The organism is Nonomuraea sp. NPDC050536 (assembly GCF_044457685.1).
GTDB lineage: Bacteria > Actinomycetota > Actinomycetes > Streptosporangiales > Streptosporangiaceae > Nonomuraea.
This window is the reverse complement of record NZ_JBITHD010000015.1, coordinates 54608-111755: the sequence shown is the minus strand read 5'-3', so window position 1 is coordinate 111755 and position 57148 is coordinate 54608. Positions and strand designations below refer to the sequence as shown.

51 protein-coding genes and 1 pseudogene (2 of these 52 cut by a window edge) are annotated in these 57148 nt (G+C 71.1%); 32 read left to right on the top strand and 20 right to left on the bottom strand.

Annotation, left to right across the window (positions count from 1 at the left end; translation table 11 throughout):
- The 4 genes from ACIBHX_RS35055 to ACIBHX_RS35040 all read left to right on the top strand — a co-directional run.
- Nucleotides 1-1472: the 3' portion of a cobyric acid synthase gene (locus ACIBHX_RS35055; RefSeq protein WP_397071714.1), read on the top strand. 1 nt of this gene lie to the left of the window's left edge; the window shows 1472 of its 1473 coding nt (coding positions 2-1473); the start codon is cut by the window's left edge — 2 of its three bases fall inside, at nt 1-2; the stop codon is at nt 1470-1472.
- A 78-nt stretch (nt 1473-1550) separates the two neighbouring features.
- Complete coding sequence (locus tag ACIBHX_RS35050; RefSeq protein WP_397071713.1) at nt 1551-2462, top strand: ABC transporter ATP-binding protein; 912 nt, start codon at nt 1551-1553, stop codon at nt 2460-2462.
- On the top strand, nt 2440-3231 hold the full coding sequence (locus ACIBHX_RS35045; protein ID WP_397071712.1) for an ABC transporter permease subunit: 792 nt from the start codon (nt 2440-2442) through the stop codon (nt 3229-3231). Before ACIBHX_RS35050 ends, ACIBHX_RS35045 begins: the two co-directional genes overlap by 23 nt.
- Complete coding sequence (locus ACIBHX_RS35040) at nt 3231-4199, top strand: PucR family transcriptional regulator (RefSeq protein ID WP_397071711.1); 969 nt, start codon at nt 3231-3233, stop codon at nt 4197-4199. The genes ACIBHX_RS35045 and ACIBHX_RS35040 overlap by 1 nt, the downstream gene beginning before the upstream one ends.
- A 32-nt stretch (nt 4200-4231) precedes the next feature.
- On the opposite strand, the gene ACIBHX_RS35035 is transcribed toward ACIBHX_RS35040, so the two are convergent.
- Together ACIBHX_RS35035 and ACIBHX_RS35030 are read right to left on the bottom strand one after the other, a co-directional pair.
- A complete protein-coding gene (locus tag ACIBHX_RS35035; protein WP_397071710.1) occupies nt 4232-5452 on the bottom strand; it encodes an ATP-binding protein in 1221 nt (406 codons plus the stop codon).
- 187 nt (nt 5453-5639) lie between these two features.
- Nucleotides 5640-8810 carry a glycosyl hydrolase family 95 catalytic domain-containing protein gene (locus ACIBHX_RS35030; RefSeq protein WP_397071709.1) on the bottom strand — a complete coding sequence of 1057 codons (3171 nt, stop codon included), beginning with the start codon at nt 8808-8810 and terminating at the stop codon, nt 5640-5642.
- Between the two features lie 290 nt (nt 8811-9100).
- Between ACIBHX_RS35030 and ACIBHX_RS35025 the strand changes: the two genes are divergently transcribed.
- From ACIBHX_RS35025 to ACIBHX_RS34990, 8 genes are all read left to right on the top strand, one after another.
- Entirely contained in the window at nt 9101-9844 is a 744-nt protein-coding gene (locus ACIBHX_RS35025; RefSeq protein WP_397071708.1) for a dienelactone hydrolase family protein, read from the top strand.
- A 435-nt stretch (nt 9845-10279) separates the two neighbouring features.
- A complete protein-coding gene (locus ACIBHX_RS35020; protein ID WP_397071707.1) occupies nt 10280-11386 on the top strand; it encodes an NAD(P)/FAD-dependent oxidoreductase in 1107 nt (368 codons plus the stop codon).
- Between the two features lie 140 nt (nt 11387-11526).
- Nucleotides 11527-14511 carry an amino acid adenylation domain-containing protein gene (locus ACIBHX_RS35015; RefSeq protein ID WP_397071706.1) on the top strand — a complete coding sequence of 995 codons (2985 nt, stop codon included), beginning with the start codon at nt 11527-11529 and terminating at the stop codon, nt 14509-14511.
- A gap of 2 nt (nt 14512-14513) precedes the next feature.
- A complete protein-coding gene (locus ACIBHX_RS35010; RefSeq protein ID WP_397071705.1) occupies nt 14514-15497 on the top strand; it encodes an aldo/keto reductase in 984 nt (327 codons plus the stop codon).
- Complete coding sequence (locus tag ACIBHX_RS35005) at nt 15494-16198, top strand: sulfotransferase family protein (protein ID WP_397071704.1); 705 nt, start codon at nt 15494-15496, stop codon at nt 16196-16198. The genes ACIBHX_RS35010 and ACIBHX_RS35005 overlap by 4 nt, the downstream gene beginning before the upstream one ends.
- Nucleotides 16195-17037 carry a family 3 encapsulin nanocompartment shell protein gene (locus ACIBHX_RS35000; RefSeq protein ID WP_397071703.1) on the top strand — a complete coding sequence of 281 codons (843 nt, stop codon included), beginning with the start codon at nt 16195-16197 and terminating at the stop codon, nt 17035-17037. The genes ACIBHX_RS35005 and ACIBHX_RS35000 overlap by 4 nt, the downstream gene beginning before the upstream one ends.
- 37 nt (nt 17038-17074) lie before the next feature.
- A complete protein-coding gene (locus tag ACIBHX_RS34995; protein WP_397071702.1) occupies nt 17075-18700 on the top strand; it encodes an AMP-binding protein in 1626 nt (541 codons plus the stop codon).
- A gap of 1 nt (nt 18701) precedes the next feature.
- Complete coding sequence (locus ACIBHX_RS34990) at nt 18702-20087, top strand: DHA2 family efflux MFS transporter permease subunit (RefSeq protein WP_397071701.1); 1386 nt, start codon at nt 18702-18704, stop codon at nt 20085-20087.
- Between the two features lie 150 nt (nt 20088-20237).
- Here the strand turns inward: ACIBHX_RS34990 and ACIBHX_RS34985 are convergent, their stop codons facing one another.
- Together ACIBHX_RS34985 and ACIBHX_RS34980 are read right to left on the bottom strand one after the other, a co-directional pair.
- Complete coding sequence (locus ACIBHX_RS34985) at nt 20238-21449, bottom strand: alpha/beta hydrolase family protein (protein WP_397071699.1); 1212 nt, start codon at nt 21447-21449, stop codon at nt 20238-20240.
- A 76-nt stretch (nt 21450-21525) separates the two neighbouring features.
- Nucleotides 21526-21759: a DUF6011 domain-containing protein gene (locus tag ACIBHX_RS34980; RefSeq protein WP_397071698.1), complete on the bottom strand. Its 234-nt coding sequence runs from the start codon at nt 21757-21759 to the stop codon at nt 21526-21528.
- 134 nt (nt 21760-21893) lie between these two features.
- Here ACIBHX_RS34980 and ACIBHX_RS34975 point away from each other — a divergent pair.
- Nucleotides 21894-22244: pseudogene (locus tag ACIBHX_RS34975) on the top strand (hypothetical protein); the annotation flags it as partial.
- On the opposite strand, the gene ACIBHX_RS34970 reads toward ACIBHX_RS34975, so the two are convergent.
- The 3 genes from ACIBHX_RS34970 to ACIBHX_RS34960 form a co-directional block, all read right to left on the bottom strand.
- Entirely contained in the window at nt 22219-23472 is a 1254-nt protein-coding gene (locus tag ACIBHX_RS34970) for a serine/threonine-protein kinase (RefSeq protein WP_397071697.1), read from the bottom strand. The pseudogene ACIBHX_RS34975 and the gene ACIBHX_RS34970 overlap by 26 nt on opposite strands.
- A gap of 64 nt (nt 23473-23536) precedes the next feature.
- Nucleotides 23537-23827: a hypothetical protein gene (locus tag ACIBHX_RS34965; RefSeq protein ID WP_397071696.1), complete on the bottom strand. Its 291-nt coding sequence runs from the start codon at nt 23825-23827 to the stop codon at nt 23537-23539.
- Between the two features lie 61 nt (nt 23828-23888).
- Nucleotides 23889-24725: a MerR family transcriptional regulator gene (locus ACIBHX_RS34960; RefSeq protein WP_397071695.1), complete on the bottom strand. Its 837-nt coding sequence runs from the start codon at nt 24723-24725 to the stop codon at nt 23889-23891.
- A 104-nt stretch (nt 24726-24829) separates the two neighbouring features.
- Here ACIBHX_RS34960 and ACIBHX_RS34955 point away from each other — a divergent pair, with 104 nt between their 5' ends.
- From ACIBHX_RS34955 to ACIBHX_RS34930, 6 genes are all read left to right on the top strand, one after another.
- Entirely contained in the window at nt 24830-27064 is a 2235-nt protein-coding gene (locus tag ACIBHX_RS34955; protein ID WP_397071694.1) for an alpha/beta fold hydrolase, read from the top strand.
- On the top strand, nt 27061-28296 hold the full coding sequence (locus ACIBHX_RS34950) for an amidohydrolase family protein (protein ID WP_397071693.1): 1236 nt from the start codon (nt 27061-27063) through the stop codon (nt 28294-28296). Before ACIBHX_RS34955 ends, ACIBHX_RS34950 begins: the two co-directional genes overlap by 4 nt.
- Entirely contained in the window at nt 28284-28826 is a 543-nt protein-coding gene (locus ACIBHX_RS34945) for a YybH family protein (RefSeq protein ID WP_397071692.1), read from the top strand. Before ACIBHX_RS34950 ends, ACIBHX_RS34945 begins: the two co-directional genes overlap by 13 nt.
- Nucleotides 28826-29815, top strand: coding sequence for an LLM class flavin-dependent oxidoreductase (locus ACIBHX_RS34940; RefSeq protein ID WP_397071691.1), 990 nt, complete (start codon nt 28826-28828; stop codon nt 29813-29815). Before ACIBHX_RS34945 ends, ACIBHX_RS34940 begins: the two co-directional genes overlap by 1 nt.
- A complete protein-coding gene (locus ACIBHX_RS34935; protein ID WP_397071690.1) occupies nt 29812-30702 on the top strand; it encodes a DUF1028 domain-containing protein in 891 nt (296 codons plus the stop codon). Before ACIBHX_RS34940 ends, ACIBHX_RS34935 begins: the two co-directional genes overlap by 4 nt.
- Nucleotides 30703-30773: 71 nt before the next feature.
- The gene (locus ACIBHX_RS34930) at nt 30774-31067 is read left to right on the top strand and encodes a hypothetical protein (protein WP_397071689.1); all 294 of its coding nucleotides are present in this window, start codon (nt 30774-30776) and stop codon (nt 31065-31067) included.
- 388 nt (nt 31068-31455) lie between these two features.
- On the opposite strand, the gene ACIBHX_RS34925 is transcribed toward ACIBHX_RS34930, so the two are convergent.
- The 3 genes from ACIBHX_RS34925 to ACIBHX_RS34915 are packed head-to-tail and all read right to left on the bottom strand — an operon-like array spanning nt 31456 to nt 34423.
- Complete coding sequence (locus ACIBHX_RS34925; RefSeq protein ID WP_397071688.1) at nt 31456-31653, bottom strand: hypothetical protein; 198 nt, start codon at nt 31651-31653, stop codon at nt 31456-31458.
- Nucleotides 31654-31673: 20 nt separating this feature from the next.
- The gene (locus ACIBHX_RS34920) at nt 31674-33305 is read right to left on the bottom strand and encodes a beta-N-acetylhexosaminidase (protein WP_397071687.1); all 1632 of its coding nucleotides are present in this window, start codon (nt 33303-33305) and stop codon (nt 31674-31676) included.
- On the bottom strand, nt 33302-34423 hold the full coding sequence (locus ACIBHX_RS34915; RefSeq protein WP_397071869.1) for an MFS transporter: 1122 nt from the start codon (nt 34421-34423) through the stop codon (nt 33302-33304). The genes ACIBHX_RS34920 and ACIBHX_RS34915 overlap by 4 nt, the downstream gene beginning before the upstream one ends.
- A gap of 57 nt (nt 34424-34480) precedes the next feature.
- On the opposite strand from ACIBHX_RS34915, the gene ACIBHX_RS34910 reads away from it, so the two are divergent.
- A complete protein-coding gene (locus tag ACIBHX_RS34910) occupies nt 34481-35602 on the top strand; it encodes an ROK family transcriptional regulator (protein ID WP_397071686.1) in 1122 nt (373 codons plus the stop codon).
- 19 nt (nt 35603-35621) lie between these two features.
- Here the strand turns inward: ACIBHX_RS34910 and ACIBHX_RS34905 are convergent, their stop codons facing one another.
- Nucleotides 35622-35807 (bottom strand): hypothetical protein, encoded by a 186-nt coding sequence (locus tag ACIBHX_RS34905; RefSeq protein ID WP_397071685.1) that lies wholly within the window; start codon nt 35805-35807, stop codon nt 35622-35624.
- 75 nt (nt 35808-35882) lie between these two features.
- A complete protein-coding gene (locus ACIBHX_RS34900) occupies nt 35883-36578 on the bottom strand; it encodes a DUF4386 domain-containing protein (RefSeq protein ID WP_397071684.1) in 696 nt (231 codons plus the stop codon).
- 143 nt (nt 36579-36721) lie between these two features.
- Here ACIBHX_RS34900 and ACIBHX_RS34895 point away from each other — a divergent pair, with 143 nt between their 5' ends.
- Nucleotides 36722-39973: an AfsR/SARP family transcriptional regulator gene (locus ACIBHX_RS34895; RefSeq protein WP_397071683.1), complete on the top strand. Its 3252-nt coding sequence runs from the start codon at nt 36722-36724 to the stop codon at nt 39971-39973.
- Here ACIBHX_RS34895 and ACIBHX_RS34890 read toward each other — a convergent pair.
- Nucleotides 39970-40161: a nuclear transport factor 2 family protein gene (locus ACIBHX_RS34890; protein WP_397071682.1), complete on the bottom strand. Its 192-nt coding sequence runs from the start codon at nt 40159-40161 to the stop codon at nt 39970-39972. The genes ACIBHX_RS34895 and ACIBHX_RS34890 overlap by 4 nt on opposite strands.
- Before the next feature lie 37 nt (nt 40162-40198).
- Between ACIBHX_RS34890 and ACIBHX_RS34885 the strand changes: the two genes are divergently transcribed.
- Both ACIBHX_RS34885 and ACIBHX_RS34880 read left to right on the top strand, forming a co-directional pair.
- Nucleotides 40199-40729 carry a TetR family transcriptional regulator gene (locus ACIBHX_RS34885; RefSeq protein WP_397071681.1) on the top strand — a complete coding sequence of 177 codons (531 nt, stop codon included), beginning with the start codon at nt 40199-40201 and terminating at the stop codon, nt 40727-40729.
- Between the two features lie 184 nt (nt 40730-40913).
- On the top strand, nt 40914-41747 hold the full coding sequence (locus ACIBHX_RS34880) for an endo alpha-1,4 polygalactosaminidase (protein ID WP_397071680.1): 834 nt from the start codon (nt 40914-40916) through the stop codon (nt 41745-41747).
- A gap of 67 nt (nt 41748-41814) precedes the next feature.
- Here the strand turns inward: ACIBHX_RS34880 and ACIBHX_RS34875 are convergent, their stop codons facing one another.
- Nucleotides 41815-42789 (bottom strand): helix-turn-helix domain-containing protein, encoded by a 975-nt coding sequence (locus tag ACIBHX_RS34875; protein WP_397071679.1) that lies wholly within the window; start codon nt 42787-42789, stop codon nt 41815-41817.
- Between the two features lie 87 nt (nt 42790-42876).
- Between ACIBHX_RS34875 and ACIBHX_RS34870 the strand changes: the two genes are divergently transcribed.
- Nucleotides 42877-43911: a saccharopine dehydrogenase family protein gene (locus ACIBHX_RS34870; RefSeq protein WP_397071678.1), complete on the top strand. Its 1035-nt coding sequence runs from the start codon at nt 42877-42879 to the stop codon at nt 43909-43911.
- A gap of 126 nt (nt 43912-44037) precedes the next feature.
- Nucleotides 44038-44448 (top strand): zinc-binding dehydrogenase, encoded by a 411-nt coding sequence (locus ACIBHX_RS34865; RefSeq protein ID WP_397071868.1) that lies wholly within the window; start codon nt 44038-44040, stop codon nt 44446-44448.
- Between the two features lie 6 nt (nt 44449-44454).
- Here ACIBHX_RS34865 and ACIBHX_RS34860 read toward each other — a convergent pair whose 3' ends face one another.
- Nucleotides 44455-45468: an NAD(P)-dependent alcohol dehydrogenase gene (locus ACIBHX_RS34860; RefSeq protein WP_397071677.1), complete on the bottom strand. Its 1014-nt coding sequence runs from the start codon at nt 45466-45468 to the stop codon at nt 44455-44457.
- A 132-nt stretch (nt 45469-45600) separates the two neighbouring features.
- On the opposite strand from ACIBHX_RS34860, the gene ACIBHX_RS34855 reads away from it, so the two are divergent.
- Entirely contained in the window at nt 45601-46248 is a 648-nt protein-coding gene (locus tag ACIBHX_RS34855; protein ID WP_397071676.1) for a DUF2306 domain-containing protein, read from the top strand.
- Here the strand turns inward: ACIBHX_RS34855 and ACIBHX_RS34850 are convergent.
- The 3 genes from ACIBHX_RS34850 to ACIBHX_RS34840 are packed head-to-tail and all read right to left on the bottom strand — an operon-like array spanning nt 46245 to nt 48346.
- Nucleotides 46245-46895: a response regulator gene (locus ACIBHX_RS34850; RefSeq protein ID WP_397071675.1), complete on the bottom strand. Its 651-nt coding sequence runs from the start codon at nt 46893-46895 to the stop codon at nt 46245-46247. The genes ACIBHX_RS34855 and ACIBHX_RS34850 overlap by 4 nt on opposite strands.
- Nucleotides 46892-48031: a sensor histidine kinase gene (locus ACIBHX_RS34845; RefSeq protein WP_397071674.1), complete on the bottom strand. Its 1140-nt coding sequence runs from the start codon at nt 48029-48031 to the stop codon at nt 46892-46894. The genes ACIBHX_RS34850 and ACIBHX_RS34845 overlap by 4 nt, the downstream gene beginning before the upstream one ends.
- 39 nt (nt 48032-48070) lie before the next feature.
- Entirely contained in the window at nt 48071-48346 is a 276-nt protein-coding gene (locus ACIBHX_RS34840; RefSeq protein ID WP_397071673.1) for an amidohydrolase family protein, read from the bottom strand.
- On the opposite strand from ACIBHX_RS34840, the gene ACIBHX_RS34835 reads away from it, so the two are divergent.
- Nucleotides 48345-48473, top strand: coding sequence for a hypothetical protein (locus tag ACIBHX_RS34835; RefSeq protein WP_397071672.1), 129 nt, complete (start codon nt 48345-48347; stop codon nt 48471-48473). The genes ACIBHX_RS34840 and ACIBHX_RS34835 overlap by 2 nt on opposite strands.
- On the opposite strand, the gene ACIBHX_RS34830 is transcribed toward ACIBHX_RS34835, so the two are convergent.
- On the bottom strand, nt 48456-49628 hold the full coding sequence (locus tag ACIBHX_RS34830) for a M20 family metallopeptidase (protein ID WP_397071671.1): 1173 nt from the start codon (nt 49626-49628) through the stop codon (nt 48456-48458). The genes ACIBHX_RS34835 and ACIBHX_RS34830 overlap by 18 nt on opposite strands.
- A gap of 144 nt (nt 49629-49772) precedes the next feature.
- On the opposite strand from ACIBHX_RS34830, the gene ACIBHX_RS34825 reads away from it, so the two are divergent.
- The 3 genes from ACIBHX_RS34825 to ACIBHX_RS34815 all read left to right on the top strand — a co-directional run bounded on the left by ACIBHX_RS34825 (nt 49773) and on the right by ACIBHX_RS34815 (nt 53187).
- Nucleotides 49773-50783 (top strand): Lrp/AsnC family transcriptional regulator, encoded by a 1011-nt coding sequence (locus ACIBHX_RS34825; protein ID WP_397071670.1) that lies wholly within the window; start codon nt 49773-49775, stop codon nt 50781-50783.
- A gap of 72 nt (nt 50784-50855) precedes the next feature.
- Entirely contained in the window at nt 50856-52067 is a 1212-nt protein-coding gene (locus ACIBHX_RS34820) for an alpha/beta hydrolase (RefSeq protein WP_397071669.1), read from the top strand.
- A complete protein-coding gene (locus tag ACIBHX_RS34815) occupies nt 52060-53187 on the top strand; it encodes a hypothetical protein (RefSeq protein ID WP_397071668.1) in 1128 nt (375 codons plus the stop codon). The genes ACIBHX_RS34820 and ACIBHX_RS34815 overlap by 8 nt, the downstream gene beginning before the upstream one ends.
- Here the strand turns inward: ACIBHX_RS34815 and ACIBHX_RS34810 are convergent.
- Nucleotides 53162-53638, bottom strand: coding sequence for a hypothetical protein (locus ACIBHX_RS34810; protein WP_397071667.1), 477 nt, complete (start codon nt 53636-53638; stop codon nt 53162-53164). The two genes, ACIBHX_RS34815 and ACIBHX_RS34810, sit on opposite strands and share 26 nt — an antisense overlap.
- 132 nt (nt 53639-53770) lie before the next feature.
- On the opposite strand from ACIBHX_RS34810, the gene ACIBHX_RS34805 reads away from it, so the two are divergent.
- A complete protein-coding gene (locus ACIBHX_RS34805; RefSeq protein WP_397071666.1) occupies nt 53771-56869 on the top strand; it encodes an ATP-binding protein in 3099 nt (1032 codons plus the stop codon).
- A gap of 235 nt (nt 56870-57104) precedes the next feature.
- Nucleotides 57105-57148, top strand: the beginning of a protein-coding gene (locus tag ACIBHX_RS34800) for a helix-turn-helix transcriptional regulator (RefSeq protein WP_397071665.1). Its footprint extends 976 nt past the window's final position; only the first 44 of its 1020 coding nucleotides appear in the window; its start codon is at nt 57105-57107; the stop codon falls past the right edge of the window.

The window sequence follows — 57148 nt, the reverse complement described above, 5'->3', positions numbered from 1 at the left end:
TGGGGTCGCTGTTGGTGGCGGGGACGACTTCTGATGCGGGGAAAAGCGTCGTGGCGGCCGGGTTGTGCCGGTGGCTGGCGCGCACGGGCGTGCGGGTGGCGCCGTTCAAGGCGCAGAACATGTCGTTGAACTCCTACGTCACCGCCGACGGCGCCGAGATCGGGCGGGCGCAGGCCATGCAGGCGCAGGCCGCGGGCATCGAGCCGACCGCAGACATGAACCCGATCCTGCTCAAGCCGGGCAGCGACCGCCGCAGCCAGGTCGTGCTGATGGGACGCCCGGTGGCCGACGTGGACGCGATGGAGTACGGCGGGCTCAAGGACATGCTGCGCGCCAAGGCGCTGGAGTCCCTGGACAGGCTGCGCGGCGCGTACGACGTGGTGATCTGCGAGGGCGCCGGCAGCCCGGCGGAGATCAACCTGCGCCCGGGCGACATCGCCAACATGGGCCTGGCCAGGGCCGCGAACCTGCCCGTCGTGGTGGTGGGCGACATCGACAGGGGCGGGGTGTTCGCCGCGTTCTACGGCACGGTCGGCCTCCTCGACGCCGCAGATCAAGCCCATATTTCCGGGTTCATCGTGAACAAGTTCCGCGGAGCCCGAGAACTTCTCGAACCCGGGCTGGACATGCTGAAAACGATCACCGGCAGGCAGGTGTACGGCGTCCTCCCCTGGCTCGACGGGCTCTGGCTGGACGTCGAGGACTCCCTGGCCCTCGATACCCGCAGGATCGAGACCCGCCGGCCGTACGGCAGGAAGACCCTGCGCGTGGCGGTGATCCGTCTGCCGCGCATCTCGAACTTCACCGACCTGGACGCGCTGGCGACCGAACCCGGGGTGAGGGTCGCGTTCGTGACGGACCCCGGCGAGCTGGACGACGCCGACCTCGTGGTGGTCCCAGGCTCGCGCGCCACCGTGAACGACCTGGCCTGGCTGCGCGAGCGCGGCATCGCCGAGGCACTGACCGAGCGGAAGGGACCGATCCTGGGCATCTGCGGCGGCTTCCAGATGCTCGGCCGCGAGATCCACGACGACGTGGAGTCGCGGACCGGGGTCACCAAGGCGCTCGGGCTGCTCCCCGTCACCACCGCCTTCGCCACCGAGAAGACGCTCGCCAGACCAACAGGCCAGGCGTACGGTCACCAGGTGCGGGCCTACGAGATCCACCACGGCAGGGTCACGGTGGAGGGCGGCGAGCCGTTCCTCGACGGCTGCCGCGCGGGCGCCGTGTGGGGCACGACGTGGCACGGCGCCCTGGAGAACGACGCGTTCCGCCGGGCGTTCCTCGCGGACGTGGCACGCCTGGCGGAACGGGATTTCACCCCACACCCGGACACCAGCTTCGCCGCGGCCCGCGAGCACCGCCTGGACGCCCTCGGCGACCTGGTGGAGCAGCACCTGAACACGGAGGCCCTGCTCGACCTGATCGCCAACGGCCCGGCACTGGTGCCGAACCTGCCGCCCGGCGCCTGATCCCGGAAAGGAAGCGGCCGCCGGACTGCCGGGTTCGGACGGTGACCGCGGGCACGGCCCGGGCGCACCATGGCGGGCATGACACCAGTGGTACGGGCCGAGAGCCTGACCAAGTACTACGGCAGCCGCCTGGGGCTGGAGGACCTGACGCTCGACATCAGGCCGGGCGAGATCTTCGGATACCTGGGCCCCAACGGCGCGGGCAAGACCACCACGATCCGGCTGGTGCTCGACGTGATCAGGCCCACCAGTGGCCGGGTCACCGTGCTCGGCACGGACTCGCGCGACGCCCGGGTCAGGGCCAGGATCGGCTATCTGCCGGGCGAGCTGGCGCTGGAGAGCCGTGACCGGGCCAGGGACTACCTGGGGTTCCTGGCCAGGGCGCGCGGCGGCGTGTCTGCGGGCAGGATCGCCGAGCTGGCCGACCGGCTGGACGCCGATCTGTCCCTGCCGATGCGCCGGCTGTCCAAGGGCAACAAGCAGAAGATCGGCCTGATCCAGGCGTTCATGCACGAGCCGGATTTCGTCATCCTGGACGAACCGACCACCGGCCTGGATCCGCTGGTCCAGCAGGAGGTCATGGCCATGCTGCGGGAGGTGCGTACCTCGGGCAGGACCGTGCTGATGTCCTCGCACGTGCTGGCCGAGGTCCAGGAGGTGTCCGACCGGGTCGGCATCGTGCGCGCCGGGCGGTTGGTGGCCGTGGAGAACGTGGCGGCGCTGCGCGAGCGGGCCGTGCGCCACATCGAGCTGCACTTCGACGCGCCGGTGCCGCGGGAGGCGTTCGAGAACCTGCCGGGCGTGCGCGACCTGCGGGTGGAGGGCGCGAGCGTGCGGTGCACGATCGACGGCAGGCCGGACGCGCTGATCAAGGCGGCCGCCCGCTTCACCGTCGTGCACCTCGTCAGCGCGGAACCGGATCTGGAGGAGATCTTCCTCACCTACTACAGCGAGGAGGAGCGGCGTCATGCTGTCCAGGAGCCTGCGTGACTTCCGGCGGCCGCTGATCGGCTGGACCATCGGCATCGCGGCCTTCGTCAGCATGTATCTGGCGATCTACGCCAACATCAAGCTGGCGCCGGACGTCTACAGCAAGGCGGCGATGGCCAAGTTCCCTGGCCCGCTCAAGGACCTGATGGGCGGGCTGCAGGACCTCACGTCCGGCGTCGGCTACCTGCAGACGGTCGTCTACCAGCTGTTCGTCCCCGCGTTCAGTACGGCGTGCGCCACGATCATGGCCAACCGGGCCATCGCCCAGCCGGAGGAGGCGGGCACGCTGGAGCTGGTCGTCACGCTGCCCGTCGACAGGAAGCGGCTGGTTCTGGACCGCTTCGCCGCGCTGGTGATCGCGCTGGCCGGACTGAACGCGGTCACGTTCCTGGTCGCCTTCGGCGTGGAGCAGGCGGCCGGGGCGGACGTGCCGTTCGACCGGATGCTCGCCGGCCAGACCGGGGTGTTCCTGCTGGCCCTGTTCTTCGGATCAGTGGCGCTCACCGTGGGCGCGACCACCGGCAGGAAGAACGTGGCCAGCTCGATCGTGGGCGCCTGGGCCGTGCTCGGCTACATGATCGTGACCATCGGCAAGAGCGTCCCGGCGATCTCGTGGCTCAAGTGGGTCTCGCCGTTCCACTACTACTCCACGGGCAGGCCCCTCTATCAGGGCTTCCCCGTCGGGGACTACCTTGTGCTGGCTGGGGCGACGGCCGTGCTCGTGCTCACCGCGGTCCTCGCTTTCGACAGGCGTGACGTAGGAGTCTGATGGAGGACCCGGTCTCGCGGGTGCTGGCCGAGTGCGCACGGACCGGTCGGCTGCCCGGCCGCGAGGAGCTTGATGAGCTGCGTACGGCCGGCGCGCGAGCCGCCGAGCTGGGCATCTCGCCCAGGTCGCTGGTCGAGGGCGCGCTGCGCGACCAGGCGGGATCCGCGCTGCGCAGGGCGGTCGACGCCTTACTCGAAGGCCACGAGCAGGCGCAGCTGCTGGCGATCAGGACCGAGGAGGCCGCCCGCAGGGAGTTCGTCGACGACCTGCTGCAGGGCAGGGCGGAGCGGCTGGCCGAGCGGGCCGAGCACTTCGGGTTGCGCCTGGCCGAGTCGTACGTGGTGGCCGTGGCGCGCGGGCTGCGCGAGGGCGACGAGGACCGCATCGAACGCGACCTGATCGCCAGGTTCGGCTCGCACAACGTGCTCGTGGCCGTGCGCGACGGGCTGCTGGTCTGCGTGGCGCCCGCGGTGCTGCCCGCCGCGGTGGGCGAGTTCACCCACCACGTGCGGGCCAGGTTCGCCGAGGGGTGGCGGGTGGGGGTCGGGCGGCCGCAGCGCGGCCCCGCCGGAGTGGTCTCCTCGTTCAGGGAGGCGGCCAACGCCCTGGAGCTGGCCGACAAGCTGGGCCTGGGCATCGACGTGGTCAAGGCCGCCGACCTGCTCGTCTTCCCCGTGCTGCTGCGCGACAGGGAGGCGATGGAGGACCTGGTGACCAGCGTGCTGAGCCCGCTGCTGCGGGCGCGCGGCGGGGCGGAGCCGCTGCTGGAGACGCTGGAGGCGGTGTTCGCCGCGCAGGGCAACCAGACCGCGGCGGCGCGCAGGCTGGGGATCAGCGCCAGGGCGGTCACCTACCGGCTGGAGCGGATCCGCCGCACGACCGGCTTCTCCCCCGACGACCCCACGCAGCGCTTCACGCTCGAGACGGCCGTGCTGGGTGCCCGGCTGCTCGGCTGGCCATGGGAGTGAGTTCGGTACGTGGGCGCGCGCGACATCGCGCGTTATCGCCGGTGAAGCGGCAGCCGCAGGACCATGCGCGTGCCGTCGGGGTGATCGCCGATGTGCAGCGTCCCGCCGTGCGCGTGCGCGATCTGGCGGGCGATGGGCAGCCCCAGCCCGGTCCCATCCGGATCGGTACGGCGGGCGTCGGTGCGACGGTAGAAGCGCTTGAAGACGTTCTCCCGCTCGGCGACGGGTATGCCGGGGCCGTCGTCGATCACCTCGAGCACCGCCCGGTCGTGCTCGGTCTTGACCGACACCGTGATGCGGCTGCGCGCGTGCCGTTCGGCGTTGGCCAGGAGGTTGTTCAGCAGGCGGGCCAGCTCGATCCTGGCACAGTCCACCACGACGTCGGGCTCCAACAGGGTGTCGATGGTCAGCGAGCAGTCCAGCCTGGCGAGTTCGCTCTCCACCAACCGGCTCAGATCGACAGGTTCCGGGGCGGGCAGCGTGCCGGCCTCCAGGTTGGCGAGCTCCAGCAGGCCGGCGACGATGTCACCGAGCCGGTCGGCGTCGCGCAGCGCGGCCAGCAGGATCCGGCGCACGTCGGCATCCGGGTCGCTGAGGGCGTCCTGCAGGCGGATCTGCAGGCCGGTGATGGGGTTGCGCAGGTCGTGCGAGGTGTCGGCGACCAGGTCGCGCTGCTGCTCCATCGCCTGCCGCATCGCCTCGGTGGTCTGCCGCTCCTTGGTCTGCGCGCGCCGTAGCCGCTGGTTGACCTCCTGCAGGTCGCGGGCTCGCGCGAAGATCTCCGCCTCGATCTCGTTGAGCTGCGCCGCGGCCGAGTCCGGCGCCTGAAACTCCGGCGCGGAGCGCGTCTTGCGCAGCTGCTGGATGAACGCGGTGGCCTCCTCCGCGCGATGGATGATCAGCCGCACCTCGCCGTCCGGACCCACCAGCGGCGCGTTGATCACGCTCCAGTACCGCTCCTCGAAGACCCCCGGGGATCCCGGCACCTCGACGTCGTAGCGCTGCAACGCCATGACGTCGGCCTCCTGCTCGAGCAGCACCCGCTCGAGCGAGGCCAGCAACTCGCCCGCTCCACGCCCGGACGGCCCGGCGGGGAACATCTCGAACATGTTCTTGCCGACCAGCTCGTCCCGGCTACGACCGGAGACCTTCTCGTAGGCCCGGTTCACCGCCGCGAACGTCAGATCCGGCAGCACCACCGCGCAGGCCACCGGCGAAGCGTAGAACACGGCCTCAAAATCCACGTCAACCATGCAGAATCCCCTCCTCCATGATGCACTGCCCTCCAGCTACAGGGCGCTCCGGCCTCTCCCGTTCCGCTGCTGAAGGTCTTCACCGCGACCCGCGTGACAAGGCGAGGAGGCAGGTTCTGGCGGGCCCGGCGGGTTCTGGCGGGCCCGGCAGCCAGGGGCCGTGGGGCCGGCCCCTGGCTGGGCGGGGTCAGAAGGCCAGGTGTTGCCAGTCCCCGGCCTCGTCGGCGGTCAGGGCGCGGGGGAAGACGGCCATCCGGCCGACCGCACCGGTGAGGCGCTGGCCGCCGTTCTGGTCGGCGGCGAAGCGGAGCGGGCGGGACGTGCAGCCGGTGATGCCGTCCGTGGGGACGCGGGCTCCGCCCGCCCGTGCGCCGTCCACGTAGACGGTGACGGCGCCGTCGCGGGCCATGGTGACCACGAGGTCGACTAGGCGGCCGGCGGGTACCTTGGCGTCGGTGGTGACGTTCTGGCCGGAGCCGATGAAGCGGACCCGGTTGTCGGGCGTCAGGTCCAGCAGCACCCCGTCGTTGCCCGGGTCGCCGGAGGGCTGGGAGTCGAACAGCCTCCGGTACCCGGTCCCGGCCACCTTGACCTTCGCCGCGAAGGACGCCTCCCGGAGGAAGCCCAGCGTGGTCGGCGCCGTGCTCAGGTAGGTGGAACCGTCCAGGACCAGCGCCCCGTCCGCGTAGGCGGCGTTGCCGACCACGGTCGCATCCCTGCCATTACCCGAAATATCCGGAATGGTGGGGCCGCCTGAAGGATCCCATGCCACCAACGGCCTGCCGGCCGACGGTACGGCGCAGGGCGCGACGGCGAGCGAGGCGGAGGCCGTTCCCGACCACGAATCACCGGTGACCGTGGCCACGATCCGCTCCAGGCGGGACCCGGCGCCGGCCGTGACCGTGAACGTCGCCGTGCGCGGGCTGCCCGGATGGGTGGCGGGCAGCCGCACCGAGGCGGGCGAGAGGCTCCACCCGGCAGGCACCCGCACCGACACCTCGCCCGCGGGCACCACCCGCGTCCCGCTCACCGTCACCGTGACGGGGAACGACTGCCCCGGCCCCGTCTCACCCGGTGCGCGCAGGACGACGGAGACCTCGCCCACGACCCGGTACACCTGCCCGGCCGCCGCCGTGAAGGTGACCGTGTCGCCGTCCCGCGTGTGCGGGACCTGCTTCCCCGAGGCGTCCACCAGGCGGTAGAGCCCGGCGAAGATCTTGTTCCGTACCCGGAGCGGACCGGCGGACCCGGCGTGGAGCACGATCTGGCTCGCCGTACCGTCCTTCCACGAGGCGTCGACCGTCACGTCGCCGCGCGCCCGCAACCCGGATACCGAGCCCGACGGCCAGGCCGACGGCAGCGCGGGCAGCACGTCGACCACGCCGCTCTGCGACTGCAGCAGCATCTCCGCGATGCCGGAGGTGGCGCCGAAGTTGCCGTCGATCTGGAAGGGCGGGTGGGTGTCCCAGAGGTTGTCCAGCGTGGAGGTCCGCAGCTGCTCGCGCAGCATCTTGTGGGCGTGGTCGCCGTCGAGCAGCCGCGCCCAGAAGTTGATCTTCCAGGCCTTGGACCAGCCGGTGCCGCCGTCTCCGCGCGCGGTCAGCGACACCTTGGCGGCCTCGGCCTCCTTCGAGCCCGGCGCGATCTGGTGGCCGGGGTGCAGCGCGAACAGGTGCGAGACGTGCCGGTGGTCGTCGGTCCTGGAGTCCCAGTCGGTCTTCCATTCCTGCAGCTGGCCCCACGAGCCGATGCGCAGGCCGGGATCCAGCTTGGCCAGGGCCTGCCGTACCTCTGGCTCGTCGGTGCCGAGAGCCTTGGCGGCGGCCAGCACGTTGGTGAACAGGTCGAAGACGATCTGCTGCGACATCGAGGCGCCGGCCGAGAAGTCGCCGTGCTCGGGCGAGTAGCTGGGCGAGACGACGAGCCTGCCGTCGCGCGGGTCGGTGTGCAGGTTGTCCACCCAGAACAGCGCCGCCTCGCGCATCGCCGGATAGACCGAGCGCAGGTAGCCCAGGTCGCGGCCGTACAGGTAGTGGTCGTAGAGCTGCTGCGTGGTCCAGGCGGCCGCCTCGGGGAACCAGAACGCGGTCGACCAGTCGTGCACTCCGGTGAAGCCGAACGGGTTGGTCTCGTTGTGCACCACCCAGCCGCGCGAGCCGAACATCTCCTTCGCGGTCCTGGTCCCGGGCGCGACCATGGCCTTGACGTAGTCGTCGTAGGGCGCGGTGGTCTCGGCCAGGTTGGTCTGCTCGGCGAGCCAGTAGTTCATCTGCAGGTTGATGTTGGTGTGGTAGTCGGCCGACCAGGGCGGGCTGGTCGAGTTGTTCCACACGCCCTGCAGGTTGGCAGGCAGCGAGCCCGCTCGGGAGGAGGCGATGAGCAGGTAGCGCCCGTAGGCGAAGAACAGCGCCTCCAGCGCCCTGTCGTCGGTGGCGGGGCCGCCGGTGTAGTTCCTGAGCAGCTGGTCGGTGGGGACCTTCGGCGCCTGCTGCCCGAGGTCCAGCTTGACCCGGTCGAACAGGCCACTGTAGTCGGCCTCGTGCGCGGCGAGCAGCGCGTCCCAGCCCTGGGCGGCGGCCTTGTCCACGGCCTCGGTCACGCGCGCGTGCGGGTCCTGGCCGCGGTAGCTCGGGTAGCTGTCGGCGTAGTCCGTCCCCGCAGAAAGCACGAACAGCGCGCTGTCCGCGCCGCTGACCGTGACCCTGTCGGTGGAGTCGGTACGGCTGCCGCCGGCGGCGATGACCTGGATCTGCGACTCGTAGCGGAGCCCGTTGTCGGCCAGCGCGCCGGTGATCGTGAGGCGGCCGTCCTTGACGGTGACCTGCCCGCCCTGGTGCGGTGAGGTGGTCCTGAGCGTGAAGGAGACCTTGCCCGCCTGCGATGCGGTCAGGCGGCCGACGATCACGTTGCCGGGGTGGCTGGCGAAGTACTCGCGGGCATAGGTGACGCCGTCGGCGGTGTACCCGACCCGCGCCACGGCCTCGCGCAGCGAGAGCTCCCTGCGGTAGCCGGTGGCATTCTGGTGGCCGGTGTCGAGCCACACGTCGCCGAACGTCTGGTAGGCGCCGTAGCCCACCCTGGGCTGGCCCAGCTTGGCCGCCACCGCGTCGGGCGACATCTTGCCGTCGCGGTCGATCTGCGCCTGAACCTCCGCGATCGCGCCGGGGCGCGGGCTGCGCCAGTTGCCGAAGTCGTAGCCGCCCTTGGAGCCGGGTCCGCCGGTCCACAGGCTCTTCTCGTTGAACTGGAGCTGCTCGCTGCCGACGCCGCCGAAGACCTTGGCGCCCAGCGCGCCGTTGCCGATCGGCAGGGCCTGCGTCTCCCAGTTGGTGGCGGGCTTGTCGTACCAGAGCGTCATGTCATCGGGTGTCTTTTGGGCGGTGGAGAGCACGGGAACCGTTGCGATCAGGGATAAGGCGACTGCCACGCGGGCGAGGACCACAGTAGACCTCCGATGGGTCGATCGGTGCCCTCGACTAGGTAACACGGCAACCGCTTGCCGAACAAGGATTTCCCTCCGATGTTTGCTGGCATGTGATCTCTTCCGTCAGCATTTTGACCGGTCGTACCGATCAAGACATCCGATGTATGCGCCATCAGGGCTTTTCCTGTTACGTTGCGTTTCGCGCTATCGGGAGAGGACTGCTGGTGAGACGACAGGTGCGTATCCCGCTGCCGGACGGCAGTTCGCTGGCCGCGACCGTGGCACTGCCCGAGGGGGACGCGCCCGCTGGCGGATGGCCGGGCGCGGTGGTCGTGCACGAGATCTACGGCGTCGAACCGGACATGCTGGAGGTGCTGGACCTGTTCGCCGAGCACGGCTACGCGGCGGTCCTGCCCGACCTGTACAGCCACGGCACCAGGATCGGATGCCTGGCCAGGGCCATGCACCAGTTCACCACCGGCAAGCCCGGCCAGATGGCCGCCGACATCGACACGACCCGGCGATGGCTGGCCGACCGGGACGACGTCGACGGTGACCGGCTCGGCGTGATCGGGTTCTGCATGGGCGGCGGTTTCGCCCTCGCCTACGCGGCGAGCGCACCGCCCGGCGTGCGAGCCGCGTCGGTGAACTACGGCACGGTTCCCCGCGACCAGGAGGAGCTGCGGTCCGCGTGCCCGGTCGTGGGCTCCTACGGCGGCCGCGACGCGGGCTTCCGGTCGCACGGCAGGCGCCTGCGCGAGCACATGCGGGCACTCGGCATCGAGCACGACGTCGAGCTCTATCCGTCCGCCGGACACTCCTTCATGACCGACGGCCACCACCCCGTCGCCAAACTCGTCGGATTCCCGCTGCACCACGGCCTCGTCCGCGACGCCGCGAACGACGCGTGGCAGCGCACGTTCGCCTTCTTCGACAAGCACGTCGCCGGGGACGGCCGGCCGTCCTGACAGGGGTGCTTTCCCCCGCGGCGGGGGGCGGTTGGCAGCACATTGATGGGGCGGGACGGCCGTTCGCCGGGCCCGTGGGAGGCGTGCCTGGTAATCGGCGGGATGAATCCGCTGACCATCGGTAGAACCACGATCGCGCCACGTAACAATCCCAGGCGAGCGAATGGCGTCGCGCTCTGACACATTGTCGGCGCCGATGCTCTTGGACGTGATGAAGAGTGCGACGGGATCACTCTCCGCCATCCTGCTGAGAGCCGCGCACCACGGCCTCTGTACTGCGGAAAGACGTCAGAACCAGAACCATGTCTACGTTCGTCCGGCGACGGGCTGTAGTCACTTTACGCCTTGACTGACTGTCAGTTTCGGTCTGGGAATATCTGTCATGCTTTGTAATACAATTGCGGGATCGTGGCGCAATGTGGTCACTTTGCGGACGTGAGAGATTTTCTCATCATCGGGGGCGGCGTCGCAGGCGCCGCAGCCGGATACTTCCTAGCCGAGTCCGGAACTATGACCCTGCTCGAAATGGAGCAGGCCACCGGCTACCACTCGACCGGACGGTCGGCCGCACTCTTCTCGGAGTATTTCGGCAACCGTGCCGTACGAGCTCTCACCGCGGCGAGCAGATCGTTCCTCGCCGCACCACCGGATGACTTCGCCCACGCCCCGCTGCTGACGCCGCGGGGCGTGCTCGCGTTGTGCCCGGCAGGCGGGGAGAAGCTGTTCGACGAGGTGCTGGCCGAGGGGCAGGAGGCCCCGGCGCCGGCCGTGGAGATCGACCCCGGCGAGGTCGGGCGGTACTGCCCGATCGTGCGGCCGGGCTGGACCAGCCGCGCGATGCTGAAGCCCGCGGCGATGGACATCGACGTGGACGCGCTGCACCAGGGGTTCCTGCGCGGCATCCGAGCCCGGGGCGGCCAGGTGATCACATCGGCCCGGGTGCGGGCGCTGTCGAGGAGCGCAGGGATCTGGCGGGCGGTCACCGGCGCGGGCGAGCACGCCGCGCCGGTCGTGGTCAACGCGGCCGGGGCGTGGGCCGACGAGGTGGCCGGGCTCGCGGGAGTGCGGCCCATCGGGCTGCGGCCGCTGCGCCGTACCGCGTTCCTGGCGGACCTTCCCGACGTGTTGGACGCCGCGGCCTGGCCGATGGTCACCGACGTGGCGGACACGTTCTACTTCAAGCCCGAGTCGGGCCGGCTGCTCGTCTCGCCCGCCGACGCGGCGCCCGTTCAGCCGTGCGACGCCCGCCCCGACGACGTGGACGTCGCGATCGGCGTGGAGCGGGTCCAGCAGGCCACGACGCTGAAGATCCGCAGCGTCAGGCACGCGTGGGCGGGGCTGCGCAGCGTGGTCGCGGACGACACCCCGGTGGTCGGCGAGGCGGCGGACGCGCCGGGCTTCGTCTGGCTGGCCGCGCTCGGCGGCTACGGGGTTCAGACCTCACCCGCGGTCGGCAGGATCGCCGCCGCCGCGGCGAAGGGCACGCCGCCGCAAGCGGCGTATGCGCCACAACGCATGTGGAACGACATGGAACGCCTATGAGAAAGGCGCCGGCGGCGCGTGGGGCAAGGTACCGGTCGCCATTCGGACATTCCTAACACAGAGAGGTGGAGATGACCGGCAACCCCACTGGCTTCGCCGGCCGCGCGGTCGACTTCGGTCCATTCCGTCCGGTCTCAGCGATGATCGAGGAACAGACGGATCGATGTCCCGAGCGCCCCGCGGTCACCTACGACGGCAGGACACTCACCTACCGGCAACTGGACGACCTGGTGAACGGCCTGGCCACCACACTGGCCGGGCACGGCGTCGGCAGGGGCGACGTGGTCGCCGTCCTGCTGGTCAACTCCCTGGAACTGCCGGTCACCTACCTGGCACTGATGAAGCTGGGCGCGGCGTTCGTCCCGCTCGACCCGTCGTGGCCGCGCGAGCGGATCCGCGACACGCTGGACGTGCTGCCGGACGGACCGATCCTCTGCGCCACCGGCGAGGCCCTGCCGCCGGAGTCACGCCATCGGGCGGTCGCCGTCGAGATCGACGGGATCGTCCCGACCGGCCGCCGGCCCGCGGTCGGCCTCGGCCCCGGCGACCCGGTGTACGGCTACTTCACCTCCGGCACCACGGGCACGCCGAAGTGCGCGATGAACCTGCACGGCGGGCTGACCAACCGCTTCCGCTTCATGACCCGCTACTTCGCCGCGACCGGGGACGACGTGGTGCTGCAGAACAGCAGGCACACCTCCGATTCCGCGATCTGGCAGCTGTTCTGGCCGCTGACCACGGGCGGGCGCACCGTGCTGCCCGTGCAGGGCGAGTTCCTCAACCTGCGGCAGACCATCGATCTGATCGCCCAGTACGGCATCACCACCGCCGACTTCGTCTCGAGCGTCTTCAACGCGCTGGTGGCCATCGTGGACGGTGACGAGAGCGCGCTGGGCGGGCTGTCGACCCTGCGCCGGCTGATCGTCGGCAGCGAGGCGGTCAACCCGCCGGCCGTGCACCGGCTGATGACGCTGCTGCCCGGGCTCAGCGTCACCAACGGCTACGGACCGACGGAGGCCTCCATCGGGATGGTGTTCCACCGCGTGTCCGCGGCCGACGGCGACACGATCCCGCTGGGCCGCCCGATCGACAACTGCTACGCCGTGGTGGTCGACGACGACCTGCGCCCGCTGCCGCCCGGCGCGACCGGTGAGATCGCCATCGGCGGCGCCTGCCTCGGCGCGGGCTACCTGGGCGACCCCGCGGCCACGGCCAGGGCGTTCGTCGGCAACCCGTTCCCGCGGGAGATCCCGGGAGACCGGCTCTACCTCACGGGCGATCTCGGGCACCTGGACGGCGCGGGCCGGCTGTTCTTCTCCGGCCGCAAGGACTTCCAGGTCAAGATCCATGGCGTGCGGATCGAGCTGGGCGAGATCGCGGCGGCCGCGCAGCGGTGCCCCGGCGTACGGCAGGCCGAGGTCCTGGTGGGCGAGCAGGCGGGCACCAAGGCGCTGGCGCTGTTCGCCTCGGGAAGCGGGCTGACCGAGGCCACACTGGGCGAGGAGCTGCGCCGTACCCTGCCCAGGACCAGCGTGCCCCGCTACTTCTTCCTGCTGCCCGAGATGCCGCTGCACGACAACGGAAAGGTCGACCGCGGGCGGCTGCAGGAGATCCTCGACGGCAGGCTCGCCGAGGACACCGCGCTGCTGGCCGAGAGCGTGCCGACCACGAGCCTGGCCGACCAGGTGCTGCGGGCGATGCGCTCGGCGCTCGGCTGGCCGGGTCTCACGGCGAGCACGCACTTCGCGGAGTCGGGCGGCGACTCCATCCAGGCGCTGTCCGTGGTGCACATGATCACCGCGGAGTCCGGGGTGCGGGTCGACGTCAAGGACCTGTACGACCATCCGACCGCCGAGCAGCTGACCCGCCTGATCGAGCGCCGCCGCCGCGACGGCGCGGCCATCGAGGAGGAGTCCGTGCTCATGGCACGCGACTCCGCGCTGCCTGAGGGCGAACCCATCCGGCCCGCCCCCAGGTCGGAGAGGCTGCGAACCGTGCTGGTCACGGGCGCGACCGGGTTCGTCGGCAGCCGCCTGGTGCACGAGCTGCTCGACCGCACCGACCTGCGGGTGGTGTGCCTGGCCCGGTCGGCTGACGACGAGGCCGCGACCGAGCGGGTCGTGACCGCGCTGACCGAGCGGGGGCTGTGGGAGCCGCGATTCGCCGACCGGCTGGAGGGATACGCCGGCGACCTGGGCTTACCCGGCCTCGGGCTGGACACCGAGACCTGGGAACACCTGGCCCGCACCTGCGACCTGGTGCTGCACAACGGCGCGATGGTCAACTTCCTGTTCGACTACCGCGCCCACCGCCAGGTCAACGTCCGCGGCACCATCGAGCTGGTACGGCTGGCGATGGCCTACCGGCCGGTCCCCGTGCACTACGTCTCGACGCTCGCCGCCATCCAGGAGGAGGCGCTCCACCGCGGCGAACGCGTCGCCGAGGACTGCGACCCCTCCCTGGCCAGGACGCCCGCCGGCGGGTACAGCCGGTCCAAATGGGTCGCCGAACGCTACCTGGCCGAGGCCCGGCGCAGGGGCGCGCTGGTCACCGTGCTGAGGCTCGGCGAGATCATGCCGAGCGCCGACAACGGCTACCCGAACCCGGTGGCCTTCACCCATCTGCTGCTGTCGGCGTTCCTGCGGCTGGGCGTGCGGCCCGACGTCGCCACGCGCTCCGACTACACCCCGGTCGACTACGTGGCCTCGCGGGTCGCCGCCGCGGTGTCCGACACCGGCGTCTGGGGCCGTACCCTGCACGTCTTCCGCGCGGAGAGCGTCTGCCTGGACGACGTCCTGGTGCGCGCGGGCGTGCCCATCGCGCCCATCCCGTGCGGGGACTTCGTGTCGCTCGTCCGCGAGACCGGGCGGGTCAGCGGCGATCGCGCGCTGACCACGCTGGCCTCGCTGCTGCCCGCCGTACAGGACGAGGGTGAGTTACGGCGGGCTTTCGGCAGCCTGCTGACCGACAACCCCGCGCTGTTCCGCAAGGACGAGTGCCACCGGCTCGAACAGCGGTGGCGGCTCGACGACGGCACCCTGGACGGCCCGATCGCCGCCTATCACGCCCGGCTGGCGAGCAGGGACGGCAACGGCCTCGCATTGAGCACAGGACAGAGAGGCTAAGGATGCGCTACCGCAAGATGGGGAACCTCGGCTGGGAAGTCAGCGAGGTCGGATACGGCATGTGGGGTATCGGCGGCGGCCCCGGCGGCTTCACCGGCTGGGACTACGACGTCGCACCGCGATGCCTCGACGAGGCCGTCGAGCTGGGTTGCACCTTCTTCGACACGGCCTGGGTGTACGGGCGGGGGGTCAGCGAGCAGCTGCTGGGCGCGCTGCTGCGCCGCCACCCCGGCAGGCAGCTGTACGTCGCCACGAAGATCCCCCCGAAGAACCGCGAATGGCCTCCCAAACCGGACGACACCCTCGACGACGCCTACCCGGCGGACCACATCCGCGAGTTCACCTACAAGAGCCTGGACAACCTGGGGGTCTCGCGCATCGACCTGATGCAGTTCCACACCTGGGAGGACCGGTGGGCCGGCGACGAGCGGTGGAAGGAGGCCATCGCGGGGCTCAAGAGCGAGGGCGTGATCGACGCGGTCGGCATCAGCGTCAACCGGTGGGAGCCCGCCAACTGCCTCGCCGCGCTCGACACCGGCCTCATCGACGTCATCCAGGTGATCTACAACATCTTCGACCAGGCGCCCGAGGACGAGCTGTTCGACCGGGCGCTGCGTGACGGCGTCGGGATCATCGCCCGCGTCCCGTTCGACGAGGGCACGCTCACCGGCACCCTCACCGCCGACAGCACCTGGCCGGAGGAGGACTGGCGCAGCACCTACTTCGGCCCGGAGAACTTCCTGCCGAGCGTCGAACGGGCCGACCGGCTCAAGGCGGCCCTCCCCGAGGGCGTCTCGCTCCCCGAGCTGGCCCTGCGGTTCGTGCTCCACCACCCGGCGGTAAGCACGGTGATCCCGGGTATGCGCAAGCCCGCCCATGTCCGGGCGAACCTCGCCGTCGGCGACGGGACGCCGCTCGACGACGCCCTGCTGCGGGAGCTGCGGCGGCACCGCTGGGACCGGGTACCCGCGTGGTGGTCCGGATGAGCGCACCGCTGATCGTCATGTGGGCGCACTCGCGCTCGGCCTCCACGGCGTTCCTGCGCATGATGATCGAGCGGGGCGACGTGGCCGTCCTGCACGAGCCGTTCCTGGCCCTGACCGAGGAGGGCTCGCTGGAGCTTCCTGGCGGGGTGACGGCCCGCTCGGAGAAGGAACTGCTCGACCGCCTCAAGGAGCGGCAGGAGCCGGTGTTCGTCAAGGAGGTCCTCGACTACGAGTACCCGCACCTGTTCGGGCACCCCGAGGACCTCGCCGGGATCGTGCACACGTTCATCGTCCGCGACCCGAAGCCGACCATCTCCTCGCACTACGCGCTCAAACCGGCGGTGACCTGCGAGGAGATCGGCTACGAGCGCCTGTACCGGCTGTTCGAGCTGGCCTGGAAGGCCACCGGGCGCAGGCCCCTGGTCATCCGCACGGAGCACCTCGTGCGCGAGCCCGCGAAGGTCGTCGAGACCTTCTGCGCCTACGCCGGGCTGGCCTTCCTCTCTGAATCGCTCACCTGGCAAGCCGAGGACCGGCCGGAGTGGCAGCGGACCCGCCGCTGGCACCTGGACGCCAGCGGCAGCGCCGGGTTCCAGGACCGCCGCAACACCTATCGGGACACCGTCGACAACCACCCCGTCCTGAAGGCCTTCTACGACCACCATCTGCCCTTCTACCAGCGACTTGTGGAGCAGGCATGACGCAGTCACCGGGCCAGTTGTTCGCGCAGGCGTACGCCGACGACCCCGCACACGCGGAAGTGACCTTCGACTACACCATCACCGAGGCGCACGAACCGACCAAGGACAGGCCGCGCCTGACCGTGCGCAACCTGCTCAAGGTCGTCCCCGTCGAGGGCGACGGCCACAGGTTCTGGACGGAGTCCCCGCCGAGCGACGAGGAGCGGCAGACGGTGCGCGACTCCGGCGTCCGCCGCGAGGCGGCCTTCAGGTTCGGCATGGCCGAGGCCAAGGTCCAGCCGATCCAGGCCTGGGTGCAGATCCCCGACGGGCTGGCCGCCGACCCGGACGCGCTGGCCACCTTCCTCGACTACCGGCTCCTGGTACGGCTGGCCACCGCGGAGAACCTCGCCCTCACGACCGCGCTGCTCGGCCACCCGGAGATCGCCCGCCTGCCGTACGACACCGACTACGTCGAGGGCGTCCTGACGGCCTGCGACGAGGTCGAACAGTCGGGCGCGACCCCGCACGCGATGGTCGTCAACCCGAACGACTACTACCACCGGCTGGTGGGCCGCGGCGGGCTGCTGGCGGAGCTGGCCGAGGGCAACGGGATGAAGGTCAGCCGCAACCGGTGGGTCGACCCGGGAGACGCCCTGGTCGGCGACATCTCCGTGGCGGCCAGGCTGCTCGACGCGCGGCGGTCCGTGATCCGCGTGGCCGAGCCGCCGCCCGGCACGTTCGCCCGTCCTGGCGTGGCCGTCTGCGCGGAGGTGTACGAGGGGGTCGCGGTCCATCTGCCTGGCCTGTTCTACCTGGTCACCCCTGCCGAGAAAAACCGCATATTTCCATCCTCATAGCAATCAAATACAACGAAAACGACGAAGGGCGGTGACCGTGTCAGACACACGCGAGGAATATCGGCGCAACGGTTGGTGGCGGAGCGAGACCTTCCTGGACGACCTCCAACGCCACGTCGCAACATCTCCCGACAAATCCGTACTTGTCAGTCGCCGAGTGGCCGACGGTGTCACCGATGACATCACCTATGCCGAGCTGGACCGGCTGACCGACCAGATCGCCCACGGCCTGATCAGGCTGGGCGTGCGGCCGGGCGACTTCGTGGCCGCCCAGTTGCCCAACCGCAAGGAGACGCTCCCCCTGACCCTGGCCTGCATCAGGATCGGGGCGCGCTTCGCGCCGCAGATGCAGCTCTACCGGCACCGCGAGCTGGACTTCATGATGCGGCTGACCGAGGCGCGGGTGTTCATCACCTTGAACAGGATCGGCGACCTGGCCACGGCCGAGATGGCGATGACGCTCTCGCAGGAGATCCCGTCGCTGGAGCACGTGGTCGTCATCGGCGGCGACGGCCCGCCCGGGTCGCTCGACTTCGACGAGCACCTCCTCGGCCCCGAGCCCGGCGATCCCCATGAGCTCGAGGGCAGGGCGCTGGACCCGGACGACCCGTTCCTCATCCTGTTCACCTCGGGCACGACGGGCGAGCCCAAGGGCGCGCTGCACAGCCAGAACACCCTCTACGCCGCCATCAAGGGCTACGCCGAGGCGTACGGCCTGGACGACAGCCTGGTCATCATGACCTCCCAGACCTCGATGCACTACGTGGGCCTGGTGATGACGTACCTGACGGCGCTGACGCTGGGCGGCACCGCGGTCACCGCCGACGTCTGGAACCCCGGCCTCTACCTCGACCTGGCCGCCGAGCACGGCGTCACGTTGTTCTACGGCTCGCCCCCGTTCGCCAGGGACATCACCGAGGCGCAGGCGGCCGACCCGCGCGCGCTGCCGAGCCTGCGCAGCTTCGTGTCGGGCTCGGCGCCCGTCCCGCCGGTCCTCGTGGAACGGCTGAGCGACACCCTCGGCGTACGGGTGTACGCGCTGTGGGGCATGACCGAGAACGGCGGCGTCACCATGACCAGGCCGGAGGACCCGCCGGCGCGGGCCGGAGAGAGCGACGGCATCGTCGTGTCCGGCATGGATGTCCGCGTGGTCGACGAGGAGAACCAGCCGGTCCCCACGGGCGAGATCGGCGCGTTGCAGGTGCGCGGCGCGGCGCAGTGCCTCGGCTACTACCTGCGCGACGACATCTACGCCAGGTCGATCACGCCGGACGGCTGGTTCGACACCGGAGACCTGGCCCGTGACGACGGGTACGGCGGCATCCGCATCTCCGGCAGGACCAAGGACGTCATCGTCGCGAAGGGCTGCTTCAAGATCCCGGTGAGCGACATGGAGGGACTGGTCGGCAGGCATCCCGCCATCCGCGACATCGCGCTCATCGGCATCCCGGATCCGACGCTGATCGAGCTGGTGTGCGCCGTGGTGACGCCGTCGGGCGAGCCGCCCACGCTCGAGGACCTGCGGACCTACATGAAGGAGGCCGGGGTGAACGAGACGTTCTGGCCCGAACGGCTCGAGGTGATCGACACGATGCCGCGGACCGCCACCGGCAAGATCCGCAAGGTCGAGCTGCGGGAGCGGTTCGGCGCGGCGTCCGGCTGAGGTGGCCGGCTCACGGGCGCTCCCGCTCGCCGTCCTGTGCGGGAGCGCCTTCCTCGGCGCGATCGACGTGCAGCTGGCCAACATCGCCTTCCCCGACATCCTGCACAGCTTCCCCGGCAGCAGCCTGCCCGAGCTGTCGTGGGTGTTCAACGGCTACGCGATCGTGTTCACGGCGGCGCTGCTGCCGGCGGGCGGGCTGGCCGACCGGTTCGGCTACCGCCGGGTCTTCCTCACCGGGCTGGCGGTCTTCGTGGTCGGCGCCGCCCTGTGCGCGATCGCCCCGTCGGCGGGCATGCTGATCGCGGCCAGGGTCGTGCAGGGCGTGGGCGGCGGGGTGATCACCCCGCTGACGCTCGCCCTGATCCTGCCGTACTACCCGCCCGAGCGCCGCGGCACGGCGATCGCCGTGTGGAGCGCGGCGCAGTCGGTGGCGACGGCGTCAGGGCCGTCGCTCGGCGGCATGCTCGTCGGCGTCTGGGACTGGCGGACGGTGTTCTTCCTGCACCTGCCGGTCGGGCTGGTCATCCTGGCGGGCGCGTGGCGGATCGTGAAACCCGGCGTGACCGAGGCCGCCACGTCCATGTTGCCGGACATCACCGGCCTGCTCCTGCTGGTGGGGGCCATCGGCCTGCCCTCGCTGGCCATCGTGCAGAGCGACGCGTGGGGCCTGGGCAGCCCGGGCACGATCGGCGCGCTCGTCGCGGGCGTCGTGGTGGGCGTGCTGTTCGTCCGGCGCGCCCGCAGCCACCCCGCCCCCATCGTGGACCTGAACGCGTTACGGGCGCGCGGCACCCAGCGGGCCAACCTCGCGATGTTCCTGCTCGGTCTGGTGATGTTCGCGCTGCCGCTGGCCAACATCCTTTTCCTGACCAGGATCTGGGGATACTCCGAGGCCGCGGCGGGGCTGGCCATCACCCCGGGAGCGCTCGCCCAGGTGCTGACCGCGCCGCTCGCCGGGCGGCTGGTGGCCAGGACCGGCCATCGGAGGCTGGCGCTGTGCGGGGTCGTACTGCTGGCGCTGTCCACGTCGTACCTGGCGTTCGCGGCGGGCGGCGGCCACGCGTATCTCACGGTGGTCTTCCCCGCGGTCGTCCTGTCAGGGACCGGGATCGCCGTGCTGGTCAACTCGCTGAGCGGGGCGGCTGTGGCCGAGATCCCGCCCTCGCGGCTGGCCACCGGCACCGCCCTGTCGGTCACCTCGCGGGCCGTCGGCGCGGTCATCGGCGTGTCGGCGCTGGTGCTGGTGCTGTCGGGCGACCGGCTCGGGTCGATCGGCGCCTACAAGGGGGTCTGGACGACCATGATGGGCCTCTGCGCCCTCGTCGCCGTCGCCGCCGCGGGCCTGCGCACCCCGGACCCCCAGCCCAGCCCGTCCACTTCCCCGTGAGGAGCGTCCGGCACCAGTTCAAGCTGGCCATGTACCCCGGCATCTCTCTTCCTGAACACCTGGCCATCATCGACGCCGTCTGCGCTCACGACCCCGAGGCCGCCGAACAGGCCGCCCGCGCGCATCTGCGCAGTGTCATCAAGACGCTGCTCACCTTTCCGGGCGCAGGAGATCGTCCAGCCAGTCGAAGACCACCTGGTCGAACCGCGACCGGTTGAGCGCCTCGGTGTGCCCGCCCGCCCCCTCGTCCGCGGTGAACCGGACGAAGGTCTTCGGGCACACCAGGGCGTTGTGCAGGCGCTCCGCATATGACGCGATGGGGTCGTCCTCCACCCACACCACCAGCGTGGGACAGGAGATGCCGCCGACCACGTCGGAGATGCGGTACCGCGCCATCTCGACGACGTACTCCCCCAGCGTTTTCAGGCCGTGGACCCAGAGGCCGCGCTGGATCAGCCGCCACCGCGCCATCGGATCCGCGGACACACCCGCCAGGTACGGGTCCAGCTCCGCCGGGTCCACGTCGGGCAGCCGGTTCCTGATCTCCTCGGGGAGCGGCAGGCTCGCGCGAACGGCGTCCAGCAGGTCGTACTGCCCCGGGTCGGCGATCAGCGCGGCGACCCGATGCTCGCCGCCGCCGACGGCGCGCGGCGCCAGGAACCCGCCGAGGCTCCACCCCATGACCGCGATCCGGTCGGGGTCGATCTCGTGCCGGGTCAGCGCGAAGTCGATGATCGGCCGGAGCACGTTCTCCCAGTCGGGCCGCATGCGCAGCCCCTGCTTGATCAGCACCCGTCCCTGTCCAGGCCCGTCCACCAGCAGGCAGTTGTACCCGCGGCGGATCGCGGGCACCGCGTGCGACCAGTACATCTCGTGCACGTTGGAGTCGTAGCCGTTCACCCCGACGAGCGTGGCCCGCCGCCGCCGCCGCGCGTCATCGGCCAGGCAGAGGTATCCGGGCAGCACGGTCCCCTCGAAGGGCACCTCGACCGGCACCACCGGCGGCGTCATCAGCTCGGCGAAGCGCGTGAAACACGACGCCTCCCGGTCGGAGGCGATGACGAGCCGGCCGTCGACCGGCTCCCCGAACAGCGGAAGACACGCGACGCGATAGTAGGTCGAGGCCCGCAGGAACGCCTCACGGGCACTCACGGCGTGCCCCGCCGAGTCACTCTCGGATCCCCGCGCCTCGACCCGCCCCGCGGTCGACACCCAGGCGTTGTACCAGCTACGGGTGTCGCCGGAAACGATGTTCGCGGCGGTCGCGGCACACTCCCCGTACTCGGCCCCGCCCCGCGTCATGGTGCACAGCGCCCGCCGGGCGAACATGTCGAACAGCGGATCGTCGAAGAGCAACTTCACGCCCACACCCCCGCAGCAGCACGTCGGGGGGAACGACACCAAGGACCATATGCCGTCCCCTACCCCGGTGGTGGGATCACGATTCCTCGAGGAGGTCGACCTGGCCGGCGATGGTCCAGCCTCGCGGGACGCCGGTGATCCGGACGGGGCGTCTCGGGGCGATGCCGAGTCGCGCTGCGCACTCCGGTCCGATTCCGCGGGCTTGGGAGGCCGGTGCGCGCAGGCGGTGGCGGCAGGCTCGGCATCGGACCAGATGGGAGCGGATCTTGAACTCGTCCAGGTCGAGGACGAGCAACTGCGGCTGGCTCATGCCCCTCTCCTCCCGGTCCGTGTCATGAACACTGCATCAGCTTCTCGCGGCCGGCCCGCGGATTCGAGCATCGTGTCGGTCAATGAAGGAGGAAAGGATGCGATTGCCCTTGATCCGGTCGCGGCGGCGGCGTCGGCGGACTGGCGCTCGCGCAGGCGCTGCGCCGCGGCGGCCTGGACGTCACCGTGTACGAGGCCGACCCCACCCCGGAGATCCGCAACCAGGGTTACCGCATCCACATCGACGCCAACGGCAACGCCGCGCTGCGGACCTGCCTGCCGCTGGAGGCGCTCGACCTGGTACGCCGCACCAGCGGGGTCAACGACGACGTGATGACCGGATACACGCGGTCGCCGCGTACGAGCGCGTCATGCTCCCCCGCGGCTTCGAAACCGTCGACGCCTCCCTCCGCCTGGCCGGCCAGATGTTCGCCCACGCCGGCTGACACGGAAGGTCCGGTCAGCACACCTGCGGGACGCAGGTGAACGGGTTGTCCGGTGGAGGCTGGGGCGTCCACCACGGCTGGGTGGACTGCGTGGTGGGTTCGACGGTGGGTTTCGGCGTGGGTTGCCTGGTCGGCTCGGGCACCGAGCTGTGCGTGGTGGGCCCGGTGGTGTTCACCGTGAGCTGGTGGCTCCTGGTCCTGGTCGGTTTGGGGGTCGCGGTGGTCGTGGTGCGGCGGCGGGACGTTCCGCTGGGGGTGGCGGCGGCCGTCCGGTCCGTCACCTTGCCCACGGTCGACGGGGTCGACGGGGTCGTAGGAGGCGGCGAGAGTGCGGGTTGCCGGAGAGCCGGGGTGGATTCGACCGGGTGACCGTACAAGGTGAAGGCCACCGCGACAGCGGCCGCGGCGAGCAGCGCGCTGCTGAGCGCCAGGAGTGCCTTACGGCTGCGCCGTCGCGGCGCGGAAGGTGGCGAGGTCAGTCCGCGGACCAAGTCGTCGGCGCTCGGGCGCTTGGCCGGGTCCTTGGCCAGGCTGGCGGCGACGAGGTCGCGCAGCGTGCCGTCGAGCCCGGAGATCTCCGGCTCAGTGTTGAGAATCCGGCTGATCACCGCCGGGGTCGAGTCCGCGCCGAAGGCCGGCCGGCCGCACGCGGCGAACACCATGGTCACGCCCCAGGCGAAGACGTCCGCCGCGGGCGTCAGTTCCACTCCGCCTAGCTGCTCGGGCGCGAGGTAGGACGGTGTCCCCATGGGCGTGCTGGCCGAGGTGACGCTTGGCGAGTCGAGCGCTCGCGCGATGCCGAAATCGATCACGACGGGACCTTCCGGGCCCATCAGGATGTTGCCCGGCTTGAAGTCGCGGTGCAGGATCCCGGCGCGGTGGATGGCCGCCAGCGCGGTGGCGGTGCTGACGGCCAGCCGTTCGAGTGCGGCCCCGCGCCGCGGCCCCTCGGCCATGACGAGCGCGCGCAGCGACGGCCCCGGCACGTATTCACTGACGATGTACGGCCGGCGCCCCGCCATATCGGCGTGGAGCACCGGCGCGGTGGAGAACCTGGCCACCCGCTGCGCGATCGCCACCTCGCGCAGGAACCTGCCGCGGGCATCGGGATCCGTCAGTAAGCCGTGATGGAGGAGCTTGACGGCGGCCTGTTCGCCTTCCGCCGTACGCCCCAGATAGACGACTCCCTGCCCGCCCTCGCCGAGCCGGCCCACGATGTCGTAGGCCCCTAGCCGTCGCGGGTCGTCCTCCTCCAACGGCTCGCTCACGCAGACCCCCGGCGCTTATTGACACTTTGTTCAGAAAGCTACCAGCTGATCCACATCAGCATGGCTACTTGCGCAGCACCAGCCACACCCAGAGGACGGCGACCGCGAGTAGCGCCAGGCCGAACACGATGGTGGCGCCGCGCCGCCTGGACAACAGGGCGAGCAGAAGCCCCAGCATGGGCGCGCCGAACCCGACGATCAGCACGGCGTCCCCGCAGATCTGCGCGAACTGCTTGTCTCTCGCCTCCCCTCCCATCACGGTGAAGCCGTAGCCCAGCAGGGGTGTGCCCACGATCCATAACACGAACAGCAGCCACGGCCAAGCGGCCTCCTTGCGCGGCCGGTCCGATCTCATGATCCGCATTGTGCCCATGAAGCTTCGGACTGCCCAGCAGCCGTCGGTACCAACCACAAGGTCAAGGAGGCGCGTCATCCGGCTGTGCTGAGCGGACGATTTTCGTGGCCCTGGCGTGCTCCCACGCGCCGGCCTCCAGCTGTTCGACCCACAGCACGCGCGCCGGCTCCTGTCCCGGGTTGTCCCAGGCGAACGAGGTGTGTGACGTGAGGATGATCGAATCGCCCTCCGCCAGGACGATCTCCTCGTCGGGCAGGGTGAACCGCAGCCGACCGGCCAGGACGAAGGCGAACGACTCCCCGGGACGGGCGTAGGCGCCGTCGCTGGCCTCACCTGGCGGCACGGTGAGCAGCGATGACTCCAGCCGGTATCCGGGCAGCGTGAGCTCCTCCCAGACCACGCCGCCGGCGAACAGCCCACAAGCCCGCTCGTCCTGACGTACGACCATCGTGCCCCGGGCGCGGAACGTGGCCAGCGCGCTCGGCGGCACCAGCAGGGCGTCCGCGATACGCATGATGAGCTGGGTGGACACACCGGTGTCCCCGCGCTCCACCGCACCGAGATGGGCGGGCGATACGCCGACCATTTCCGCGAGCTCTTTCATCGAGAGCCCGCTGGCCCGTCTGGCGTTGCGGATGGAGTGGTTGTCCCAGTGGCGCCTGCCGCTCTCCGCGCCGGATTCCTGGGCCAGGGACGTGCGGATCGCCGCGGGATTCCAGCCACGCCTACGGCGCAGATCGGCGATCTGCAGCGCCCGCGCCAGGTGCTCGTCGGTGTAGCGCCGCTGCCCCCCGTCGCTGCGATCGGGAACCAGCAGCCCCTGGGATTCCCAGACCCGCAACGTCTGCGGGCTAACGCCGACCGCCGCGGCGACCTCGCCGATCGTGCGGTACGTCATGGCTGGTGAGTTTAGCGGGATGCCGGGGGCCGACTATCGACAAACTTGCAATTCTTTTGTAGCTTTCCCCTCACTTGTTCCTACGCTCTTCGGTGGAGATCCCCTTGAGCAGCGACGTTGTCTCCCCCCGTGCCCACTCCGCCTCCAAACCCGCGCGACTCCTCGACAAGATCGAGGTCCGCTCCATCGACTACATCCCGTCCTCTGAACGCCGGGGCAAGGCCTGGCACCAGGCGCCGTTCTGGTTCACCGGCCAGCTCGTGGTCTCCACGGTCATCGTCGGATTCGTCGGCCCGGCCCAGGGTCTTTCGGTGGGCTGGTCCATCGCGGCCGGCGCGCTGGGAGCGCTGGCGGGTGCCTTCCTCATGGCCTTCCACGCCAACCAGGGCCCGACCATGGGCCTGCCGCAGATGATCCAGTCCAGGGCGCAGTTCGGCGTCAAGGGCGCGGCCCTGCCGATGCTCGCCGCGATCTTCCTCTACATCGGCCTCAGCGTGTTCGGCGTCGTGCTCGGCGGCCAGGCGATCTCGATGGTGCTGCCGGGGCCCCCGCTGATGTGGGGAGCGCTCGTCGTCGTGCTCGCCACGTTGCTGGCCGTCGTCGGCCACGACCTGCTGCACGGTGTGCTGCGGTGGCTGTCGTACCTGGTGGGCCCGGTCTTCGTGGTGCTGACCGTGCTCGCGCTCGTCCACCTCCACCCGCAGCCGGCCGCGCACACGAACACGGTGGCCGCGATGCTGGTCCAGTTCGTCGCCGCCGCGGGATACCAGCTGGGATACGCGGTCTTCGTCTCCGACTACTCGCGTTACCTGCCGGCCTCCACCTCCACCAGGGCGGTCATCGGCTGGACCTATCTGGGCGCCGCGGCATCCGCGATCTGGCTGATGGCGCTCGGCTCGTTCATCGCCTCCGCCGTGCCGGTCGCCGACGCTCTGCCGAACCTGCAGGACATCGGCGACCGGCTGTTTCCCGGCTTCGGAACGTTCGCGGTGGTGGTCACCCTGGTGCCGAGCGCCGTCGCGCTGATGGGCGTCAACCTCTACGGCTCGATGCTGTCGGGGGTGAGCATCGCGGCGGGTTTCCGGCCCATCGCTCTCTCGCTGCGGGCCCGGGTGATCGGGATCGTGGCGGGCGGGGTCTGCGCCTACTTGATCGCGCTGGCGATGCCGGCGGCCTATCTCGGCACCTTCAATGACTTCGTCACGATCGTGCTGTACCTGCTGGTCCCCTGGTCCGCGGTGAACCTCGTCGACTACTACTGGGTACGGCGCGGCCGCTACGCGATCGCGGCGCTGTTCGACCAGGACGGCGTCTACCGCCGGTGGGGCGTCGCCGGGCTGGTCGCCTACGGGCTCGGCTTCGCGGCGATGATCCCCTTCATGTCCACCGGCTTCTACACCGGCGCGGTGGTGTCCGCGCTCGGTGGGGCGGACATCGCCTTCGCCGTGGGACTGCTCGTGGCGGGCGGCGCTTATCTGGTGGCCAACCGGGGCTTCGACCTGTCGAGCGAGGAGCCCGCCATCCTGGCCAGCCTGCGGCTGCTCGGCGAAGGCACAGCCGACGACATCGAGCGGCGAACCGTCGACACCGCCTCGGGACGCCTGTCCGTCCTGCTGCGCCACGGCCAGGAAGGGACGACGCCGGTCCTGTTCCTGCACCCGGCCAACCTGTCCGCCCGCTGCTGGCGCATGGTGACCGGACGGCTGCCGGCGGACCAGGGATGGATCGCGCTCGACCTGCGTGGTCACGGGGAGTCGACCCGATCAGGCACGTACGGCGTCGCGAACTGGACCGAGGACTGCGCGCACGTCCTGTCCTCGCTCGGCGTCGCGCGGGCACACCTGGTCGGCGCGTCGGCGGGCGCGGCCGTCGCGGTCGAACTGGCCGCGCGACACCCGGAACTGGCCGTCTCGCTCGTGACGATCGGCGGCGCCTTCCTCCCCGCCGACCCCGAGGAGGGCACCCTGATCGAGGACATCGTCGCGGTCGGCCCCGAACGGGCGCTCAGCCGCCACGCCGCCGCCGAGGCGGTAGCCGTACCCGAGGCCGCGGAGGAGGCGATCGCCGACCTCAGCCGCAACGACGCGGCAACGACGATCGCCATCTGGCGAGCGGCGGCCGCCACCGATACGGGTCGGGCCGCGGCGGCGCTGCGCTGCCCGGCGCTGGTCATCGTCGGCGAACTCGACCGCACGTGCCCGCCTGAGGAGTCCGCCGGGTTCGCCGAGGCCACCGGGGCGCGCCTGGAGATCCTGCCCGGCATCGGCCACCTGCCGATGTACGAGGCGCCCCAGGACCTGGCGTCGCTGCTGACCGAGCACCTGCGGAGGCATCCATGACCACGGTCTACCGTGGCGCGGCCGTTCACGACGGCACCGGAGCACCGCCCGTGACGGGCGACCTCGTGGTCACCGGCGGGCGTATCGGGCCCGCCGGGCACGTCGATCCCGCCGCGTCCGTCGTGGACGTGTCGGGGCGCAGCATCATCCCCGGCCTTATCGACTGCCACACCCACGTCACGCTGCCGACCCTCGACCCGCTGCGGCTCATGAACACCCCGCTCTCCCACCGGTTCCTGGAGACGGGACGTACGCTCGCCACGACGCTGGACCTCGGCATCACCACCGTGCGCGACGCCGGCGGAGCGGATGCGGGGATCGCCCAGGCGGTCGCCGAGGGCGTCGTCCGCGGCCCGAGAGTGCGCACGGCCATCGCCATGATCTCGCCGACCGGCGGTCACGCCGACCCCTGGCGGCTGTCGGGAACCAACGCGCGCTGGCAGTTCCCGCTCTACCCGGGCATGCCCGACGCCGTGGCGGACGGTCCGGTCGGGCTGCGACGGGTGGTCCGCGAGATCGTCAGGGCGGGCGCCGACGTGGTCAAGGTCGCGGTCTCCGGCGGGATCAGCTCACCCCGTGACGACCCCAGGCACTGCCAGCTCCGCCAGGACGAGCTCAGCGCCCTGGTGGAGGAGGCGGGCGCGGCGGGCCTGCGGGTGATGGCGCACGCGCACGGACCGGCGGCGATCATCGCCGCGGTACGGGCCGGGGTCGCCTCGATCGAGCACGGCGTGTTCATCGACGAGGAGAGCATCGCCCTGATGGTCGAGCACGGCACCTTCCTGGTGCCCACGCTCACGGCGGCTCGCTCGTTCCTCGACGTCGCCTCGGCCGACCCGGACAGCCTGGCCCAGGCCAGGGAGGCCGTCGCCGTACACGAGAGCAATCTTCGCCGCGCGCTGGCGGCGGGGGTGCGGATCGCGATGGGCTCGGACTCCGGCTTCTCCCCGCACGGCCGCAACCTCGACGAGCTCGAGGCCCTGGCATCGGCCGGTCTCGATCGGGCCCAGGTGCTGCGCAGCGCGACGTCGGCCGCGGCCGAGCTGCTCGGCGCCGACGACGAGATCGGCACGCTGCGGCCCGGCATGCGGGCCGACTTCACCGTCGTGAACGGTGACCCGCTCGACTTCGCCGGCCTCGCCGACCGCATCGAGGCGGTCTACCAGGACGGCGTCCTCGTCGGCGGAACGATCTTCAACAACAGCGACAAGGAGCACAGATGCAGTACATGACGCGCACCGCCCCGGCCGAGGACATCGAGGAGATCCTGCGGCTGAACCGGGAATGGTGGGAATCCAACATCGGCTACGACATCCCCCGCATGGCGGCGGTGTTCCCCTCGCCCGGCGAGGAGTACCTGATGTTCAACTTCAACGGCCACCCCTACTTCAACATGCGGGAGAAGGTCGCGCTCTGGCAGTACTACCGCGCGAGCGAGGACTTCGTCGGCACGCCCGACGTGCGGATCATGCGCCTGGAGGTACGTGGCGACACCGCGTGGCTCGCCTGTGAGGCCAGGATCGACGAGATCGGGCTGTCGGGCGGCCAGCACGCCGCCGACACGAGGAACACGCTGCTGGTGCGCGCCACCGAGATCTACCACCGTGACAACGGCGAAGGCCGCCCGCAGTGGCGGATGTGGCACACCCACATCAGCCCGCTCCCTCCGGAGGACGAGCCCCGGCCTGGATTCACCGACACCATGCGCGAGCGCGGCCTCGGCTGGGTGCCGTGGCAGCCGCTGCCCGCGCGGGAGGCGTGATGAACCGCGCCGCCCTCGGCCTCGTGCTCGGCAGCTCGCAGTCACCGCAGGACATCCTGACAGCCGCCGCCGCGGCCGAGCGCGCCGGCCTGGACGAGCTCTGGCTCGGCGAGGACTACTTCTACACCGGGGCCTTCGCCACCGCCGGCACGCTCCTGGCCACCACGCGGTTGCCGGTCGGCATCGGCATCGTCCCGGCCACCACCCGCCATCCTGCGGTCACCGCGATGGAGGTCGCCACCCTGGCCGGGCTGCACCCAGGCAGAGTACGCGCGGGGGTCGGCCTCGGCGTGCCCGAATGGCTGGACGCGATGGACCTGCGCCCGCGCGCCCGGCTCGGCGCGGTCCGTGACACCCTGCGCGGGTTGCGCACCCTCCTCCGGGGCGACCCGCTCAGCGGCGAGTTCGCCTCGTTCACCGCGCACGACATCAGGCTCGAACATCCCCCGGCGACGCCGCCACCGCTGTACGCGGGGGTGGGCGGCCCCAAGGCCCTGGCGTTGTCCGCGGCCGAGGCGGACGGCACCGTGCTGTCGGTGCTGGCGGGCCCCGACTACGTGCGGTGGGCTCGCGAACGGCTGGCGGAGGCGGGAGCCGGCGCCGGCCACCGCGTCGTGGTCTACGCGCTGTGCATGATCGATGACGACCGTGCCGCCGCCCGGGCCGCGCTGCGCGAGCTGTTCGGGTTGTACCTGCTCAGCGGTCCGCGCAACCCGATGTCGGAGGTGCAGGGCATCGCCGACGAGGCTGAGGCGCTCGCCGAACGAGGGATCGAAGCCGCGATTCCCGACATTCCCGACGAGTGGCTCGATCAGCTGGCCGTCGTGGGCACGCCAGACGTCTGCGCGCGCCGCCTGGCCGACCTCGCCGAGGCGGGAGCCGACGCTGTCGCGCTCGCCTTCCCGCCCGACCAGCCGATCGACAAGGTGGTCGACCGGCTGGCCGCGGACGTGATCCCGCTGCTCGGCCCGGCGGACGGTGCCCGATGACCTTCTCCGTCGTCGCCCGCGACGAGCACACAGGACGGCTCGGCGTCGCCGTCGCCTCGCACTTCCTCGGCGTCGGACGGCTCGCCCCCTGGGCCAGGGCCGGTGTCGGCGCGATCGCCACCCAGGCGTTCGTCGACCCGGCGTACGGCCCGCGCGGGCTCGACCTGCTCGCCGCGGGCGACTCCCCGCAGAGCGCGCTGGACCTGCTGCTGGCCGCCGATCCCGATCACGGCCAGCGCCAGGTGGCGGTGGTGGACGCGACAGGCGCGCTCGCCGTACACACCGGGCGGCACTGCTACGCCGAGGCTGAGCACGCGACCGGGCCCGGCGTTTCGGCGCAGGGCAACATGCTGGGCGCCCCGGGCATCCCGCATGCCATGGTCGAGGCGTTCCTCCACACGCGGGGAGACTTCGCCGACCGGCTGCTGGCCGCCCTGTTCGCGGGCGAGCAGGCCGGCGGGGATGCCAGGGGCCGGCAGTCGGCGAGCCTGCTCATCGTGAGCGCGGATCGGGCCGAGCCGCCCATCGCCGGGGTGGAGGTCGATCTTCGGGTCGACGACCACGACGACCCGCTGCGGGAGCTCAGCCGACTGGCCGGCCTGCACCGCGCCTACGCGGACATCGGCGTCATCTTCACGCCCGGCGTGGTCAGCGGTGACCGGACGCCGACTGACAGCGAGGTGGCGGCGGCTCTCGCCGCCCTGTCACGCGCGGCCGGGCTATTGCCCGGGCACGCGGAACCGCTCATGTGGTCCGCCATCGTGCTCGCCCGCGCCGGTCGTCGCCCCGAGGCGGCCGAGGCGAGCGCGAGGGCTCTGGCCGCCAACCCGGATCTCGGCGCCTTCCTCGACCGGCTCCGGCGACAGGGCGTCGTCCCCAGCACCTGAGCCGCGCTCATGGGACGACGCGTTTAGTCCGTGATGGAGACCTCCCCCGTGAGGCCGCGGCTGGTGCCGCGATGTTCGAGGAGATGGTGACCGATCCGGGCTCCGGGCGCATCGCCAACGCCAACGCCAACGCCAACGCCAACGCCAACGCCACCTTCGGCGACTACCTGATCCCGGTCAACGCCGACGTTCCCGACATGCAGGTGATCTTCGTCGGCCGGCCCGACAGGTTCTACCCCATCGGGGTGAAGGGCGTCGGCGAGATCGGCCTCGTCGGCATGGCCGCCGCCATCGCCAACGCGGTTCATCACGCCACCGGCCGCCGGATCCGCTCCCTGCCCATCACCATCGACCAGCTCCTCTGACCGCCCCAACGCTTCAACGGCGCGCCGGCTGTACTGCCGGCCGTCGGCGCCTTGGGTGCGCGCACCGGCGCGTATGTGGGCCGAGGACGTCCCATTCGCGGCGGGCAACAGGATCGGGCTGCCAGCCGCCCAGCGATGACATCCCGGCGAGCCGTACATCCGTGGCTGAATGTGACAGAAGGCCGTCATTGGCGTCATTCGTGATGAATGTGACGATGAGGACATGTCCACAGCCCGCCGGGTCGTCATCGCGGTCTTCCCTGACGTCGACCTCCTCGATGTCACCGGTCCGGCCGAGGTGTTCGCACTGGCCAACCGAGAGACCGGCGGCCGGGCGGGGCCCCCAGGGCCGTACGGCCACTCGCGGATACACCGGGCTCGTCAACCATCAGGTGCGGGCGGGTTCGATGACACCGAACCACCGTTCCAAGGCTGCCCGGAGTGCTTCCAGCTCCGTGGGATCTGGTTGGGGCGAAGAGGAGGCCCAGGCCACGTAGCTGTCGGGTCGAAGGAGCACGGCGGTGGGCGCGGCGGCGTGGGGGCGGGCGGTGACGACGTCGACCTGGTCGTGCCGCAAGGCGAGCATCTCCGCCAGCCGGGTGATGGTCAGCTTTCGTGGGTGGTGGCCTTGGCGACCACGCCCGAGTCGGGCAGGCGGGCGACCCATTCCAGCCAGCGCTCCTTGGTCGTGCGGTTCCCCGGCGCGTGGGCGCGGCGCCCGGTGCCGCCCGCCTGCCAGGGCAGTGGACCCTCCAGCGGCCGGTACGCGCATCCGGCGGCGTCCAGCCTGGCCAGGTGGCCCTCGCGCAGCCGTTCGACCAGGGACGGGTAGTCGGCCGGCGCGCCGTACCAGACTGCTTCGGCGATGGCGCAGGCACGCGGGAACACCATGTAGTCCAGGTGCCGCTCGTGCGGAATGTACTCGCTCCACGCCTGGAACTGCCCGCCGAGCACCTTCGCCCGCTCCTGGTCCGTCCACGACTCGGGCAGCGGCGCGAACGACGCGGAGTCCTCCAGCGTGATCGGCCCGCCGATGGACAGCGGCTCCTCGGGCAGGTCGGACTGGTCGTAGTCGAGGTAGGTGGGGTAGACGGGCGCGCGCACCACGTCGTGGCCCGCGGCGGCCGCCTGCCGGGAGATGGCGTCGCCGCGCCAGCACATCACGATCGTGTCGGGCAGCACGCCACCGGTCTGGAACGCCTCGTCCCACACCACCATGCGCTTGCCGCGCTCGGCCAGATGCCCGCCGACCTCACGCAGGAACCAGCCGTGCAGCTCGCCCGGCTGCTCGGCGCCGATGGCCGCCATGTGCGCGGCCACCTCGGGGTCGCCCGGCCAGTCCGTGGTGACGCACTCGTCGCCGCCCAGGTGCACGTACGGGGTGTCGATCGCGGTGAGCAGCTCGTCGATGAGCTCGCACACCAGCTTGACCGCGGCGGGGATCGGCTTGAGCACGCCGGCCGAGATGCCCCAGCCGCGCAGCACCTCGTCGGCGCCGGTGCCCAGCTCGGGGAAAGCGGCCAGCAGTGCGGAGGCGTGCCCGGGCAGGTCGATCTCGGGAACGACGGTGATCCCGCGCTGGGCGGCGTAGGCGGCGACCTCCGCCAGATCGTCGAGGGTGTAGTAGCCGCCGTGCGGCGTGCCGTCGAAGGTGGGCTCCGTGCGGAAACGGCCGACCATGGTCTCCCGGCGATGCGTGGCCACCGCATTGATCTCCGGATATTTCCTGCTCTCGATGCGCCAGCCCTGATCGTCGGTGAGATGGAGGTGGAGGCGGTTCATCCGATGCATGGCGAGCAGGTCGACGTAACGCAGCAAGGTGCGCTTGTCCAGGAAGTGCCGGGCGACGTCGAGCATGCCGCCACGCCAGCCCAGCGCGGGCTCGTCCTCGACCTCGCCGCACGGCACCACGCCGCCCGGGCGCCCGCCGGCTCGATACGCGGCCGGGCCGATCAACTGCTTCAGCGTCTGTACGGCATGCCGTACACCAGCGAGATCCGCTCCCACGATCTCGGCCCCGCCGGGCGAGACCTGCAGCCGGTAGGACTCGGGCCCACCCGCACCCAGGCGCACGGACAGCGCGCCCTCGGGCCCGGCGGCCACGGGCAGCGGGCCGAGCAGCAGCTGCACCGCCTCGACCAGCGCGGGATCGCCGTGCACGCTGCCGAACGTGAAGCTGCCCCCGGCGCTGGCCGCGTGGCGAGGAGCGGGCAGGAGGGTGCGATAGGGATCGGTCATGCCAGTACCTTTCGTGAGCTTCTGGTACGGAGGTAGAGCGTGAGGGGCACGATGGCCCCTGAGGAGACGGCGATGGCCGTGAGCGCGCCCGGCAGCCCGACGTGGTCGGCGAGGAACCCGATCAGCGGCGGCCCGCCCAGCATTCCCGCGTGCCCGATGCTGGCCGCCAGGCCCACGCCCGCGGGTCCACCGAGCGCCCCCGCCTGCGCGATGGCCAGCGGGAACACGTTGGCCAGCCCGACTCCGACCGCGACGAACCCGCCGAACGCCACCGCGACGGAGCCCGTCCACGACGCGGCCAGGATGCCGCCCCCGGCCAGCAGAGCGCCGGCCACGAGGACGGCGGCCTGGCCGTACCGCCGCACCAGACGGCTGCCCGCCAGCCGGGCGAGCGCCGCCGCCACCGAGTAAGCCGAAAAGCCGTAGGCGGCCAGGCTCGCCCCGGCGTGCAGGTCGTCGCGCAGGTGCAGCACGCTCCAGTCGGCCACCGCTCCCTCGCCGAAGGCCGTGCACACGGCCAGCACCCCGCACAGGGCCACGGCCAGGCCGAACGACCGCCGGCCGCCCCGCGCGGGGCTCACAGCGGGGACCCTTCCGCGCAGCAGCGGCCTGGCGAACGCGGCCGTGGCGATGAGCACGAGGGCGGACACCAGCAGGAAGTGCTGCCCGGTGCTCAGCCGGGCCGCGACGAGGCCGCCGAGCAGCGCACCGGTCAGGCCGCCCACGCTCCACAGCCCGTGCAGGACCGACATGATCGGCCGCTGCGTGGCCTGCTCGACCTCGACGGCCGCACTGTTCAGCCCGATGTTCACGGTGCCGTAGCACAGTCCTGTCACCGCGAGCGCCACGCACAGCGCCGCCATCGTGCCCGCGAGCGCGACCACCGGCAGCATCAGGCCGACCAGCGCGATGGAGACGAGGATGACCGGCCGCGTGCCGTACCGCACACACAGCCGCCCGCTGACGGTCATGGCCAGCACTGTGCCGATCGACATGCACATGAGCGCGACGCCGAGCCCGCCGGTGGTGACACCAAGGTGATCCTTGACCGAGGGGATGCGTACCACCCACGTGGCGAGGACGACGCCGTCCAGGAGGAAGAACAGCGACAGGGGCATATCTCGCAAATTAACAGGATGGGATCCAGAAAGAAAGACCTGTGATAAACAGTCGGCATGCCCCGCACCGCCTCCCCGCACACGGCGCGTCTGATCAACGACTGGATGGCCTACGACCTGCTGCTCGGCCACGGCCCCATGTCCAGAGCGGAGCTGCAGCAGCGCACGGGCCTGTCCAGGGCGACGGTCGGCGACCTGGTCGACCGCATGGTGGAGGCGGGCCTGATCTCCCAGGTCGGCCAGTCGCAGACCCGCCGGCGCGGCCCGAACGCGCTGCTCTACGGCGTGGTGGCCGACCGGGCGCACGTGGCGGGCGTGGAGGTCCGCCCCGACCAGGTGATCGCCTCGGTCAACGATGTCACCGGACGCCAGATCGGCGCCGCCGCGCTCCCCCAGGACCAGCGCGTGGAGCCCGACAGGCTCGTGTACGACGCCATCGCCGCCGCGCTGGCCGACGCCAAGGTCACCCACCTGGACGGCGTCGTCATCGGCACGCTCGGCATAGTCGACCCGGTCAGCGGCGACGTGGCCTTCATCTGGGCGCTACCGACCTGGCACGCCAACCTTCTGCCCGGCCTGCGCGACCGTCTCGGCGGCGTACCTGTCCTGGTGGAGAACGAGGTCAACCTGGTCGGCCTGGCCGAGCACCGGCTGGGCGCGGCGCGCGGGCACGACACCTTCGCGCTGCTGTCGCTCGGCGAGGGGATCGGCGTGGCGGTGATCCTGGACGGCCGCCTGCACCGCGGCAGGTCGGGCGGCGCCGGTGAGATCGCCACCGCGCCTACCGGCCTCGGCGGCGGCACGGTGCAGGACCTCGTCGGCGGCCACGCCGTGCGCGAGCTGGCCAGGCAGCACGGCCTGCCCGCCGACGACGCCGTTTCGGCTGTACGGCAGGCCACGCCGGCCTTCCTGGACGCGCTGGCCGACCGGGTCGCGATCGCGGCCATGGGGATCTGCGCCGTCCTCGATCCCGGCTTCGTGGTCCTGGCTGGGGAGATCGGCAGAGCGGCGGGCGCACCGCTGGCGGCCAGGGTGGAAGAGCGGCTCCAGCGCGACACCCCACTGCCCACCGAGGTCGCCGTCGGCACCGTGGAGGGCGACCCGGTGGTGCGCGGCGCAGTGGTCATCGCCCTGGAACGCCTCCATCGGCAGACCTTCGACCGGGAACCCGGCTCATGACCGAGAAGAGCGATAGAAGCTAGCCGCACGGGTGGCTCGGGCCCTGGCCTGCGCCCGTCTCGATGATCGCCTTGCTGATCTCGTCGAGGTCGCTGTCGTCGAGTTCGAGGGATACGGCAGGCAGCCACTCATCCACCTGGCCGGGCCGCCTGGCGCCGACGATCGCGCCGCTGATCCCCCTCGGGCAACGGGGCCACCCCCTCATGATCCGATCCCCACGGGAGAGATCGCCGTCCCGGTGCCGCCAAGCTCTCGCGTCGTCTTCCGCATCACCAGGTTCTCACCCGACCCGGCTGCGTGGGCTCATCGCGGCGGCCGTGGACGGTGTCCTGAATCCTTTCGCCAGCAGCCAGACCGCCAGAACCATCTCGTTCAGCGCGAGTGGGAAGAAGAGAACGGCATGGATCGGCGAGGACGGGCCGAGCAGGTTGAAGATCACGAGGAGACTGTCGGCCAGGTACGGTGCCACCGCGACGAGCGCCCAGCCGGATATCCACCGGGGCACGAGCCTTGACCGGTACAGCAGGTAATTGAGGAGCAGGGCGCTGAGGCAGAAGAAGACCGCACTGCTGGCGTGGCCCCAGATGTCGTACGTCCGGGTCAATGCCAGGACGGTATCCAGGTGCGGCGTGCCGTCATCCGATCGAGTGGTGCCCAGCGCCACCAGCATGAGAGGACCGATGGCGGCGGGAAGCAGGAGGACGACCTCGAGGATCCTGGCGGCGACGTAGCCGAGCGCGGGTGCCTCGCCGTGTTCCTTGAGAACGGGAAACAGCACCGGCGGGATCAACGCGATCGCGACGGCCATGACCAGCGCCATGAGGGCGCCCGCCGATAATCTGTGCGCCCCGTCGGCGATGGACTGGGATGAGTGCAGGGTGTCGAGCGGCCCGAGAAGGACCGCGCTGAGCACTCCGGTGACCGTCGCGGTGAGGAATAGGGAACCCGCGACCCGTGCCGTTGTCTGTCTGTGCATACCCTCGCTCCGTCAGTCGTGGCCGTCGCGCCCATGGTCGACGACCCCGGTGTGCTGCCGGTGTGCGGGCGGTGGGGGGCGGGCTTGCCGAGGGCTTGGGCCTGTGGGAGTCTCGGCGGAGATCAACGTCCGGGAGCAGCCCTGTGGTGCGGATCGGCCTGCTCGGTGGTGTCCGTGTCGCTACCGAGGACGGCGAGCCGGTCGACATCGGTTCGGCGAAGTCGCAGACGGTGCTCGCGGCGCTGGCCTTGTCGCCCGGGACACCGCTGGCTGTGTCGCGCCTGGTGGAGCTCGTCTGGGGTGAGTCGCCCCCGCGGACGGCGTACAAGACCCTGCAGTGGCACGTGGCCCAGCTGCGCAGGGGCCTTGGTTCCGGCACGATCGTGCGGGTCGGTGCCGCGTACCGCCTCGAGGTGGCGCCTGACGCGGTCGACGTGACGCGCTTTCGCCGGTACCTCCGCGAGGGTGATGTCGCCGCGGCCCTCGCGCAGTGGGGCGGGACTCCCCTGGCCGGTCTGGACGCGCCCGGCCTCGCGGCGGCGGTGGCCGGTCTGACCGAACAGTGGCTGAGCGCTGTCGAGGCCGACCTCGAACGCCGCCTCGACTCCGATCCGCGGGAGGCTCTCGGTTCCTTGGCGGAGCTCACGGAGCGCTATCCCCTGCGCGAAGGTCTCTGGGCCCTGCTGATGACGGCGCTGTACCGGGTGGGCCGCCAGGCCGACGCCCTCGCGGCCTTCCGGCGGGCCCGGCACCATCTCGTCACGCAGCTGGGTGTCGAACCCGGGCCGGGGTTGCGTGAGCTCGAGTCGCGGATCCTCGGCCACGACGAGCGGCTCGCCGTACCGGAGAACGCTTCGCCGCGCCGTCCGAGCGGGACAGTGACCTTCGGCTTCGCGCAGGTCGCCGACCCGGCGACAGCCCACCTGGACCGGCTCGTCCGGGCGGCGGCGGACCGGCACGACGGCCACGTCTTCGCCGCCGGCGCCGAGTCGGCCGGGGTGGCCTTCCACCGAGCCGATGACGCCGCCGCGTGGGCGGTACGGCTGCAGCGGGCGGCTGCCGGCGTCGAGCCGGACGTGCGGATCGGCCTGCACACGGGCGAGGCCGAGGAGGTGTCCGCGGGGTACGTCGGCGCCGCGGTGGACCTGGCCGCGCGGATCGCCGCCGCCGGCCATGGCGGACAGACCCTGGCGTCCGGGGCGACGGCCGGCCTGCTGGACCGGAGCGACCTGCACGATCTCGGGTGGTTCTCCCTGGATGGCGTTCCGGACCAGCGCATCGTGCAGATCGGGGCGGGCGAGCACGCGCCGATCCGGTTACCCGAGATCCGGCAGGGCCACCTCCCCCTTCGCGTGGGCCGCCTCATCGGCCGCGGCGGGGACCTGCCTGCCGTCGCCGAGGCGCTCGCGCGGTCCCCTGTCGTGACCCTGGTAGGGCCAGGAGGGATCGGCAAGACCCAGCTCGCGCTGGCGGCGGCCCGCACGGCTGCCGCCGGTCACGGGTGGGACGCGTGGCTGATCGAGCTGGCGGAGATCACATCGCCGGACGACGTGCCCCGCGCGGTGGCCGACGCGTTGAGAGTCGCGCAGCGCCCGGGACACACCCTGACCCAATCGATCGTCGCGGTCCTGCGATCGCGCCCGGCGCTGCTGGTCATCGACAACTGCGAACACGTCATCGACGGCGCGGCCGAGCTCGCACAGGCCATCGTGGCGGGTTGCTCGCAGGTGCGTGTGCTGGCCACCGCGCGGGAACGGCTCGCCGTACCAGATGAACAGGTCCTGGTCGTGGAGCCACTGAATCCGGCTGCCGGCGCCGAGCTGTTCCATGCCCGCGCGCTCGCCGCCGATCGGACCTACGACGCGGGTGCGCATCATCGCCACGTCGAGGAGATCTGCCGCCGGCTCGACGGCATACCGCTGGCCATCGAGCTGGCCGCCGCCCGGACGATCAGCCACCGGCCGGTCGACCTCGTCGCCCGGCTCGACGACCGTCTCCGGGTGACCGGTGGCCGCCGCACCGGCGCCGCGCGGCATCGCACGTTGCGGGCAGCCATTCAATGGTCATACGACCTGCTCACGCCGGCCGAACAGACGCTGTTCCAACGCCTGTCCGTCTTCAACGCGCCGTTCGACCTCAGCGCCGCCGAAGCGGTCGCCCACGATCAGGACGCCGACGAGCTGCTGGGCGACCTGGTCGCGCGGTCGATGGTCACCGTCGCCTTCGGCCCGTACGGCCGGCGTTTCCGGCTGCTGGAGCCCGTACGCCAGTTCGCCGCCGAGCACCTGCGTGAGCGTGGGCATACCGACCTGGCCGCCGAGCTCCACGCGCGTTGGTGCCTGCGCGAAGTCACCCACCTCCACCGCCTGCTCATGGGGCAGGACGAGATCGAGGGCGTGGCCCGCCTCGGCGATCTGTGGGCGAATCTGCGTGCGGCCTTCACGTGGGCGTGTGCGGCCGGAGACCCGCGTCTGGCCGACGCGCTGATCCGGCCGGTCGTGACGGAGCTCCCCCTGCGTGGACGGCAGGAAATCGGCGGCTGGGCCGAGCACATCCTGGCCATGACGTCGGCGGAGGACCAGGACCTGCGTGCCTTCTGGCTCGTCTGGGTCGCCGAGCGCTACACCCAGAACGCCAACCTGGCCGGCTACCGCCACGTGGCGGACCGGTACGGCGATCCGGGCCGGGCGCTGAGCCGCTATGCGGAAGCGTACGCAACCGGTGACGGCGAGGCCCTGTCGCGGTGCCTGCCGGACGCCGTGGCCGAGCTACGCCGCCAGGGTGAGCAGGACCTGGCGGCATTTCTTGAGATGACGTCGGCGGGGACGTTGCTGGGCATCGGGCGTTTCGAGCAGGTCGACACGTCGGTCTCGGCACTGGCGGACCGGTATCGGATCAACGGTCCGCCAACTCTCCTGCACTGGACGCTGCAGACCCTCGGCTACTCCGCCTCGTTCCAGGGCCGGCATGACGAGGCCGAACGTTGTTTCGACGAGGCGGCCCGCGTCGACGTCCCCCCGGGCACGCTGTCGGCCAACAAGGCCACCGAGGCCCGGTCCCTGTTCCGGCGAGGCGACCGGCTGCGAGCCTTTCAGCTCCTGCGATCCCACATCGACGAGCTGATCGAGACCGACAACGTGATCGCCGCCAGCGTCGTCTGCATCGAATTCATCAACATGACGGCCGCGATCGACCGGATCGCGGAGGCGGCCCACATGCTCGGGTATCTCGAGGCGGTCAACGACTTCGGCGCCCTGGCCGCCCGGACGCTCGTCGCCGAAGCCGCCGTCAAGATCGCTGCCAGCGCCCCTCACGGCTCCGTGCGTCACATCGACGACCGCGCCGCCCTCACGTACATGCGTGACGTCCTCGCGGAACTCGGCCGCCCCGTTTAGGCCGCGTGGGCGCGAGATTGCAGGGAGCGGATGACGCCGATGTCGATGCCGATCTGTTCCGCGAAGCTTCCGGTGTCCCAGTAGGAGCGGAGGCGCTTGATCAGGCCGTTGTCGTCGAAGTGAAAGACCGAGGCCATGGGCATCTCGTACGGGCGGCCGCCCGGCGAGAGGTTCATGGCCTCGGCCATCTCACGGTAGACGGTGAGCGTCCCGGTCTCGACCTCAGTGGAGGAGATCGCGTCCGCCGCGGACGTGTCGCCGCGGACCTTCTACCGGTACTTCCCTGCCAAGGAGGACGTGCTCCTCGGCGGCCCCGGCACCGAGGACGCGACGCGCCAGGCATTGGCCGAGCGCCTGCCCGGCGAGTCGGACGTCGACTTCGTCGCACGAGCCATGCTCGCGGGGCTGACGGCGGGCGATCCTGAGCGCACCGCGCGGGCGTACCGCCTGGTCCAGACCGTGCCCGCGCTCCAGGCGCGGATGTTCCGGCTCGTGTGGCGCGGCGGCCAGGAGTCCTTCGTTGAAGCTCTGCTCGCGGGCAGACCCCGAGCCCGCGACGCCGAACTGCGCGCCCATGTGATCACCCACGCCGTCACCGACGCCATGCGAACCTTACCCAGCGTCGTCATCGTCACCGTTGATCAATTCCTTCAGGGCGACCATACCGTGCCGTATGGTACGTCCAGGAACCACCCCGCGAAGGGGTCGCGCCGGCCCCCGATCACGCTCCGCGACGAGCCGGTTCAACGAAGTTGATGTTGTTCAAGACGTCAGCGCGAGATCCACATGCCTGACAGAATTTGGCGGTCGCTCGACCTACCGACGGGACGACGACGGCCGCAACGTTGTCGCGGGTCCAGACCGGGGAGCCTACGGGGATGTCGGGCTGGGCTTCGTTCGCGTCCGGGATCAGGGCTTTGGCCCGGAAGTGAGGAGAAGAATGAGATTATTGGGTGCCGTACTGGCAGGCGTCGCAGCCCTGCCGGTGCTCGCGGGGACCATGCCTGCTTCGGCGGTCAGCTCGGCGTCGGTCACGACGACCTCGGCCGGCACCGCCGCTTCGGGCGACTGGTGGCATCCCAAGGCAGGGATGAGCTGGCAGTGGCAGCTCAGCGGCAAGATTGACACCTCAGTGAAGGCGGAAGTTTTCGACATCGACATGTTCGACGCCACCGCTTCGACGGTGTCCACCCTGCACGGCATGGGGCGCAAGGTCGTCTGCTACATCGACATCGGCGCGGCCGAGCAGGGACGTCCTGACTTCAAGGACTTCCCGAAGTCCGCGCTCGGCAACAAGGTCGACGGATGGCCGCAGGAGCGGTGGGTCGACATCAGGCAGATCGACGTGATCAAGCGCATCTGGTCGGCCCGGCTCGACCAGTGCAAGGCCAAGGGCTTCGACGGCGTCGAGGCCGACCTCGTGGACGCCTACCAGCAGGAGTCCGGCTTCCCGGTCACCGCCAAGCACCAGCTCGCGTTCAATCGCATGCTCGCCCAGGGCGCCCACCAGCACGGCCTCGCGATCGGCCTGAAGAACGACCTCGACCAGATCCCGCAGTTGGTCGGCGACTTCGACTTCGCGGTGAACGAGCAGTGCGCCGAGTACAAGGAGTGCTCCTCGCTGACCCCGTTCATCAAGGCGGGCAAGCCGGTCTTCCACGCCGAGTACACGGTGGCGCTGAGCAAGTTCTGCCCGGAGTCCAAGCGGCTCGGGCTGAGTTCCATCAAGAAGACCCTGGACCTCACGGCCAAACGTGAGACCTGCCCCGCCTGACAGTTTGGTCGGTGTGGCGATCTGAGTGACCACCACACCGACCACACATCGCGCTGCGGGCCGGTCTCTACGGTCCTGGAGTGTCGGTGGGGTTGTTGGCTCGCTTGCTGCGGAAGGTGCGGCGGTAAGCGTCGGGGGGCACGCCGACGGTCCGGTTGAAATGCCGGCGGAGCGTCGTCGCGGTGCCCATGCCGGTGGCCTCCGCGATGGCGCCCACGCTGTCGTCCGTGGCCTCCAAGAGCTCCTGAGCACGGCGGATGCGCTGGGTCAGCAACCACTGAAGCGGAGTGGTGCCCGTCATCGACCTGAAGTGGCGGCCGAGGTGGCGTGAGCTCATGTTCGCCTGGCGGGCCAGATCCTCCACCGTCAACGGTTGATCCAGCCGTCGGGCCACCCAGGCGAGCAACTCGCTGAGCGGATGGTCGGGCTGTTCGGGTACCGGGGTGGTGACGAACTGGGCCTGGCCGCCGGGCCGGTGCGGCGGTACGACCAGCCTCCGGGCGACCGCGTTGGCGATCGCTGAGCCGTGGTCTCTACGGACCAGGTGCAGGCACAGATCCATCGCGGCGGCCTTGCCGGCGGAGGTGAGCACGCTGCCGTTGTCCACGTAGAGCACATCCGGGTCGACCTCGACCCGGGGATAGCGGCTGGCCAGCGTCTCGGCGTGCGCCCAGTGCGTGGTGGCGCGGCGCCCGTCCAGCAGACCGGCGGCGGCCAGGACGAACGCGCCCGTGCAGAGGGAGGCCACCCTCGCACCGGCCTCGTGAGCCGCGCGTACGGCGTCGACGAGGTCCGCCGGCGGGTCCTCGTCGACGTCGGCCCATCCGGGGACGATCACGGTGTCGGCCTGCGCGAGCCGGTCGAGCCCGCAGTCGGGTTCGAGCACGAAGCGGCCATCGGCCCGCACGGTGCCCGTACCGCATATGACGACCTCGTACCAGCGTTCGACCGGAGTCGGCGGGGCTGTGCCGAGGAGTTCGTATGCCATGGCCAGCTCGAAGTTCAGGATCCCGTCGGCGACGGCCAGCGCGATGGTGCTCACGTCCGGAATTGTACGCATCACGTCGTTCCCGACACTCGTGCGGTCTCGGCGCCGCCGCCACGATGGACTCCGGACAAGGGAGGACTGATGGGAACAGATCGCACGGTGACGGTCTTCGGCGCGTACGGACACACGGGCCGCTTCGTCGTGGCGGAACTACTGGAACGCGGATTCGTCCCCGTTCTGGCCGGTCGGGACGCCGACAAACTACGTGAGCTGGCGGCATCGCACCCGGGACTCGAGGCCCGGCAGGCGTCGGTCAGCGACCCCGCATCACTCGACCGCGCGCTGGCCGGGGCGGACGCAGTGATCAACTGTGCCGGACCCTTCGCCGCCACGGCCGCTCCCGTGATCGAGGCGGCGCTGCGCGCCGAGATCCCCTACGTGGACGTCGCGGCCGAGATCGAGGCCAACCTCGACACGTTCGAGCTCTTCGCCGACCGCGCCCGCGCCGCGGGAGCCGTCATCGTGCCGGCGATGGCCTTCTACGGCGGGCTCGGCGATCTGCTGGCCACGGCGGCGATGGGCGACTGGAGTGAGGCAGACGAGGTGCACGTCGCGTACGGCCTGAACAGCTGGCATCCGACGACCGGAACCCGGGCGGCGGGCAAGGTCTCCCGGGAGCGGCGGAACGGCCGGCGCGTCCGCTACACCGGCGGCCGGCTGGAATACCGCGACGACGCGCCGCCAACGCTGAAGTGGTCCTTCCCCGAGCCGATGGGCCCCCGTGACGTCATCGGGGAGTTCACGATGGCCGATGTCGTGTCCATCCCGAGCCATCTGCGGATCCCCGAGGTGCGCACGTACATGACCGTCGAGGCGGCCAGGGACGTGTCGTCCCCGGACACACCGGCACCGGTCGCGGTCGACGAACACGGGCGGTCGGAGCAGTCGTTCGTGGTCGACGTCGTCGTACGTTCGGGAATGTCGGAAAGGCGCGCCGTGGCGTACGGCCAGGACATCTATGCCGTCAGCGCACCGCTCGCCGTGGAGGCCGTCCACCGGATCCTCACCGGCAGGACCAGGGCCGTCGGGGTCGCTTCCGCGGGAGAGATCTTCGATGCGCCGGACTTCCTGAAGGGGCTGTCACCCCACATCGTCGTCGAAGAAAGCCAGTTGTGAGATGCGCGCCATCAGTCAGGACGTTCTGGGCGGTCCCGGGGTTCTGAAGCAGATCGAGCTGGAGCGGCCGACGCCCGGCCCGAGCGAGGTGCTGGTCAAGGTGCGCGCTCGCGCGGCGCGTACGTCATCGGCACCGCCAGCACACCCAAGCACGACCTGGTCCACGAGTTGGGCGCGGACGAGGTGATCGACTATACGAAGGCCGACTTCGCCGAGGCCGTGCGGGACGTGGACGTCGTGCTGGACGGCGTCGGCGGCGAATACGGGCCGCGCTCGCTGCGGACCCTGCGCAAGGGCGGCATCCTCGTCGCGATCGTCAACCACGTCAGGGACCTGGATGTCGAGCGGTACGGGGTCCGCGCCGAGGAGATGCTCGTCGAGGCCGACCACGGGTCCATGAAGCAGGTCGCGGCGCTGGCCGAGGCGGGGCGGCTGCGCGCCGCGATCGACTCGGTGTTCCCGCTGGCGGACGCGGCCCAGGCTCACGAGCGCGGGGAGACCGGCCGGGTCGCAGGCAAGATCGTCCTCACGGTCTGACACGTCTCACATGGTGATGACGACCTTTCCTGAGGCGTGCCCCTCCTCCTGGTATCTGATCGCTGCCGGGATCTCCTCGAAGGGGTAGCTCCGGTCGATGACCGGAGTCACCTTTCCGTCCTCGATGAACTCGGTCAGCGTCACCAGGTTCTGCTTGTTCTCCGTGCATCGGACCACGTCGGCCATGAACGTTCGCTGGGACACGAACGGCGACACCGCGAGCGTCGAGAACACGTGGCCGACGGGCTGCAGCCATCGTCCTGCCGGCCCGCCGACGACGACGTGGGTGCCCTTGGGGGTCAACACCCGCCTGCATGCCGGTCCGGACCGGCTTCCCGCGATGTCGAGCAGGAGGTCGTACCGCCGGCCATTCCGGGTGAAGTCCTCTTTGGTGTAGTCGATGACCTCATCCGCACCGATCGATCGGACCAGGTCCACGTTCCGCGTGCCGCAGACGCCGGTGACCTCCGCGCCGAACGCCTTGGCGATCTGCACGGCGAACGTCCCGACGCCTCCTGAGGCTCCGTTGACGAGAACCCGCTGGCCCGGCTGAACGTCGCGCAGCCCCAGCAGGGCGGTGCCGGCCGCCAGTGGTACCGCCGCCGCCTGCTCGAATGAAAGGTTCTTCGGTTTCCGCGCCAGTTCGCCCTCCCGTACGCACACGTACTCGGCGAACCCGCCCTGCTTGGGCATGGCGAACACCTCGTCGCCGGGGCGGAACTCCGTCACGTCCTTGCCGACCGCCTCGACCACCCCCGCCACGTCGGCGCCCAGGATGGCGATCCTCGGCTTGCGCAGCCCGGGGCCGCCGCCCATCAGACGCGCGACGTACGGCTCTCCTCTCATGAAGTGCCAGTCGTACGGCTGGACGGAGGTGGCGCGGACCCGGACCAGGACCTCGTCCTCGCCGGGCACCGGCTTGTCGATGTCGGTGAGATCCAATACCTCGGGCGAGCCGTACGAGCGCAGGACGAACGCCTTCATCACCTTCTCCTCAGCCATCGCGGGAACAGCAGCCACGAAAAGCAGCGTAGAAGGCCCGCCCAAGGGGCTCATCAGCCGAAAGTACGCCCGATTGGCAGATGATCGGCCAGCTCAGATCCGGCCGTTCTGGCGATGAGCCGCCATCGCCCTAGCCGCGACGATCGGGTCATGACCAGCAAGAGTGCGACGGAATCGCCGCGAAGCGGCCGGCTGACCTGGTTCGTGCCCACCGGGCTGATCCTGCTCAGCATCGTGCCCATGGTCGCCGGTGCCATCCGTCTGACCGAACTGGCCGGCGGCGCGGCGATCACGCCGGAGAACGCGCGATTCTTCGCGGCGCCCCTGCCCGTGGTGCTGCACATCATCGCTGTCGGCCTGTACAGCGTTCTGGGGGCTTTCCAGTTCGCCCCCCGGTTCCGGCGCAGGAGGCCCGGCTGGCACCGAGCCGCCGGGCGGCTCCTGGTCGCCTGTGGGCTCGTCGCAGCGCTCACGGGTCTGTGGATGACCCTGTTCTATCCCCGCCCGGTCGGTGACGGCGATCTGCTTGCCGGCTTCCGGCTCGTCTTCGGCACGGCCATGTTCGTGTCCATCGTGCTCGGTCTCGCCGCGATCCGGCGGCGGGACATCGCCCGGCACCGCGCCTGGATGATCCGTGGTTATGCGATCGGCCTGGGCGCGGGCACGCAGGTGCTGACCAACCTGCCGTGGTTCCTGTTCTTCGGCACCCCTGGCGAGTTCCCCAGGGCGCTGCTCATGGCCGCCGGCTGGCTGATCAACCTCGCCGTGGCGGAACGGGCCATCCGCAGGCAGCGCTAGACGCGGTTGGTCTCGTAGGCCCACATGGCGATCTCGACGCGGTTTCTGGCGCCGAGCTTGGCCATCAGGCTGGCGATGTGCGACTTGACGGTGCTGAGAGAGATGTGCAGGTCGCGGGCGATCTCGCTGTTGGTCCGCCCGCGTGCCACGGTGGCCAGGATCTGTTCTTCCCGGTACGTGAGCGTCTCGACGGGATGCACCGGCGGTGAGGCGGGTCCGGTGCGGGCGAAGGCTCCGAGCAGTCGCGCGGTGATGCTCGGGGCGATCAGTGCCTCGCCGTTGGCGGCTGCGTGGACGGCCTGGGAGAGCAGGTCGGCTCCGGCGTTCTTGAGCAGGAAGCCCCGGGCGCCGGCCCGCAGGGCGGCGTAGACGTATTCGTCGAGGTCGAACGTGGTGATGACGACCACGGCGAGGGGGTCGTCGACGGCCGGACCGGCCAGGGAACGGGTGGCTTCGATGCCGTCGACGCCGGGCATGCGGATGTCGAACAGGCACACGTCGGGGCGTAGGCGTCGCGCGAGCTCGACGGCTCGCCGCCCGTCGGCGGCCGCGCCGATGACCTCGATGTCCGGCTGGGCGTCGAGGATCATCGCGAGCCCGGTGCGGACGATCTCCTGGTCGTCCGCGACGATCACCCGGATGCTCATGTCGCCGCCCCGGTTCGAGGCAGCACGGCGGTCACCGTCCAGCCTCGATCGGGGTTGGGGCCGGCTTCGCAGGTGCCGCCGAGCAGGTCGGCGCGTTCGATCATGCCGATCAGCCCGTATCCCGGCGACCTGGTCTGGCGGATGAGGCTGCTGTCGCCGTCATCGCTTACGCGCAGGTGCACCGACGTGTCATCGACGGTGACGCGGACCTCGATGCGGGTGGCGCGCCGCGCGTGCCGTCGGGCGTTGGTGACCGCCTCCTGGGCGAGGCGGTAAACCGCGGCCTCGACCGATGGTGGGAGGTCGTCGAGATCACCCGAGATCTCCAGGTCGACGGACGGACCTGATGGGCCCCGGCTCGCGAGCTGGTCGAGATCCCTGATGCCCCGGCCCGGTGCCAGGTCGGCCGGTTGGTGCTGGCGGAGGACGCGGACCATGCTGCGCATCTCGTCGAGGGCGCGCGCCGCCTCGGCCTCGATCACGCGGAGAGCATCGGTCGCGGCGTCCGGTCGCGTTGCCGACGTGGCCAGACCCGCCTGTGCGCGGATCGCCATCGCCGAGACGTGATGCGCGACCGTGTCGTGCAGGTCGCGGGCCAGCTGTTCACGTTCCAGCAGCTTGGCCTGGTCGAGCTCACGCATCCTCGCCCTGGCCCGGTACCGGAACGCCACGCCCAGGGCGATGGCCGCGAACATCACGGCGCATGCGGCGACCGCGTCGGTGAGGACGATGCGGTTGAAGATGAACGACAGGCAGACCGAGACCAGCATGATCGCCAGTCCGATCATGGCCTCGCGTCCGGATCCCCACCGGAACAGCGCGTACACCAGGAGCAGCAGATACACCAGCGTGTACGTCTCCGCGGAGTGGCCGCCCGTCAACAGCGGGGCCAGGTTCGTGGTGCAGAAGGCGATCGCGAGCATCAGCAGCGGTCTGCTGCGCCGCCACAACAGCGTGGGCACCAGTCCGACGGTGATCATCACGGAGATGACCGGCCACCGAAGATCCGGTCGCAGGATTCCTTCGAGCACCGCGATCGGAATCAGCAGCGCGACGAGCGCCCAGTCCCGCCAGACTCGCGGCGGAGCATCGGGGGGACGGGCCTCGTCCCATACGGAGCGAATGAGGCCGTGCACCCCATCAGGGTAAACGGCAAACCGCCGCGAACGAGCAGATCATGGATGGCCGATCCTGAACACGTGCCGGGCGGCCCCGCCCAGGAAGTCGGCGCGCGCCTCGTCCGTCAGTTTCAGCTCCGCCACCTGCGCCAGCGCCCGGTCATGCGGAAGCTGCGGCCAGTTCGTGCCGAACATGACCTTGCCGCACCCGTAGGTGTTCATGAAGTGCACCAACTGCCGCGGGTAGTAGCGCGGCAGGTTCCCACAGCCACGGCACCACCAGCAGGCCCACGAAGCGGCGAATCGCGCGACGATCGTGCAGTCTGGCTGCATGGAACTGAGCGAGGTCGAGGAGTTTCTCACGCTGGCCGGCGAACTCCACTTCGGCCGTACGGCGGAGCGGCTCCACCTGTCGCCCTCCCGCGTCACCCATGGGCACTCCTCACCCTGGTCCGCGTAGCCGCCGGGTGGCCAGTTCGGCCAGCAGGCGTGCGCCGTCGGGCAGGACCGCGTCGTCGAACTCCGCACGCGGCGAGTGGTTCTCCTGCGCCTCGTCCGGTCCGAGACGTGCCGGGCGCGCGCCCAGGAAGACGAAGGCGCCGGGCACTCGCGCCAGCACGCGCGAGAAGTCCTCGGAGGCGGGATGCGGGTGAGGCATCTCGGCCAGCCGCGAAGCGCCCCACAGATGTGAGACGGTGTCGCGGGCGAAGGCGGTCTCGGCCGGGTCGGTGACGGTGACGGGCAGCTCCGCGCCATAGTCGATCTCCGCCGTGACGCCGTGGGCCGCCGCGATGCCGGTGACCAGGTCGCACAGCAGGCGGCGGGCCGCCACCCTGTTGGCTTCCGAGTAGGTGCGGACCGTGGCCTCGAAGAAGGCCGAGGCGGGAATGACGGTGCCGAGCGATCCGGCCGACACGTGGCCGACGGTGACGACCACGGGATCGAAGGCGTCGAACCTGCGGGTCACCAAGGCGTGCACGGCGGTGATCATCTCCGCGAGCGGGGGCACCGGGTCCAGCGCACGGTGCGGCACCGCGCCGTGGCCGCCCTGGCCGTGCACGGTGACGCGCATCCTCGCGGTGCCGGACAACACCGTTCCTGACCGGGTGGCGAACGTGCCGGCCTGCCGTACCGACTGAACGTGCAGCGCGTACGCGGCGATCGGCGGCTGACCGGCCGCCTCGAGCAGCCCTTCGGCGAGCATCACCCCGGCGCCGTCGTGCCCCTCCTCCCCCGGCTGGAACATCAGGATCACCTCGCCGGGCAGTTCGTCACGCGCGGCGCACAGCAGGTGGGCCGCGCCCACGAGCATCGCGGTGTGCAGGTCGTGGCCGCAGGCGTGCATCACGCCCGGGTTGCGGGAGGCGTACGGCAGGCCCGTCTGCTCCTGGACCGGCAACGCGTCCATGTCGGCGCGCAGGAGGACGGCCGGTCCCCCGCCCTGGCCGCGCAGCACCGCGGTGACCGAGGTCACGGCGGTCCCCAAGGTGATCTCCAGGGGGAGCCCGGCCAGTCCGTCCAGCACGCGCCGCTGGGTCCGGGGCAGCTCGAGTCCCAGCTCAGGGTCCGCGTGCAGCGCGTGCCGCAGGGACACCATCAGGCCGGTGGGTATCACGGGTCGTCCTCCTGCTTGGATGGTTCTCGTCGCTGGAGTAGAGCCGGTTCGCCCGCGGAGTGACCGCTTTCGTCAGCGAATCGGCAAACTCAGGGTGGAGGCGACGGATCCGTGCGGCAGGAGCTCAGCGAGCATGATCTCCGGTTGATCCACGCCGTCCAGCTCGCGCCGCGAGCCCCCTGGACGACGATCGGTCCCGCCTGCGCCATGCACCCGATCACCGCCGCCCGCCGCTGGCAGCGGCTCGTGGCACGCGGACTGGTGTCGGTGCTGGTGACGCCCGGTCCCGCGCTGCTGCGCCGGCTCGCGCCCGCCTACCTCGACCTGGACTGCCGGCCGGCCAACCGCGAGGCGGTGATCGCCGCCCTGCTCGGCAACCCGCGGGTGGCCTCGATCACGATCGTCGGCTCCGGCCGCAGCCTGTTCCTGACCCTGATGGCCGCCTCGCCGCACGCTCTGGCCGACCTGGTGCTCACCCAGATCGAGACCCTGCCCGGCGTGCTGCGTACCGAGCTCTACCCGATCACCCAGGTGTACGGCGAGGGCAGCTCCTGGCGTCTGGACGCGCTGGAACGCTCCGAGATCAGGAGCCTCGACCGCCGCCCCGGACGCCCCCTCCGGACGCTCGCCCTCTCCGGACGGCACCGGGCCTTGTTCCGCGCGCTGAGCCTGGACGCCCGCGCCCCGGTGGCGGCGCTGGCCGAGCAGGTCGGCGAGAGTCCTTCGACGACCAGCCGGCGGGTGACGGCGATGCTCGCCGCCGGCCTGGTGTCGATGCGGTGCGACGTCACGCAGGAGGCCGCGGGCTGGCCGATCCTCGTCAACTACCTCATGCGCGTGCCCGCCGCCGACCTGGACGCCACCGGGCGGGCGCTGGCCGCCCTGCCGGAGAACCGGGGCAGCTTCGCCATCGCCGCGCGGCCCAATCTCTTCGTCAGCCAGTGGCTGCGCCACCTGTCCGACATCTCGTACGGCGAAGCGCGGATGACCGGGGCACTCGCGTCGCTGGAGGTGCTGGACCGGATGGTCGCCCTGCGGGTCGTCAAGCGCATGGGCCGGATCCTGGACGCGGACGGGCGCTCGATCGGGGTGGTCCCGCTCGACCCGTGGCACGAATCCGTCGTCACGCCGCCCGCCGTGACCGATCGCTCATGATTCGGCCGCCTGTCACCGTGCCGTGCTTGGGTTCGGTCCAGCCGTACAGACGCACAAGGGGAGGCAGACGGCATGGGTGACGAGGTGCTCAGCCCGACGATCAGAGCTCTGCTCGCATCCGGCGATCCAGCGGCGGGCGAGGCGAAACTCTGGGCGGAGCTGCGAACGGACGGCACGCCGCTGATCGAGCCGTGCCCCGGCGAGCCGGGGACATGCCTGGTGACCTTCCTGTGGTCGGCCGACCGGCCGGTCGAGCAGGTCAAGGTCATCGAGACGGTCAGCGCGCTCGCGCCGCCGCAACGCTCGCTGGCGCTGGTACCGGGGACCGCCACCTGGTATCTCACCTGGAAGTTCGCGACGGACGTGCGGACCACCTACAGCTTCGAGATCGGCGGCGAGCGTATCCCCGATCCGCGCGCCAGAATCCGCGAACAGCACGACTTCACCGCCGGCAGCGTAACCTCGCTGGAGTCCGTGCTGGCGTGCCCCGACGCCGAGCCGCTGTCGTGGGCCGACCCCCGCCCCGGCGTCCCTCGCGGAACGGTGACCGAGGAGTCGCACGGCGACAGACGGATCTGGACCTACCTCCCGCCCGATCCGGGCACTTCCCTGGATGTCCTGGTCGTACTCGACGGCCACCCCCGCCACAGCGCGGCCACCGTCCTGGACAACCTGCACGCCGAGGGCCTGATCCCGCCGACGGCCGCGCTGTTCGTCCAGCAGACCGACCGTAACGTGGAACTCTCCTGCGACCCGGAGTTCTCCCGCTACCTGGCCGAGGACCTGCTCCCCTGGGCACGCCGGCGTCACCCGCTCACCGACGACCCGGCCGCGACCCTCATCACCGGCTGCAGCCTGGGCGGCCTGTGCGCCGCCTACACCGGGCTGAAGCACCCCGGCACGTTCGGCGGCGTGCTCATGTTGTCCGGTTCGGCCTGGTGGGACCCCGACACCCTGCGCGCCTACCTCCGCATGTACGCCGATCCCACCGCCGCCCCGGCCGTCACCGTGGTCGGCGCCAGGTCCAGGACGCCCGTGCTCATCGACGAGTTCCAGCGCGCCGACCCCGTGCCGATCCGCATCTATCAGGAGGTCGGCGCGTTCGAGTCGGGGCCGCCGCCCGCCACCCCCGGACAGATCCACGCCAGCAGGCACCTGCGCGACGTGCTCATGCTCAAGGGGTACGGCTTCCGCTACCGCGAGTTCGCCGGCGGCCACGACGAGACCTGGTGGCGCAGCCACCTCGGCGACGGCCTGATCTGGCTGCGGGGCGAGCATGCCTGAAGTGCGCCTCCCCCGCCCCACCGGCCCCTATCCCGCCGGGGTCCGGGACATCGAGGCCGGTCAGCTGCTGATGCGCGCCTGGTACCCGGCGGCGGCTCCTGCCCAGCCCCGCTCCTACGCGGCCGGCGTCGAGCGCGAACTCCTGCTGGACTGGACCGCCCGCCGTAACCCGACCTGGCCACCCGCCGCCACCACCGCCCTGCTCGCCGCGGCGCTCACCCACGACCACCGCGACGCTCCCGTCCTGCCAGGACACCATCCCACGATCGTGTTCTCCCACGGCGCCGACCTGTACCCGGCCCAGAACACCGTCCTGATGACCGAACTCGCCTCCCACGGCTACGTCGCCGTCAGCGTGCTGCAACACGGCGGCGGGTTCGCCGCACGGCCCGACGGGTCGCGGCTCGAAGCCGACGAGTCGTTCTTCGCCACGGTCGTCGAGCTGTTCGCCTGGCTTGAGCACTACCTGCGGCTCGGCGACGACCGTGAGGCCCGCCGCGACTGGTTCGGCCACCTCTGGAAGAACGCCAAGATGAGCGCGCTCGCCCGGCAGTGGCGCGACCGCATGATCGCCGTCACCGACGCGCTGGCGGCCGCCACCCCCGACGGCCCCTTCGGCGACCTCCCGGCCGCCTGCGACCTGGCCAGGCTCACCTACATGGGCATGTCCTTCGGCGGAAGCGCCGCCGCCAGCGCCGCGCACGCCGACCCGCGCGCCCGCGCCGCCGTCAACCTCGACGGCATGCACCTCGCCGCCGACCTCTTCGGCCGCTCCACGCGCGTGCCGATCCTCGCGCTGTACGCCGGCTTCGAGGGCCTCGGCCACCACAGCGACCTGTTCTACGAGGAGTTCGACCGGATGGGGCAGCGCGAGGACGTCGTGCGGGTCAAGGTCGCCGGTGCCCTGCACCGGGACTTCACCGATCTGGCGCTGCTTCCTGACAAGCAGCGTCTCGACCGCCTCGGCTCCGTGGACGGAGAGCGGGTCACCCGGCTGGTGGCGACCTTGACCCGGGCCTTCCTCGACAGGTACGTCGAGGGAAGGACGCCGGGGGCACTGCCGCTCCAGGACGGAGCCGAGCTCGTCGACGTCTCTACAGCCCGGTCATCACGAGCTTGATGTAGTACGAGTAGTAGGTCTTGTCGGTGCCGGTGATGCTTTTCGAGATGTAGGCCACCTGCCCCGTGGAGAGACCCGCGCAGGTGGAGCCGTACGCGTTGATGGAGCCGAGGTTGTAGCCGCTGCCGATGATCGGCGGGTCGACCTCGCGGATGCTGAAGTTCGCCCACCCGGTGGTGCCGATGGTGGTGCTCGGGCCGGCGAAATTGCCGGAGTAGGCGCGGTCGCCGTTCTGCATGGCGACGTACTTGCTGCCGCTCGGGTAGAAGTACCCGGCGAGGTCGATCTTGACCTCGTCCGTGCCGTCCTTCTCGTCCACGTCGTACAGGTCGACGTAGTCCAGGTCCACCCGGCACGTCGTGGCGGCGGCCGTCGCGTGGGCGGGCGCGGCCGCGGCCGCCGCGGGGACGACCAGGCCCGCCACCAGGGCGAGGGCAGATATCAGTTTCATTCCTTCTTTCTCCTTTCGCGAGGAATGCGGCATCAGGGTGCGGCCCGCGGCGTGAGCGAATCGTTAGTGCCCAGGTCATCCGTGCCTTTTTGCATGGCGGCCCGGCCGGGACACGCTTACCGTGCTGCGTCTATGGGAGACTCGCTGACCCTGTTGCTGCTCGGCCCGCCGGAGCTGGCCGTACGAGGGCGGCCGATAGGCATCCGCGCCGCCAAGACGCGCGCCCTGCTCTGCTATCTCGCCGCCACGCCGGGGCCACGCCCGCGCTCGGAGCTGGCCGCGCTGTTGTGGGGCGAGCGGCCCGACGCCAACGCCCGGGGCAGCCTGCGCCTGTCGCTGTCGGAGCTGCGCAAGGAGGTGGGCGGGTGGCTGGACATCACCCGCGACCACGTACGCTTCCGCGCCGGCGACGGCTGCTTCGTCGACCACGGGCGCCTGGCCCAGACGCCGAGCGTGGCCGAGGCGCTGCGGTTGTGGCGCGGCGACTTCATGGACGGCGTGTGGTTCTGCGACGCCCCCGCGTTCGGCGGCTGGCTGGAGTCGGAGCGGCAGCGGGCCCGGCTGCTGCTGCGCGAGCTGCTGCTGCACGCCGGCCCCGCGCCGCCCGACCAGTTCGTACGGCTGGCGCGGCTGGTGACCGGCCTGGATCCGTACGACGAGGAGGCGCACCGGCTGCTGATCACGGCGCTGGCCCGGTCCGGCAACCGGGGCGCCGCGCTGGCCTGCTACGACGACCTGCGGCGGCGCCTGGCCGACGAGCTGGGGGTCGAGCCCGCGCCGGAGACGGCGGCCGTCGTGACCTCGATACGGCGCGCCGCCCCGCCCGTCCCTCGCACCGACTTCTTCGGCCGGGAGACGGAGATCAGGGAACTGCGCGCGCTGCTGGTCCGCGAACGCCTCGTGACCCTGCTCGGTCCCGGCGGCGTCGGCAAGACCCGCCTGGCCATCGCCGCCGCCGCATCGTCGTGCGCGTTCGTGTCCTTCGCCGGGGTCCGCCCGGAGGCGGCCGTCACGACGCTCGCCCGCCGCCTCGGCGTGGACCTGTCCCCGCAGCGCCCCGCCGTTGAGCTGCTGCTGTCGGCGCTGTCCGGGCGTGAGCTGCTCCTCGTGCTGGACAACCTCGAACACCTGCCGGCCTTCGACCCGGTCATCGCCCGGATCATGGGCACCGCTCCGGGGGTGAAGATCCTCGCGACCAGCAGACGCCGCCTGGACGTGCCCGGACAGGTGACGTTCGAGGTGGAGGGGCTGCCGGGCCCGGCGGCGGAGGCGTTGTTCGTCTCCAGAGTCGCGCGGGCGTTTGATCCGGAGCGGCACGCTGCCTCGCTTGCCGCGATCTGCGCCGCCACCGGCGGCCTGCCCCTGGCCATCGAACTGGCGGCCGGCCTGCTGCGCGCGGTGCCGCCCGCCGAACTCGCCCAGCGCCTCGGCGCCGACCTGCTGTCGGCCGCCGGGCCTGCCGTACGGCCGCGGCACGCCTGCATGCGCACGGTCTTCGAGACCTCCTGGCGGCTGCTCGATCCGGATGCGCAGGAAGCGCTGGCGGCGTTGTCGGTGTTCGTCGGCGGCTGCACGCTGCGTGCCGCGCTCGAGGTGGCCAGGACCACGCCGCCCGTGCTGGTCCGCCTGGTGGATCACAGCATGATCCAGCTCACCCCGTCCGGCCGGTACGTCCTCCACCCCCTCATCCAGCAGTTCGCCGCCGGCCGTCTGGACCCCCGGGAGCGCCGCGCGGTGCGGGAACGGCACGCCGCCCACTTCACCCGCCTGCTCGACCGGCACGCCGCCGCCCTCCAGGACGCCTCCGACGCCGAGGTCACCCGCGTGCTGGGCGTGGAGCTGGACAACATCCGGCTGGCCTGGGCGGTGTCCGGCCGGCCCGGCTTCCTCGACCACTACTGGGTGTTGTGCCTGCGCCTACGCCTGTACGAGGAGTCCGGCGCCGTGGTCCTGCGGCACCTCGCTCGCACGCCCGAGGCCCCGTACGTGCGCGCGCGCTGGTTGCGGATGGCGGGCATGAGCGAGCACCAGCTGGCCAGGGAGTGCGAGTCCGCCCGCCTGGCCAGGGCGGCGCTCGACACGGTGGGCGAGCCGCTCCCGGCATCCCGCCCCGGCCTCGCCGCCACCGCCGTTACGGCCGCCGCCCGTCAGCTTCTCCATCGCATCCTGCCGGCCCGCCAGTCGGAGGCCGGTGTCGAGGCGGCGCAGGCGTTGACGCTCCTGGCGCGGCTGGCCTACCACCAGCAGGACCTGCTCACGATGCTGGCCGCCTCGTTACGCCAGCTCAACGCCGCCGACCGGACACAGGACCCGGCCCTGCGCGCCGAGGCGTACGCGAACTTCGCCACCATCGCCCGCGTGGCCGGACGCCACCGCCTGGCCACCCACTACGGCGCCCTCGCCGATCGATCGCTGAGGAGCATCGACCACCCGACGGAGCCCGCCAGCCGCGCCCGCCTGGCCAGGGGCCTGGACCTGCTCACGGCCGGGGACTTCGAGGGGGCGCGCGGTTCGTTCACCGAGTGCCGGGCCAGGACCCTCGACCCCCGCGTGGCGGAGAACTGCGCAGGGATGCTCGCCGAGACCGCCCTGTGGCGCGGCGACTTCGAGCAGGCGGCCGAGCTGTACGCCGACACGGCGGAGCAGGCGGCCAGGCGGGTGGGCGGCGACGACATCGGCCGCCACTGGTGCCTGATCGGACAGGCCGAGGCGCTGCTGCGGATCGACGGGGTCGGCACGGAGCGGATCGGCGAGGTGCTGGCGGCGGCCCGTGCCTCGACCGACCGCCGCCGCGCCCACGCGCAGCGACTCGGCCTGCGTGACGGCCCGGTCATGCCGGTGATCCAGGAGATGCGCCTGCTCACGGCCGAGGCCCGCCTCGGGCGGGGCGACCCCGTGCAGGTGCTGACCACGGTGCTGGACCTGGCCGCCCGCCTGCCTTCGGCCCAGCGCGGCATGCTGGAGTGCTGGTCCGGGCTGGCCGAACTGCTCGTGTCCCTTCCTCCGGACGCCGCCACGGCGCGCCGGCTCGACCGGCACTTGGCCGGGTTCCAGTCCCGCCACCCTGGCGCCACGGCCCGCATGGGCTGGGCCCGTGCCCTTGTCCTGGCCCACGGGGGAAGACCGAAGGCCGCGGGGAAAGCAGCGGAGCAGGCCATGAGGACGGCCGAGCGGCTCTGCGCACCGTACGACCGCCGCCGGGCGCAGGAGCTGAACGAGCGCCTCGGCTGATTCCCGCCCGGCCGACCTGAACGCGCACGATCAAACGGCCTTGGCGTGCCAGTTGCCGAATCCGGGCTGAGCGGTGCTCCGCCGTAAAGCGTGACGTTCACTTTGACCGTTATTTCATGAAAAAGCGGGCTGCGGAAATTGGCATGTTTTCAAGTTGTCAAAACTGCTGTAAATCAGTGTTGTCAAGGAAAGTTGGTGGTGCGTGGCAGACCCGGACGGGCGAATTGCCCGTGACTTGTATGCCGCTGTTGTCCAGGGCGGCGGCCCGGCCGCGACGGG

Coding starts and splice junctions, on each gene's coding strand:
- ACIBHX_RS35050 (WP_397071713.1), top strand. CDS start 1,551: ATGACACCAGTGGTACGGGCCGAGAGCCTGACCAAGTACTACGGCAGC.
- ACIBHX_RS35045 (WP_397071712.1), top strand. CDS start 2,440: ATGCTGTCCAGGAGCCTGCGTGACTTCCGGCGGCCGCTGATCGGCTGG.
- ACIBHX_RS34915 (WP_397071869.1), bottom strand. CDS start 34,423: ATGCCCCTGTCGCTGTTCTTCCTCCTGGACGGCGTCGTCCTCGCCACG.
- ACIBHX_RS34805 (WP_397071666.1), top strand. CDS start 53,771: ATGGGAGACTCGCTGACCCTGTTGCTGCTCGGCCCGCCGGAGCTGGCC.
- ACIBHX_RS34835 (WP_397071672.1), top strand. CDS start 48,345: ATGGAACTGAGCGAGGTCGAGGAGTTTCTCACGCTGGCCGGCGAACTC.
- ACIBHX_RS34940 (WP_397071691.1), top strand. CDS start 28,826: ATGAACCGCGCCGCCCTCGGCCTCGTGCTCGGCAGCTCGCAGTCACCG.
- ACIBHX_RS34960 (WP_397071695.1), bottom strand. CDS start 24,725: ATGACGTACCGCACGATCGGCGAGGTCGCCGCGGCGGTCGGCGTTAGC.
- ACIBHX_RS34950 (WP_397071693.1), top strand. CDS start 27,061: ATGACCACGGTCTACCGTGGCGCGGCCGTTCACGACGGCACCGGAGCA.
- ACIBHX_RS34920 (WP_397071687.1), bottom strand. CDS start 33,305: ATGACCGATCCCTATCGCACCCTCCTGCCCGCTCCTCGCCACGCGGCC.
- ACIBHX_RS34855 (WP_397071676.1), top strand. CDS start 45,601: ATGACCAGCAAGAGTGCGACGGAATCGCCGCGAAGCGGCCGGCTGACC.
- ACIBHX_RS34900 (WP_397071684.1), bottom strand. CDS start 36,578: ATGCACAGACAGACAACGGCACGGGTCGCGGGTTCCCTATTCCTCACC.
- ACIBHX_RS34820 (WP_397071669.1), top strand. CDS start 50,856: ATGGGTGACGAGGTGCTCAGCCCGACGATCAGAGCTCTGCTCGCATCC.
- ACIBHX_RS34810 (WP_397071667.1), bottom strand. CDS start 53,638: ATGAAACTGATATCTGCCCTCGCCCTGGTGGCGGGCCTGGTCGTCCCC.
- ACIBHX_RS34905 (WP_397071685.1), bottom strand. CDS start 35,807: ATGAGGGGGTGGCCCCGTTGCCCGAGGGGGATCAGCGGCGCGATCGTC.
- ACIBHX_RS34840 (WP_397071673.1), bottom strand. CDS start 48,346: ATGCAGCCAGACTGCACGATCGTCGCGCGATTCGCCGCTTCGTGGGCC.
- ACIBHX_RS34890 (WP_397071682.1), bottom strand. CDS start 40,161: ATGGCCGAGGCCATGAACCTCTCGCCGGGCGGCCGCCCGTACGAGATG.
- ACIBHX_RS34965 (WP_397071696.1), bottom strand. CDS start 23,827: ATGAGATCGGACCGGCCGCGCAAGGAGGCCGCTTGGCCGTGGCTGCTG.
- ACIBHX_RS34930 (WP_397071689.1), top strand. CDS start 30,774: ATGTTCGAGGAGATGGTGACCGATCCGGGCTCCGGGCGCATCGCCAAC.
- ACIBHX_RS35015 (WP_397071706.1), top strand. CDS start 11,527: ATGATCGAGGAACAGACGGATCGATGTCCCGAGCGCCCCGCGGTCACC.
- ACIBHX_RS35005 (WP_397071704.1), top strand. CDS start 15,494: ATGAGCGCACCGCTGATCGTCATGTGGGCGCACTCGCGCTCGGCCTCC.
- ACIBHX_RS34935 (WP_397071690.1), top strand. CDS start 29,812: ATGACCTTCTCCGTCGTCGCCCGCGACGAGCACACAGGACGGCTCGGC.
- ACIBHX_RS34850 (WP_397071675.1), bottom strand. CDS start 46,895: ATGAGCATCCGGGTGATCGTCGCGGACGACCAGGAGATCGTCCGCACC.
- ACIBHX_RS34980 (WP_397071698.1), bottom strand. CDS start 21,759: ATGAGCCAGCCGCAGTTGCTCGTCCTCGACCTGGACGAGTTCAAGATC.
- ACIBHX_RS35040 (WP_397071711.1), top strand. CDS start 3,231: ATGGAGGACCCGGTCTCGCGGGTGCTGGCCGAGTGCGCACGGACCGGT.
- ACIBHX_RS34815 (WP_397071668.1), top strand. CDS start 52,060: ATGCCTGAAGTGCGCCTCCCCCGCCCCACCGGCCCCTATCCCGCCGGG.
- ACIBHX_RS35010 (WP_397071705.1), top strand. CDS start 14,514: ATGCGCTACCGCAAGATGGGGAACCTCGGCTGGGAAGTCAGCGAGGTC.
- ACIBHX_RS34870 (WP_397071678.1), top strand. CDS start 42,877: ATGGGAACAGATCGCACGGTGACGGTCTTCGGCGCGTACGGACACACG.
- ACIBHX_RS35000 (WP_397071703.1), top strand. CDS start 16,195: ATGACGCAGTCACCGGGCCAGTTGTTCGCGCAGGCGTACGCCGACGAC.
- ACIBHX_RS35035 (WP_397071710.1), bottom strand. CDS start 5,452: ATGGTTGACGTGGATTTTGAGGCCGTGTTCTACGCTTCGCCGGTGGCC.
- ACIBHX_RS34910 (WP_397071686.1), top strand. CDS start 34,481: ATGCCCCGCACCGCCTCCCCGCACACGGCGCGTCTGATCAACGACTGG.
- ACIBHX_RS34945 (WP_397071692.1), top strand. CDS start 28,284: ATGCAGTACATGACGCGCACCGCCCCGGCCGAGGACATCGAGGAGATC.
- ACIBHX_RS34880 (WP_397071680.1), top strand. CDS start 40,914: ATGAGATTATTGGGTGCCGTACTGGCAGGCGTCGCAGCCCTGCCGGTG.
- ACIBHX_RS34925 (WP_397071688.1), bottom strand. CDS start 31,653: ATGCTCGCCTTGCGGCACGACCAGGTCGACGTCGTCACCGCCCGCCCC.
- ACIBHX_RS35030 (WP_397071709.1), bottom strand. CDS start 8,810: ATGACGCTCTGGTACGACAAGCCCGCCACCAACTGGGAGACGCAGGCC.